This is a genomic window from Mesorhizobium sp. W016, from assembly GCF_054719485.1.
Genome location: NZ_JBTTIF010000002.1, coordinates 173173 through 227953, shown reverse-complemented (window position 1 = coordinate 227953; position 54781 = coordinate 173173). Strand labels below are relative to the sequence as shown.

Below are 54781 nucleotides of genomic sequence, written 5' to 3'. Positions count from 1 at the left end.
GAATTCGGCCAATCTGCAGCCGATGGACCCGGTGACGCTGGGTCTCGCTTCGCAGATCGACCTCGACATGGAAGTCAACCGCGCCTCGCGCGGCCGCGAGCAGGCGCAACCTGTCGGCGACACGCTGCTGCCGGCTGCCGTGACCGAGCGCCTGGTGCCGGCGCCGGAGAAGCCGAAGGACGAGGATGCCGAACTCGACGCCAACGCCGTGTTCGCCAAGCTCTCGGCGCTCAAGTCCAAGAAGGAAGATGCGGACGACGAGTGAGGTTTGCGACAGTTCAACAAAAAAGCCCGCTTCGAGCGGGCTTTTTCATTGATTGTCGAAGTCTCAGCTGCGCGCCGCCCGGTCCGGCGTCATGCCATAGTCCTCCGAGCGTTCGACGGCGCGGTAGAAGTCGGCAAGCTGCTTGCCGCGCTCCGGCTTGAAGATGCGGCCGGCGATGACCACCGAGGCGATGCGGTCGATGCGGAAGGCGCGGAAATCGTCGCGCATCTCGCACCAGGCAACCAGCGTCCATACCTTGCCCCAGAACCACAGACCGAGCGGACGGATGTCACGCCCGGTGCCGCGGCCGGCCTCGTCGCGGTAGTCGATGGTCAGCACCTGTCGCTTCTCGACAGCGCGCTCGATCACGTCGATCGCCTCACGCGCGGCGTCGCTCACCACCCACATCGGCGTGTGGATCTCGGTGCGGGCGATGCGGTCCTTCTCGGCGTCGGGCAGGACGGCGCCGATCTTGACCAGCGCCTCGTCGGCCGCACGCGCCATGGCCGCGCCGCCAAAGGCCCGCACCATGCGGGCGCCGGCGACCAGCGCGACGATTTCGTCACGCGTGAACATCAGCGGCGGAAGGTCGAAACCCTCCCTCATCATGTAGCCGACGCCGGCCTCGCCGTCGATCGGCACTCCGGTCGACTGCAAATCGGCGATATCGCGGTAGATGGTCCGCTCGGAAACCTCGAGCCATGTGCCGAGCTTCTGGGCGGTGACCAGCCGGCCGCCACGCAGGTGCTGCACGATCTGAAAGAGCCTGTCGGCACGTCGCATCGTATGGTCCCTCGGCTGCTTGTCTATGAATGTCACGGTCCCGAAACCGGTTCCGGGTGACATCCATCTCCTGTTTTATGCTTGTCGTTCTCCCAAAAACCGCTGCGCACTTTTGGGCGACACGCATTATGGTTTAAGTCCTTCGCGCTTGCGCTGCACGGCGACGAATTCCGCGCCGAAGGACAATTTCTTCGTTGTCGGCGTGTTCACGTCGAGCACACGCCAGTACGGCGTGATATCGTTCAGCGTCATGCCGCGTTCGAGATCCTCATTGGCGGCTTCGGCGACGGTGCGCAGATGATAGCCGATGGTGACCGGACATGTCACTTGCGCCCCATGCTCGATGGCGAGCGCAGTGCGCAAGGCGCGTACATCCATCTCGACGCCGTTGGGGATCGTGCGGATGAAATCATCGACCTGACGGGGCGTCGGCACCAGCATCGGCTGGCCCTCGACGACGTCGCCCATTGTGCGTGGCGTCGGCTTCACGCCGTTGACGCCCGGCGTGTTCAGCCTGTCGTTCCAGCTTTTCACCATTCATGTCTCCTGACACGTTTATGGCATGGTGCTCCTGACAGCATTCTGTCAGGAGCCTTCAGCATTGTCCGTAGCAGGCGCCAAAGTTTTTGCGCCAGCCCGAGGGGTCGCTGCCCGGGGGTCCATGTCAATGATCCGGGCGTTGCGGGGTCCGCATCCAAGCATTGTCAGGTAAAACGCCTCAGATCTCGCGAATGCGGCTGTGACCCTCATACATATCCGGCCAGCCAATGTCCTTGCGGATGTCCGCCGGCAAGGAGTTCAGGAAGCGCTGGGTACGGACTTCATTGCGCATCGTGCGGATCTTGCCGACATAGTGCTGTACGCTGTTCAAAATACCAAAGCTGTTCATGACCATCTCCTCTTCTCTGATGGAGACACTATCGCATACCCCTCCTGACAGCAGTCTGTCAGGAGCATGTCAGCTCGTTGAAGAAAGCTGCGAGGTGCTTGGCGGTCGGTTCGGAAACGAGCCTTTTGTCAGGAATGGCCAAGTCGACCGAGACCATGCAAGAACCGCTTTGACAGCCTGTCGCGATGCTGCTCAAAGGCGGGCATGTCGAAACTCCTCGCGCTCGTCATCATCGGCATGATGGCCATTCAGCTGATCAAGCCGCTCGGCTGGCCGGGCCTGAAGCGGCGCGGCGATTTCTGGAAGCTGGCCCTGATCGCCATGGCGGCCATCGCGCTGGCGGGTGCGCTGGGGCACTGGGCATAGCCTTGAGGGTCAGGTCGGGTCCACCGTTCCCATGGCAATCATCCGGATGGCGTTGAGGCTGGGCACGAAGAAGTAATCGCCACCGCGCGTCGTCATGAATTCCGGCAGGTTCGCCGCAATAAAAGGCGTGGCGTTGGCCGGGCCGGCCGGAATGACATGCTTGCTCGATTCGGCGCGGTTGCCGGTCAGCGTGCAGGTGTCGTTGCCGGTTTCGGAATCCAGGCCGTAGCTCGTCCATTGCTGCTGGATGATATTCTGGCTCAGATCCATTGGAAGCAGGCTGCAATCAACAGTATTTGGAAATACCCGCGTCAGTTCTCTGAAGCCCACCAGTCCGAGCTTGTGCCCCCTCAGGTCAATCGGCGAGCACCCATCCGACCAGATGTTCGGCCCAGGCGCGGTAACCGGCTTCCGAGGCATGAAAGCCATCGGAGGCAAAGCCGGCCTCAGGGTTGGTGATCGGCAGCCGTGGCGCCGGCACGGCGCCGCGCTCGAAACAGAGGCGCTCGCCCATGCGGTTCATTGCGGTAGCGCGGATTTCGAGTATCTTGCCGAGCAGCGGCGGCATGGCCGGCGCACGGGTGAATTCCAGCACCGGCGACCAGACGACGCGGGCCTCCGGCCATTTGGCGCGCAGCGCGTAAAGCAGGCCGCCGAACTCTTTCTTGAAGCGCGGCACCGAGTGGAAATTCTTGGTGTCGTTGGTGCCGATGGCCAGCACTATATGCGTCCACCGATCGGCCGACAGATTGGGCAGCACATGGTCGCGGATCTGGCCCGACGTTGCCGAGTTGAAGCCGGCGGCGCGCCAGCGCACGGCAAGGCCGGTTCGCTGCGCGATCATGACGGCAAGCTGCGCGGCAAGCCCGTTCTCGGAATTGCCGATGCCGACGGAAGCGGCCGAGGAATCGCCCAGCACCAGCAGCGAGATGGCCGGCGCCTTGCCCGATATTTCGTGCATGACCGGCCCTTGTGCCGGCAGCATGCGGGTGGTGCGGCGGCGCACGCCGAGGCCCTGCCAGACATAGACGGGGTAGGCGAGCCAGGTAAGAAGGGCCGGGAAGCGCATGGCAATACCGTTAGAGGTTAACGGCAGCCTTAGCGCATGTTTGGGCGCAGGTGAACGCGCTTCTAGTCGCAGCAGTTTTCCTTAGCCGCCTGCTTTTCCTGATATTCGTCATGCAGCCGCACCCAGTCCATCAGGCTTTGATAAGGGCCATTTTCGCCGCGGCCCTTCGGCGTCATATCGAGATAGTCATAGGTGCCGATCTGCGCCTCGCCGCCGCGGGCGCGCGACATAAAGGTGAGAAAGATGTCGCCGTTCTCGTCCCTGTAGAAAACACTGGTGCCGGGAAGGTCCTTTGACGTGCGCGGACGCGTCTCGAAATTGTAGGTGGTGTCGCCGGCCGCGATCTGCTTGTCGGTGAAGGAGACCTGCATGTCGAAGTTGAAATCCGAGGCGTAGGACGACACCCAGTCGAATTTCCAGCCCATACGCTGCTTGTAAGGCAGCAGTTCCGCCAGCGGCGCGCGCGCAACCACCACCAGCGACACGTCGTGGCGCCTGAGATGCTGATCGGCGCCGTCTATATGGTCGGCAAGGAAGGAGCAGCCTTCGCAGCGGTGGTTCGATCCTGGCGTCATCATGAAGTGGTAGACGATCAGTTGGCTGTTGGCGCCGAACAGTCCGGCCAGGTTCTTCGGACCCTGCTCGGTCTCGAAGACATAGTCCTTGCGGATTTTCATCCAGGGCAGTTCACGCCGCTCGGCGGCGATGCGCTCACGCAACCGTGTCAATTCCTTCTCGCGCGCCAGATGCGCCTTGTGCGCCTCAAACCAGTCTTCACGCGAAACCACCTTCTTGCGAGTCATGAAGTTCTCCCTGTCTGTTCACCCAAGGACGTTCGGGGTGGGCAGAAACCGACATCGCCGTCAGCTTTTGCCGAAAAGGAGATAAGGATGGGCGAACTCCGTCCCAAGCCCGCCTTGTCATAAACAAAACCCGGGCGCATCGGCCCGGGTTGTATGACAACGGGAGGACTGCGCTCAGGCGGCCTGTTCGAGGCTCGCCGTCCATCGTCCCAGCGCCGCCAGATGGTTCATGTGGGCACGATGGGTGAAGGCGGCCTGGCCGGAGGCGACGTTCGATGCCTTGCCGCTCCAGGCCTTTTGTGGGGCGGCCTGCAAGGCGCGGCCATAGGAGAAGGTCAGCTTCCACGGATGCGGCCCGATGGCGTTGATGGCGTTGAGGTTGGCGGTCGCCTCCTCGTCCGACTGCCCGCCCGAAAGGAAGGCGATGCCCGGCACCGCTGCCGGTACGGTTTCGCGGAACAGTTTTATGGTCTTTTCCGCGACCTCTTCGGGGCTGCTCACCTTGCCCGACTTCCTGCCGGCCAGCACCATGTTCGGCTTCAGGATGGTGCCTTCCAGCACAACGCGCGCCGCATGCAGCTCGTCATAGAGCTTGATCAGCGTTGCCTTCGAGATGTCGTAGCAGGTGTCGATGTCGTGCGCGCCGTCCATCAGCACTTCCGGCTCGACGATCGGCACGATGCCGGCCTCCTGGCACAGTGCGGCATAGCGGGCCAGCGCATGGGCGTTGGAGCCAATCGAATTGACCGAGGGCACGCCCTTGCCGGTGTCGATGTCGATCACCGCGCGCCATTTGGCGAAGCGGGCGCCGAGCTTGTAATAATCCGCGAGCCGTTCGCGCAGGCCGTCGAGGCCTTCGGTAACGGTATCGCCGGGAAAGCCGGCCAGCGGCTTGGCGCCGGCATCGACCTTGATGCCGGGAATGGCGCCCGCCGCCTTGATGATGTCGACCAGAGGCGTGCCGTCGGCAGCCTTCTGACGGATGGTCTCGTCGTAGAGAATGACGCCGGAGATGTACTTCGTCATTGCGTCCTTGGCGCGGAACATCATCTCGCGGTAGTCGCGGCGGCTGTCGGCCGTCGATTCGACGCCGATAACGTCGAAGCGCTTCTTGATGGTGCCGGAGCTCTCATCGGCGGCCAGCAGGCCCTTGCCGCCGGCCACCATCGCGGCGGCAATGTCTTCGAGACGTTCGCTCATTTTTGCTTCTCCTTGACGGTGTTGTTCCGCGCTTAACGGAACTCTACCGCCAAAGGAATGGCATCGGAAAGCTCGAATCGGTTGAAAGTTCCTGGCGTCCGTTTTTGTGCCCCCCAATCCGATCAGGCCTGCTTCTTCAGGACGTCGACGCCGGGCAGCGGCTTGCCTTCCATCCATTCCAGGAAAGCGCCACCGGCGGTCGAGACATAGGTGAAGTCGTCGGCGACGCCGGCATGGTTGAGGGCGGCCACCGTGTCGCCGCCACCGGCGACCGAGACCAGCTTGCCGGCCCTGGTGCGGGCCGCCGCGTGCCTGGCCGCCGCCACCGTGGCGTGGTCGAAAGGCTCGATCTCGAAGGCGCCGAGCGGGCCGTTCCAGACCAGCGTCGCGGCGCGGTCGATCCATTCACCGATCGTCTTCACGGTCTTTTCGCCGACATCGAGGATCATGCCGTCAGCCGGGACATCCGAAATGGCAACGGTCTCGCTGGCCGCACCCGCCTTGAATTCCTTGGCGACGACACCGTCGACAGGCAGGATGATGGCGCAGCCGGCTTCGGCGGCCTCGATCATGATCTGCTTGGCGGTCGCGGCAAGGTCATGCTCGCACAGCGACTTGCCGACAGCGGTGCCACGCGCGGCGAGAAAAGTGTTGGCCATGCCGCCGCCGATCACCAGCGCGTCGACCTTCTTCACCAGGTTCATCAACAGGTCGATCTTGGTCGACACCTTGGCGCCGCCGACAATGGCGACGACAGGGCGGACCGGATTGCCGAGCCCCTTCTCCAGCGCCTCGAGCTCGGCCTGCATGGTGCGGCCGGCATAGGACGGCAACAGCCGCGCCAGGCCTTCGGTCGAGGAGTGCGCCCGGTGGGCGGCGGAAAAGGCATCATTGACGAAGATATCGCCATTGGCGGCGAGCCGCTCTGTGAAATCAGGGTCGTTCTTCTCCTCGGTCTTGTGGAAGCGGGTGTTTTCCAGCAGCAGCACATCGCCCTTGTTCATGGCGGCGACCGCACTGCCCGCCGTGTCGCCGACGCAATCGCCGGCAAAGCCGACCGGGCGGCCAAGCACCTCCGCGGTAGCCTTGGCGATCGGCTCCAGCGAAAATTCGGGCGAGGGACCATCCTTCGGGCGGCCGAAATGCGCGAGCAGTATGACCTTGGCGCCCTTGCCGGACAGCTCGGCGATAGTCGGTGCGATGCGTTCGATGCGGGTGGCGTCGGTGACCTTGCCGTCGGCGACGGGCACGTTGAGGTCGACGCGCACCAGCACGCGCTTGCCGCTGATATTGCCGATATCGTCGAGTGTCTTGAAGGCGGCCATGCTGGTTCCTTTCCGTGAAAATCGCCGGGACCATACCTCGCATCGATGACGATGCAAGGCTTGAGCCGGAGTGCGAGCTAAATTTTGAGATCAAGGCGAAGGCTGTCGTGATGATGCGGGACGTCAGCGTGAACCGATCGCTTGTCAGCCTTCGGTCGTTACCTTTTCCGCTGTCGGCTCAAGGGCCTTCTCATTGGCTATCGCCTCTGCAGTCTGCGTCGCGGTCGGCTTGCGCCAGTTGCGGATGAAGGCGGAGACACGATCGCGGATCTCGCCGGCGCTCAGGAACACCGGAACCCGCGCCACCGGCGCGGTCGGCTCGAAGGACAGGCCGAGACCGGTGATCTTGCCCTTGTCGTCGACGTCGCGGACGATCAATTCGATCGGGCCGATCAGCACCCGGTCGGCATATTCGGCATGGCCGCCGAGCCGCGCCGTCACCAGCGCGCCGACGGTGAGCTTCTGCTCGGCTTCGCTCAATCCCGGAGTGTATGCGGCCTCGAGCTCTGCGGCCGAGCGGGCGGGATCGACGGCAAAGGCGCCGAAGAAGTCGGCATCCTCGGGGTCGACTACGGCGCGGCTGGCAAACAGCTTGTCAAGCAGGCGCGGATAGCGGTCGGGCACGAAGATATAAACCTGGTCGCCGGCCGCGAGCCGGCCCATGTCCTGGAAACGCATCGAGCGGCCGTCGCGCAGCACCAACGAGGGCCGTGCCCAGCGCGGGATACGCTCGCCGCGCGCCACCGGGCTGCCGGGCGCGACGCGGTAGGCGAGCAGTTCGTGATGGGCGGAGCCCGGCAGTTCGAGTTCGACCTTGTCGAGCGGCCCGAGCCTCGCCGGCACGATCAGGCCGAGCCGGCGCGCCAGCGGACCGACCGACCAGCCCTGCACCACCAGCGATACCAGCACGATGATGAAGGCGACGTTGAAGATGGTGCGGCCGTTCTCCAGTCCGCCGAGCAGCGGGGTGATGGCAAGCAGGATGGACACGGCGCCGCGCAGGCCGACCCAGGAGACGAAGGCGATCTCGGGACGCGGCAGGCGGAACGGGATAAGGCAGAGCCAGACGGCGACAGGGCGCGCGACAAACATCAGGAATAGGCCGAGCAGCACCGCCGGCACCATGATCGCCGGAAACTGCGAGGGTGTCGCGAACAGGCCGAGGATCAGGAACATGATGATCTGTGCCAGCCACGACATGCCGTCCTGGAAGCGCTTCAGGATGGTGACGGCGCGGATGTCGGAGTTGCCGGCAATGAGCCCGGCGAGATAGACCGCCAGGAAGCCCGAGCCGCCAATGGCGCCGGCCGCGGCGAACACCATCAGTGACAGGGTCAGCACGAAGATCGGCAGCAAGCCATGGTCAAGGTTGAGCCGGTCGACGAGGCGCACGATGCCGAGCCCGCCAAGCACGCCGACGACGGCGCCGAGCCCCATATTGAGCAGGAAGCCGAGGATCAGGTCGGTGACCAGCACATGGGTCTCGGGATTGGCGTGGGCGGCGATGATCTCGACCAGCGTGATGGTCAGGAAGATGGCGATCGGGTCGTTGGTGCCGGATTCGACTTCCAGTGTCGCGCGCACGCGTTCGCGCAGATTGATCTCGCCGGCGCGTAGCAGGAAGAAGACGGCCGCCGCATCGGTCGAGGCGACCGCGGCGCCGAGCAGGAAGGATTCCAGCCAGCTGAGGTCGAGCAGGTAATAGGCGGCGGCGCCGAACAGGCCAGTGGTCAGGATTACGCCGAAGGTCGCCAGCGACACCGCCGGTCCGGCCGCCTGGCGCAGCGCGTTGAGCGGCGTGCCGAAACCGGAATCGAACAGGATGACCGCCAGCGCCAGCGAGCCGGCAAAATATGCCACGCGCGCATTGTCGAATTCGATACCGAGACCATCGACGCCGCTGGCGAGGCCGATGCAGAGGAAGAGCAGCAGCAAAGGGGCGCCGAAGCGGAAGGCGATCAGGCTCGAGAACGCTGCGGCGACGACTAGCGCTGTGCCGACCAGCGTGACGAGATAGATCGCATGCTCCATCCGTGATTTGCCCCTCGAATTCCTCTTTCTACCGATTCACGGGAGAGTGGGGCGAAGGCATGGCCGGTGCAAGGCGCAAGGATGGCTTTTTGCCTTATGCCGCTGATTTTCCGGCGTTTGGCGGCTCGGCGCGCCTTGCCCGGCGCGCTGACGAAAAACGCCCGGGCACAGCCGGGCGTTCGAAGCTGCGAGACGATGCCTTCAGATCAGGCGATGGTCTTGCCAAAGGCGACCGAGGTGTCGGCCATGCGGTTGGAGAAGCCCCACTCATTGTCGTACCAGGACAGCACCGAAACGAAGTTGCCGTCCATGACCTTGGTCTGGTCGAGCGCCAGGATCGACGAGCGCGGATCGTGGTTGAAGTCGATCGACACATTCGGATGATGGGTGACGCCGAGAATGCCCTTCAGCTTGCCGTTGGAGGCGGCGATCACCGCTTCGTTTATCTCCTGCACGGTGGTGGCGCGCTTGGCGATGAACTTGAAGTCGACGACCGAGACGTTGGGGGTCGGCACGCGGATCGAGATGCCGTCGAGCTTGCCCTTGAGGTCGGGCAGCACCAGGCCGATCGCCTTGGCCGCACCGGTCGAGGTCGGGATCTGCGACAGGGCAGCCGCGCGGCCGCGGTAGAGATCCTTGTGCATGGTGTCCAGCGTCGGCTGGTCGCCGGTGTAGGAGTGGATCGTCGTCATCATGCCCTTTTCGATGCCGACGGTCTCGTGCAGCACTGCGGCGAGCGGCGCCAGGCAGTTGGTGGTGCAGGACGCATTCGAAATGACGATGTGGTCCTTGGTCAGCTTGTCGTGGTTGATGCCGTAGACGACGGTGAGGTCAGCACCTTCGGCAGGCGCGGAGACGACGACGCGCTTGGCGCCGGCGGTCAAATGCGCGGCAGCCTTGTCGCGGGCGGTGAAGATGCCGGTGCATTCGAGCGCGATGTCGATGCCGAGCTCCTTCCACGGCAGCTGCGCCGGGTCCTTGATCGCGGTGACCTTGAAGGTCTCCTTGCCGACGGTGATCTGGTCGCCCGAGACCGACACTTCGTGCGGGAAGCGGCCGTGCACGCTGTCATAGCGCAGCAGATGCGCGTTGGTCTCGACCGGGCCGAGGTCGTTGACGGCGACGACGTCGATGTCCTTGCGGCCGGATTCATGGATGGCGCGCAGGATGTTGCGGCCGATGCGGCCAAATCCGTTGATGGCAACTCTGACGGTCATTTTACTCTCCCTGGGAGCTGGAGGCGGCAGATGGGTCCGCAGCTTCATAGCGGCGGATGGCACAAGAATCCAGCCGCAGAAGGCCGAACTTAAATCGATTAGGTTGGTCCAGCCCCGCGAATCCGCCTTGGAGGTGCGCGGGACTGACCCTGATCTTACTTGCCGTGCAGGCGGGCTTCCGCCGCCTTGGCCGCGGCTTCGGCGGTGATGCCGAAATGCGGGTAGAGCTGCTCGATGGTGCCGGAAGCGCCGAAGCCGGTCATGCCGATGAAGATGCCGTCGGAGCCGATCAGGTGATCCCAGCCCTGACGGATGCCGGCCTCGATCGCCATCTTGATCGGCGCGTTGCCGATCGTCTCCTTGCGATAGGCGTCGCTCTGCTGGTCGAACAGTTCGAAGCAAGGCACCGAGACGACGCGGGTCGGGTGCCCATGCTTTTCAAGCAAATCACGGGCGCCGAGCGCGATCTCGACCTCGGAGCCGGTGGCGAAGATCGTCACCGCCGCTTCGCCGCTCGCCGCGGCCAGTTCATAGGCGCCCTGGCTGCTGAGGTTCCTGGCCGAGTGCTCGGTGCGCACCGTCGGCAGGTTCTGGCGGGTCAGCGCCAGGGTGGACGGGGTCTTTTCCGATTCAATGGCAATCTGCCAGCATTCGGCGGTTTCCACCGCGTCGGCCGGACGGAAGACATTGTGGTTGGGGATGGCGCGGAGCGCCGCCAGGTGCTCGACCGGCTGGTGGGTCGGGCCGTCTTCGCCCAAACCGATCGAATCATGGGTCATGACGAAGATCGAGCGGATGCCCATCAGCGACGCCAGCCGCATCGACGGACGGGCATAGTCAGAGAAGCACATGAAGGTGCCACCGTAGGCGATGAGGCCGCCATGCAGCGTCAGGCCGTTGAGGGCGGCCGCCATGCCATGCTCGCGGATGCCGTAGTGGACATAGCGCTGGCCGTAATCGTCCGGCGTGATGTTCTTGGTCTGGCTGGTCTTGGTGTTGTTGGAGCCGGTGAGGTCGGCAGAGCCGCCGATGGTTTCCGGCACCGCGCCATTGATGACTTCCAGCGCCATTTCCGACGATTTGCGGGTGGCGACCTTCGGCTTGTCGGCCGACAGCTTCTTCTTGTAGTCGGCAATGACGGCATCGAAATTCGACGGCAGCTTGCCGGCGAGGCGGCGCTCGAACTCGGCCTTCAACTCAGGCTTGGCCTTGGCCAGGCGGCCTTCCCAGTCGGTGCGCGGCTTGACGCCGGCCTTGCCGGCGGTGCGCCAGGCGTCGAGAATGTCGGCCGGAATTTCGAAGGGCGGCGAGTCCCAGTTGAAGAATTTCCGCGCGCCTGCGATCTCGTCGGCGCCGAGCGGCGAACCGTGCGCCTTGTTGGTGCCGGCCTTGGTCGGGGCGCCGAAGCCGATGGTCGTCTTGCAGGCGATCATCGTCGGCTTGTCGGAATGGCGGGCGGCTTCGATGGCGTAGGCGATCGCCTCGGGGTCGGTGCCGTCAATGTGGCTGGCATTCCAGCCCGAGGCCTGGAAGCGGGCGACCTGGTCGGTGTTGTCTGCAAGCGAAACCGGACCGTCGATCGAGATGTTGTTGTTGTCCCAGAAGACGATCAGCTTGTTGAGCTTGAGGTGGCCGGCCAGCGCGATGGCTTCCTGGGAAACACCTTCCATCAGGCAGCCGTCGCCGGCCAGCACATAGGTGTAGTGGTCGACGAGGTCGTTGCCGAAGGCGGCGTTCATGATGCGCTCGCCGAGCGCGAAGCCGACCGAATTGGCGAGACCCTGGCCGAGCGGGCCGGTCGTCGTCTCGATGCCGGTGGCATGGCCGTATTCGGGATGGCCGGCAGTCTTGGAACCCAGCTGGCGGAAATGCTTGATCTGGTCGAGGGTCATGTCCTCGTAACCGGTCAGATGCAGCAGCGAGTAGAGCAGCATAGAACCGTGGCCGGCCGACAGGATGAAGCGGTCTCGGTCCGGCCAATGGGGGTTCTTCGGATCATATTTCAGAAAGCGGGTGAACAGCACTGTGGCGATGTCGGCGCAGCCCATGGGCAGGCCGGGATGGCCGGACTGGGACTTCTCGACGGCGTCCATGGAGAGAAAACGGATCGCATTGGCCATCCGGTCATGTTGTTCACGCGACGTCATGGTACCTCCGGGGTGGGGATTTGTGGGCTTGGCAGAGCCCAGGAAAGAGTGCGCGACACATAGCAGCCACGGGCTTTTAGTCAACAAATCGGCTGCACATTTGCCGGTCTTGTGATGGCTTTGAGACCTTATGGGGCGACCTACATTAGCGTTAGCGGGGGACAGTCGCGAGAGCTTTGTTGACGTTGCCTTCACCCGGTGCCTAATGTTTCCTTGTTAACGCGTTCTGAACGCGAAGCGATTCGGTGATGGGCAGGGCACAGGACGAAGGCCATGACCGGCGAAACCACACTCAAGGAAGTCATCCACAGGCTGGGCAAGGCCATCGAGGGGCTGGAAAACGCAGTCGCGGCCAAGCTTGAGCATGAACGCGACTATTCCGAAGCCGAGGCTGAGGTGCAGCGCATGAACGCCGACCGTTCACGGCTGGCGCAGGAACTCGACAATTCCGAAGCCCGCGCCGAACGGCTGGAAGATGCCAACAAGGAAGTGTCGCGCCGCTTGGTGACCGCCATGGAAACCATCCGCGCGGTGCTGGACAGGTAGGAGCTGCAGGCCATGGCACAGGTCACGGTTTCCATCGACGGCAAGCAGTATCGCATGGCTTGCGACGAGGGTCAGGAAGAGCACCTGATCGACCTCGCCGAGCGGTTCGACCGTTATGTCTCGCATCTGAAGGATTCATTCGGCGAGATCGGCGACCAGCGGCTGACGGTGATGGCCGGCATCATGGTGATGGACGAGCTTTCGGAGCTGCAGAAGCGGGTCAAGGGCATGGAGACCGAAGTGCAGACGCTGCGCAAGACGCGCGACGAAGCGCTGACCAAGGCCGACAAGAACGACACCGTGCTGACCAGCGCGCTCGGCGCGCTCGCCCAGCGCATGGAAGACCTGGCCACGTCGCTGGCGGTCAACAAGGCCTGAGCCTTCCCCGCACAAACGAAAGATTGTCGGCCCAACGTCGGTCCGTAGAACGAAAGTGCTCGTTCCGTCGCCAATAATAGTTTCCTATTGTCCTGCAGCCGCGATTTTTGCGCTAAGATGCGGCAATGCCGGAGCGTTGACGCCGTCCACGGCCGCTCCTGACGAAATCTGTTGCTGGGGAAATAATGCCATGAGCCTTCGTATCAACGACATCGCGCCTGACTTCACCGCCGAGACCACGCAAGGGCCGATCAAGTTTCATGACTGGATCGGCGACGGCTGGGCGATCCTGTTCAGCCATCCGAAGAATTTCACCCCGGTCTGCACCACCGAGCTGGGCACGATGGCGGGGCTCGAAGGCGAGTTCAAGAAGCGCAACGTCAAGGTCATCGGCATTTCCGTCGATCCCGTTGCGAGCCACGACAAGTGGCAGGCCGACATCAAGACGGCGACCGGCCAGACGGTGAACTACCCGCTGATCGGCGACAAGGACCTCAAGGTGGCCAAGCTTTATGACATGCTGCCGGCGGGCGCCGGCGAGACGTCGGAAGGCCGCACGCCGGCCGACAACGCCACGGTGCGCTCGGTCTATGTCATCGGGCCGGACAAGAAGATCAAGCTGGTGCTGACTTACCCAATGACGACGGGCCGCAACTTCGACGAGATCCTGCGCGCGGTCGATTCCATGCAGCTGACGGCCAAGCACCAGGTGGCGACGCCGGCCAACTGGAAGCAGGGCGAGGATGTGATCATCACCGCCGCGGTTTCGAACGAAGATGCGGTCAAGCGTTTTGGCGCTTTCGAGACGATCCTGCCCTATCTCAGGAAGACCAAGCAGCCGTCAGCCTAGGTTTTCTCCGTCGGAGCTATTTGGGGCTTCAGTCCTATTTGTGGCAAGGCGTGCTTGACCGGCGCGCTTTGCCAGATGACCATGCTCTTGTTCAACCCGACGGAGAAAACGGTTCCTGTCGGGCAAGGGGCAGGGGGGCCGGACATTGGACATCGCTTCGGCCAAACCTGAGGTCGCCGGCTTCTACGACAAGCCGACCGGCGCCATCCAGTATGTCGTCACCGACCCGGTGACGAGACGCTGCGCCGTCATCGACCCGATCCTCGATTTCGACGAAAAATCCGGCGCGACGGCGACGAAGAATGCCGACGCCTTGCTGGATTTCGTCCGGGCAAACGGGCTGGAGCTCGAGTGGATCCTGGACACCCATCCGCATGCCGATCATTTCTCGGCGGCGCACTATCTCAAGGAAAGGACCGGCGCGCCGACGGCGATCGGCGACAGGATCGTCGAAGTCCAGGCGCTGTGGAAGGCGATCTACAACTGGCCGGATTTCCCCGCCGACGGCTCGCAGTGGGACCGGCTGTTTGGGGAAGGCGAAACGTTCATGATCGGCAACCTTCCGGTCAAGGTGCTGTTCTCGCCCGGCCACACGCTGGCCTCGATCACCTATGTCATTGGCGACGCAGCCTTCGTCCACGACACGCTGTTCATGCCCGACAGCGGCTCGGCAAGGACGGACTTTCCCGGCGGCAGTGCCGCGCGGCTGTGGCATTCGATTGAGGGCGTTCTGGCGCTGCCGGACGAAACGCGGGTGTTTGTCGGCCACGACTATCAGGCCGGCGGGCGCGAGCCGTGCTGGGAGAGCACGGTCGCCGAGCAGAGGGCAAAGAATATCCACCTCGTTGCGGCGCGCAGCGAAGCCGAGTTCGTCGCCTTGCGCGAAGCGCGCGACAAGACACTGCCGATGCCGCGGCTGATCCTGCATGCGCTGCAGGTCAACATGAATGGTGGACGGCTGCCGGAACCGGAGGCCAATGAGAGGCGGTATCTGAAGTTTCCGCTTGATGGGCTTTGAGAGGGTGCTGTCGATGAACAGCTAATCTCCCCCCTTGAGGGGGAGATGCCCGGCAGGGCAGAGGGGGGTGCTGTCCCGCCGACCCGTCTAATGGTTTTAGCTGTGTGATCGAGCTGGTTCGGTTGGGGTAGCTAGCACGAAAAGGCGGCGTTCCGTCACGCCCCCCTCTGTCCTGCCGGACATCTCCCCGCAAGGGGGGAGATTGGATGTCAAGAATGCTTTCGCCAATCGCCAGCGTAAGCGTAAGACATAAAAAAAGGCGGCGCCGGTTTCCCGACGCCGCCTTCTGTTCCTTAGCCGAACCCAGCTTTACGCCGCCGGCTGCGCCTCGATCGTGCGCAGCGCCTGCATCTGGCGCTTGGCGGCGGCCTTGACCGCGTCCTGCACCTTCTCGAAGGCGCGCACCTCGATCTGGCGCACGCGCTCCCGGCTGATGTCGAACTCGGACGACAGCTCTTCCAGCGTCAGCGGCTCCTCGGCGAGGCGGCGGGCCTCGAAGATGCGCCGCTCACGATCGTTGAGCACGGCCAGAGCGCCCGACAGCATGCCGCGGCGGTTTTCCAGCTCGTCCTGTTCGATCAGCATGTCTTCCTGGCTTTCGTGGTCATCGACCAGCCAGTCCTGCCATTCGCCGGATTCACCTTCGCTGGCGCGGATCGGCGCGTTCAGCGACGCGTCGCCCGACAGGCGGCGGTTCATCGACACGACTTCGGCTTCCGACACGTTCAGCCTGGTGGCGATCTCGGTGATCTGGTCGGGCTTGAGGTCGCCATCGTCCAGCGCCTGGATCTTGCCCTTCACCTTGCGCAGGTTGAAGAACAGGCGCTTCTGATTGGCGGTCGTGCCCATCTTGACCAGGCTCCACGAGCGCAGGATGTACTCCTGGATCGAGGCCTTGATCCACCACATGGCGTAGGTCGCGAGGCGGAAGCCACGCTCGGGTTCGAATTTCTTGACGGCCTGCATCAGGCCGACATTGCCTTCCGAGATCACTTCGCCGATCGGCAGGCCGTAGCCGCGATAGCCCATGGCGATCTTGGCGACGAGCCGAAGATGGCTGGTGACGAGCTTGTGCGCAGCGGAAGTGTCTTCATGCTCGGCGTAGCGCTTGGCGAGCATGTACTCTTCCTGCGGCTGAAGCATGGGAAAGCGGCGGATTTCTTCCAGGTAGCGGCTGAGGCCGCCTTCGCCGGAAACAATACTGGGTAGTGACTGGGCCATGATTGCGCCCCCTCTCTATTGGAGTGATGCCCCCGAAACGCGGCGGGCATGTGACGCGAGCACCAAAAGGCTCGCCCGCGACAACTGATTTATATAGGAACAAAACCAGAAAAGACAGGCATTTGTTCAACACGAAACAGTGTGTCACGCTGAAGTGAACAATGCCGCTCAGGTTTTAGCTGGCTGGTTCAGAGCTTGCGGAAGCCGCCGACGAGTTCCTCCATGTCCCCCCGTATCGGCGCCTCGAACCTCATCGATAAATGGGTAGCCGGGTGCCGAAATGCAAGGAGCCAGGCATGCAAAGCTTGCCTGGAAAACGCCTTGACCTGACCCTTCAGCAGTTCAGGCAGCCGGTTGGCCTTGGTGCGGAAGGCCTGGCCGTAATCGGGGTCACCGATGACGGGATGGCCGATATGAGCCATGTGAACGCGGATCTGGTGGGTGCGGCCGGTTTCCAGCCGGCATTCGACCAGGCTGGCGGTGGCGAACGCCTTCTGGCCCTCGCCGAAACGCTCCTTGACGGTGAAATGGGTCACGGCGTGGCGGGCATCGTCACGGCCTTCCGGCACGACGGCGCGGCGCACGCGGTCGGCGGCACGGCCAAGCGGCGCGTCGACCGTTCCGGTCGGCCGCGACGGGATTCCCCAGACCAGCGCCAAATAAGCACGTTCGAGGTCGCCGGTGCGGCCGTGGTCGGCAAAGGCCTCCGACAGCGCCTTGTGGGCGCGGTCGGTCTTGGCCACCACCATGACGCCGCTGGTTTCCTTGTCCAGCCGATGGACGATGCCCGGCCGCCTGACGCCGCCAATCCCTGAAAGGCTGTCGCCGCAGTGGTGGATCAGGGCATTGACCAGCGTGCCGGTCCAGTTGCCGGCGCCGGGATGGACGACGAGGCCGGCCGGCTTGTTGATGACGATCAGCTCGTCGTCCTCATAAAGCACGTCGAGCACGATGGGCTCGCCTTGCGGTTCGGCCGGTTCCGGCTCGGGCATGACGACCGATACGCGCTCGCCGGCACTCATCTTGCGCTTGGTCTCGTCGACCGGCTTGCCGTCGATCGAAACGGCACCTTGCCGGATCAGCATCTGCACCCGGCTGCGCGACATGTCAGGCCCGAGGGCGCTCGCCAGCCACTGGTCGAGGCGCTGGCCGGCCGCTTCCGCGCCGGCTTCGAGCACGGTCGGCGCCGCCTCTATGAATTGTCCAGCCTCTATCAATTCAGGGGTCTCTTCGGTATGAGCGCTCATCGAAAAAAGTTCCGGAAAGTTCTGCCATGGCCCGGCCCGTTGCCGATGAAGAAGAAAAGCCGCTCGATCCCGAGATCGAAAAGGTGCGCGGCAGGCTCATCCGTTTCATGGCCATCAATCTCGGCCTGCTTTTGCTGGCCCTTATGGTGGTGATCGCGGCCATTGTCTACAAATCGCGCAAAGCGCCGCCCGCGAACCCGCCGCTCGCCAACGACATTCCAGTTCCGCCCGGCGAGCCGCTCGCGGCCGACATAGTGCTCCCGGTCGGAGCCAAGGTGATCAGCCAGGCTCTGTCGGGCAATCGCATTTCGATCGACGCCGAGATCAGCGACGGCAGCCGCACCATCTTCGTCTACGACATCGCCGAGCGCCGTATCATCGGCCGCTTCGCCATCCGCAACAAATGAGCGGGCCGAAACAATGACCGGGTTTGCCGACCATCGCCGCATAGCAACCGTTACGCTCGTCGTCGCCGATTATGACGAGGCGATCGCCTGGTATGTCGGCAAGCTTGGCTTTGCGCTCTGCGACGACATCGATCTCGGTGACGGCAAGCGCTGGGTGACGGTGACGCCCTCGGCCGGGCAAGGCCCGCGGCTGCTTCTGGCGGAAGCGTTGGACGATGTGCAGAAAAGCCGCGTCGGCGACCAGACCGGCGGCCGCGTGGTTTTGTTTCTCGAAACCGATGATTTTGCCAGGGACCATGCGACGATGCTGGAAAACGGCGTCGAGTTCCACGAAACGCCACGCCATGAGCCTTACGGCACCGTGGCGGTTTTCGCCGATCTCTACGGCAATCTGTGGGACCTGATCGAGCCGAAACGCTAAGTCCGCAAACCGAGATTGCACAGAAGCGGCCCGGCCGTTCGAAGCCCAGTTGCTTTTTCCAAACCGTCAGCCTATATCGCCGGTTCTTGAACGCGCCCATCGTCTAGCGGTCAGGACACCGCCCTCTCACGGCGGGAACAGGGGTTCGATTCCCCTTGGGCGTACCAAGCAACGGCTTTCCTTTCCGCATCATCGAAAATTTCGGGCAGCAGCCGCGCGGATCGCGTGTGACCGCGAGGGTCGGCGGCATCAGCGAAATTCGGCAGGTCCGCGTCACAGATATACCCAATTTAAGTCAGACCGCGACGCTTGAAAGCGTAGCGATCTCTGCTACTTGCGGTGCGGGGATAGCATCTGCGGCAACGCGGATTTGGTTGGGCATAGCAGGCATGAATTCGGCAAAAATGATATGCCCGTGCTGTCACGGCAGCGGGCAGGTTTTCGATTGCTTGAAATGGCGCGAGTCGAAAGGGCATTGCTGCCCGCAAGGCACGCATCGGGCCGGCTGTCCCGGGCAGACCATGGCATGCGCCGAATGCGCGGGCCTGGGTACCTTGGCGGAGGTCGAGCTCAGAGCTGTTGCATAGCCTCAGGTCATGCAACTCAAGCCCCTTTCACCATCCAGCGCCGGCAGTCTCCGCGAGCTTCTGGCGCGGCGCTGCCAATTGCACTAGCATCATGTACGAAGCCTTGCCAAAGGGCTCGTTGCGGCGCGCAAGACGCCGGGGAACATAGGCGAGGGTCGGCGAGGAGGAGACCGATGCAGAAACTGCAGTCGCAGGGCGTCCATCACATCACCCTCGTCGGCGCCGGCCGCCAGACCTCGATCGATTTCTGGGAGGGCGTGCTCGGCATGCCGTTCATTTTCGAGCAACCCAATCTCGACAAGCCAAGCGAAAGCCATCTCTATTTCGATCCCGGCGACGGCAGGTTGATCACCGTCTTCACCGACGAGAGCCGCACGCCGGTCAAGCGGCGCACGCCCACCGAACCGGGCTGCGTCCATCATATTGCGTTCTCGGTGTCGCGCGTCACTTTCCTGCAGGCGGTCGCCCGGCTCGACGAACGCGCCATCAAGCACAGCGGCGTCAAGGATCGCGGCTTCATGGATTCGATCTATTTCGAGGATCCGCTCGGCCTGTTGATCGAGCTGGCGTCCTATCGCTTTGAGCCGCCGGCCGGCTTCACCCACGCCGATGTGCTGATGCAGGCGCACAAGCTGCGCGTTGCGCGCGGCGACTACAACATCGCCGAAGTGCACCTTGCCGACGCGATCCAGACGCTGGTCGAGTGGTCGCGCGCGACCTTGTCGGACGACCGGACGCCGAAGAATCCATACTGACGGCCAGCAAAGGGGGAGGACCATAATGGCAAAGACAGTTAAGAGCGCTGGCAAACCAGCGGCCAAGCCAGCAGCAAAAGCGGCAGCGAAGCCGGCGGCAAAAATGGCCGTAAAGGCCGCGCCGAAGGCAGCCGCAAAGCCGGCCGCGAAAGCCGCGACAAAGCCGGCTACTAAGATGTCGGGGCCGAAGGCCAAGGCGGCGAAAAAACCGGCGCTGAAGCTCTCGATGCTGAAGCCGAGCGTCAACAACATGACCGTCCGGGTGTTTGCCCGTGCGGCTGGGTTCGACGCCGCCGAGACCGACGCTTGGGGCCACACGCGCTCGCCCGAATATATGGCGCGCAATCCGGCGCATCTGACGCCGATGATCGAGGACAAGGGGCTGCCGCGCGGCGTGCTCTGGGAGAGCTGTGCCATCATGCAGTATCTCGCCAACAAGCACGGACTGGAGAAATTCTATCCCAAGGCGCCGGCCAAGCGGGCGATGGTCGACAGCGCCATGTTCTACCTGATCGGCACGCTCTACCCGTATGTGGCGCGCGCCACCTATCCGGCGCTGGGTTTTCCGCATTACGCCGGCGAGGTCGGCCATAGCGACGCTCATCCGGAGAAGAAGTCCGAGGCGCAGAAGGCCGCCATGGCCGCCATTGCCGAGCCGCTGGAGGTGTTTCACTCCTTCTTCAGGGACGGCAAGCCGTTCATCGGCGGCAAGCACCCGTCGATCGCCGACATACGCCTGGCATCGACGCTGGAGTTCCTGGCCGTCATCGACTATGCGCTGCCAAAATGGGCCAAGGAGTATGTCACGACGATGGAGAAGAAACTCGGCCAGGCCTATGCCGAGCCGGCCGGCGACGTGCGCGGCTACATCGCCTATGTGAAGTCGCAGGCCAGCGCGCAACGCTAAGGATTCGTTAACCAGAACGCTGTCTATTGAAGGCACCGCGCGACCACGGATGTACTGGCGCAAGGGTGAAGGGAAAGGTCGGCGCAATGCCGGCCTTTTGCTTTTCGCCGATGCGCCATCAGGCCCGTCTCATGCCGTAAAGTCTGACATCAGGCATATTGCCACAGTCTGCTTCGACCCTACCATCATGGTCGGCGGACGACACACAAGGAGCTTTGCGATGAAGGGCGTAGCGAGAGTGTTTGCGATTGCCGGTGTTGTGTTGGTCGGAGGCTATCCGTGCAATGCCGCGCCGCTCGACACGATGGCGGAGGTCGGCGATGCCATCCAGGCGTGCTGGACGCCGCCGGCGGGTGCTGGAAATGCCAGCGTCACCTTGAGCTTCAGCTTCAAGCGCGACGGCACGCTGATCGGTCCGCCGCGGCCGACGGCGATCAAGGTCGATGGCGATGCGGATACCAGGAAGTCGTTCGTCGACGCCGCAACCACTGCCCTGCAAAAGTGCCTGCCGTTGAGCTTCTCGCCGACGCTGGCGCAAGGCGTCGCGGGCAATGTCTTCACCGTGCAATTCGCTTCGCCCAAGCAGTAGGCGAGCGGGCGAGCGTTTCACCGTTTCGCCGAAACGGCGACCCGCTCCCTTGTTGTCTTGAGGCGATTCCCAGGGGAAAGCGCTACGCGCTTTTCCCGGAAAAACGACTCACACTTTTCCTGAAGTTGCTCTGATCAGTTGTGCGGGCGTCTGATATCGACATGCCGCTGCAGTTCCGGCGTCTCGAAGACGTAGTCGGCCCAGGCGGATTCCGGAATCTGTCCGGCCAGATAGCATTCCAGCAACAGGCTCTGTTCGGGATCGAGCGCTCTCGGCGCCCGCTCATGGTCCAGCCCCAGCGAGTGGAACAGGTTCCTGGTCAGGCCAGAGACAGTGAAGTGAATAGACATCTTCGTCTCCTTTGCCCGACACAACGCGAGACACCGGAGAAAGGTTTCATCCGCAAGGGCCGACAACGCGGGATCGATGATTGCGGCGGCCTGGGCTCGCCCAAGCCTGGCTACGTCTCAATCTTGAAACAAAAGTGTAATAGCGAATTTACAGGACCGGCATAATACACTCGGCATAAAATACCTGGCGGTTGTTGGCGTCTCTTCAATTAGACTTGCCTCACGCATTGAGGCTCAATCGGCTGGAGCGGCGATCGGCTCCACAGGGGTACAAGGACCAGGTGTCGCCGATGATGCGTTTGTGGCTTGTCGTGACCTTTGCACTGGTGTCGGCAAGCGTCCTCGGCATTTCGGCTTCCCTTGCCGATCCATGCGCCGCGCTCAGGAGCCAGCTGGCACCGTCCGGCCGCAGCGGCGGGATCAGCTCCGAGCTTGCGCAGCTACGTCGCCAGCTTGCGGCGATCCAGGGGCTGGAGAGGCAACGCCGGTGCACGGCGCAAAGTGCGGTGGGGGGCTTCTTCAATGCTTGCGCCGACCTCGCCAAAAGCCGCACACAGGTGCAACGCCAGATCGCCGACGCCGCGATTTCGCGCCGGGATGCGTCCGGACTGCAGGCCAGGCTCGTCGCGCTCGGCTGCAGGCCCGCCGCCGGGCAACAAAGACAGCGTCCGGCTGGTGCCATGATCGGCAGCAATTCGATGCTGTTTTGCGTTCGTCTCTCCGACGGCTATTTCTTCCCGGCGCCGAAATCGCAGTTCGTGCAAGGCGGCGATGTCAAGGAGATGGTCGATCAGTGCCGCTACTCTGCGACGATGCCGGCGTCGACCTGTACATGCTCAGTGACCCAAGCCTTGAAACCGAAGAGATGGTCGCGCTCGATACGCGCACATCCTACAAGGACCTGCCGACGGCCTTCAAATATCGCGATGATGCGAACTTCAGGGCCTGCGACCTCAAGCGCTATCACCAGCGCGTTGCCGAGCTGAGAGCGCGCACGGTGACGCCAGCCAATATGGCCAACGCGATCATTCCTTTGCCGTCAGCGAAGCCGGATCTTGGCACCGTGGCGCAACTTCCCCAGCCTGGCGCAGACGCTGCAGAGGCCAGGGGCGCCGCCCAGCGACAGTCGGCCGAGCCATTGGCCGGCTCGCGGCCGGTCAGGGTGGTCGGGCCGGCTTTCTTCCCGGCGGAGTAACCTGCGCCTAGTACCAGCTATTCGCAAACCATCCTGTACCGTTTGCCGGGTTCGCTGACATTCTTGCAGGTGAGCGGATTGGCCGGTTCGGAAGCCATGCTGGGAGGGCTGGACCTGACGTGCCGCCTTGGCGCAGCTATTTGTGTGGTGTGCCTGCGTGCCGCGGGCCGGTAGGGCTCCTGCGGCGGCGGCGTCGGAAACACACCGGCTGCCGCCTGCATCCGGCTGGCCTCAGTCTGCGACGGATCGCGATCCCAGACCCGCCTGATATCGAGCGGCTTCGGGATCACCACCGTGCCGTCATAGCTGCGTGCGCAGCCGCTGCCCGCAAGCAGCGCCAGGCACAGGAAACAAGGCACGATCCAACCGGTCATCAGCAACACCCCCGCCGACTTATAGCCCGGCCGGGGTTCCGCCGACAACCGGCGGAATACCGCAGGGCAATGTGGCTCTGGCCGCAGTCTGGATGGTTATGGTTAGCGGATCATTAATGCTTCTCGGGCACATTCCGCCGGCGAACCGCTGAGGGGGTTCGGCCTTGGCTTTCGGGGTGGGAACGGGATGGCTGACGGGACTGTTGGAACACGCGGCGGACGCGGTTCCCGAAAAGGGGTGGTGAACGGCCAGGATACGTCCGTCGGGGTTTCGCCCGAAGCGCTGCGCGAACTGGTCGGGGCCGGCGCCGACTGGGTCTGGGAGACCGACGCCGAGCTGCGCTTTTCCTGGCTTTCGGAGAACTACCAGGCCGCCACCGGCATCGATCCGGCCAGCATTCTTGGCCGTTTCCGCTTCGATTTCCTCAAGCAGATGGTGCACGGCAATCGACACGCCGCCGCGCATCTGGAGGATCTGCAGGCGCATCGGCCGTTTCGCGACTTTGTTTATGAGTTGAAGGGCGGCCGTCCCGGCTGCCGCTGGGTTTCGATCACCGGTTCCCCGCGGTTCGACGGCGAAGGCGAATTCATCGGCTATCGCGGCATCGGCCGCAACGTCACGGCACTGGCCGGTGCGCTGGACGAACTGCGGGAGGAGGAGAGCGATCCGCCGGCCGGCGAGGCCACGCAGCACCTCGCCGATCTCGAGCGGACGATGGATGCCATGCATATGGGCGTCGTGCTGCTTGACGAAAAGCTCGGCACACTCATCGTCAACAAGGCCTATCGCGAGCTCTCCAGGATTCCCGATGGCGCCGTCACTGTCGGCGCGCCGTTCAGCCTGTTGATGGAACTCAACCGCCGCAACGGCATCTACGGCGATCTCGATGAACAGCAGTGGCAGCATTACCTAGCCACCCGCATCGAGGAGATCAGCGCCGGCTCGGTTGCGCCACGCGAATTTCTCCATGCCAATGGCAGGACGATGATGTTCTCGGTGACGGCGTTGTCCGGCGGCAAGCGGCTGTTGACCTACTACGACGTCTCCGAGCTCAAGCGTCGCGACGCCGAGATCGAGAGTGCCAACGCCAAAATTACGGAGACCTTCGCCAATCTTCGCACGATGGTCGACCAGATGCCGATCGGCGTGCTCGTCCTCGATGCGGAGATGCGCGCGGAGGTGATCAACCGCGCCTTCTATGATTTCTGGGAAATCGATCCCCGACGCGCCGGCATCGGCTGCGGCTTCCGCGAACTGATGCAGGCCAGCCGCGATATGGACCCTTACGGTGCTGACGATGCCGAATGGCAGGGCCACATCGCCGAGCGCGAAGCAGAAATCTCGGCCGGCCTGGTGGGCTCCAGGCAACTGCCACGCAATGACGGCCGTACGCTGATTGCCTCGCTGGCGCCGCTCGCCGGCGGCAAAAGGCTGATCTCCTATGTCGACGTCACCAACATGAAGGATCGCGAGGCTGAACTCGCCCAAGCGCTGGAGAAATCGCGGCTGGCCGAGGCGGTGATCAACGGCGTCAAGGACCCGATCTTCGTCAAGGACGACAATCTGCGTTTCGTCTTCGTCAATGAGGCGTTTTCGGCACTGTTCGGACAGAGCCCGCAAGCGATGCTGGGCAGGCCCGGCGGCGACTTCCTCAAGCAAAAGGACGCCGCGCAATTCGAAGACAGCGAACGCGCCGTGCTGGCGACCGGCACGCCCTACGAGGTCGAGGAGACTTTCGACGCCGAGGGCGCCAGCCGCTCGCGCATCGTGCGCAAGAACCGCGTCGGCATGCCCAGCGGCCGCAACTATGTCGCCGGTTTCCTGTTCGACATCTCCGACATGAAGCGCCGCGAGACCGAAGCCGAGGACGCCCGCAAGAACCTCACCACGGTGCTGGAGTCGCTGCCGGCGGCCGTCATCATCTATGACCGCGACGACAAGTTCGTCTTTGCAAACCGCAAGCTGCAGGACACGCTGCCGGAGCTGAAACCGGCATGGCAGCCCGGCCGCAGCTTCCGCGAGGCCCTGGAACTCGGACATTCGGTCGGCTATTTCCGATCGAGCGGCGATCGAGAAATCGATAGGCTCTATGAAGGCGACCCCGATGTCTGGCTCAATGCCATCCTCGCCCGCTATCGCCTGCCCAACTCGTCCTATGAGCGCCTCAATGCGGACGGCCGCTGGTATCAGGTCTACGATATGCGCACCGAGGACGGCACCTTCATCGGCGTGCGCGTCGACATCTCGGAGATCAAGAGCCGCGAAAAGGCGCTGCAGGAAAGCATGCGCCAGATCGACCTGTTCCGCCACGTCATGGACGAACTGCCGGTCGCCGCCTTCATCAAGGCGCAGGATCTGAGCATGGAATTCGTCAACAAGGCCTGGTGCGCGCTGACCGGCATCCCCAAGGAGGAAGTCATCGGCCGGACCGATCTCCAGCTTTTCGGCATCGACGACGCCGAAACCTACACCCATGACGACACCGAGGTCGTCGTCACCGGCCGCGGCCGCGAGATCGAGGAGCCCGTTACCCATCGCGACGGCACGGTGCGGCAATTGATGACGCGCAAGAGCCGGCTGGTGGCGCTCGATGGGTCGGTGCACCTTGTCGGCTCCAGCACCGACATCACCGACGTCAAGGCGCGCGAGCAGGCGCTGGAAGAGAGCATGCGCGAGAACGAGGTGTTCCGCAATCTCATCGACAACGTGCCGGTGTCGATCTACGCCAAGCGCTCCGACCTCAGGCAGTTCTACGTCAACAAGGGCTGGTGCGACCTCACCGGCCTCCGCAGGGAAGACGCGATCGGCAAGACGGACATCGAGATTTTCGGCGAAGACGGCGAAGCCTTCGTCAACAGCGATCTCGCCGTGCTGCGCACAGGCGATACACAGGAGATCGAGGAAACGGTGACGCTTGCCGACGGCAGCGTGCGCCACCAGTTCGCCCGCAAGGGCGCGATGATCGCGTCCGACGGTTCGCTCTATCTGATTGGGTCGACCACCGACATCACCGAACTGAAGCTGCGCGAGGCCGAACTGCGCGAGGCGCGCCAGCGCGCCGTGCTGGCCGACCGCGCCAAGTCGGAATTCCTGGCCAATATGAGCCACGAGATCCGCACGCCGATGAACGGCGTACTCGGCATGGCCGAGTTGCTGGCCAAATCCGACCTCGATCCCAAGCAGAAGACGTTCACCGATATCATCGTCAAGTCGGGTAACGCGCTCTTGACCATCATCAACGACATACTGGACTTCTCCAAGATCGATGCCGGACAGCTGGTGCTCGACCCTGCGCCCTTCAACCTGCCCGAAGCAATCGAGGATGTGGCGACGCTGATATCGACGCGCGCCAAGGAGAAGGACCTCGAGCTCATCGTGCGCGTCGAGCCGGGCCTGGAAAGCCTGTTCGTCGGCGATGTCGGTCGCATGAGGCAGATCGTCACCAATCTGGTCGGCAACGCGGTGAAGTTTACCGACGAAGGCCACGTGCTGGTCGACGTGACCGGACAAAGGGGGCCGACGGGGACAAAGCTTACCGTTTCGGTCACCGACACCGGCATCGGCATTCCGCAGCAGAAACTGAAGCTCGTCTTCGAAAAATTCAGTCAGGCCGACACCTCGTCGACCAGACGCCACGAAGGCACAGGGCTCGGGCTCGCCATCACCTCGCGGCTGGTCGAGTTGATGGGCGGCGAGATCGGTGTCGAGAGCGCCGAAGGCAAGGGCTCGACCTTCTGGTTCACCGTGACATTGCCCAGGGCCGAGGAACAGACCGGACGGCGGATCATGCCGGTCGACGTGACCGGCTCACGGGTGCTGATCGTCGACGACAATGCCGTCAACCGATCGATCCTGAGCGAGCAGATGGCGTCATGGACCTTCGATTCCTGCGCCGCCGAAAGCGGACCCGAAGGGCTCAAGGTGCTGGTCGCCGCGGCAGCCTACGGCGTGCCGGTCGATTGCGTCGTGCTCGATTATCAGATGCCGGGGATGAGCGGCGCCGAGATGGCGCGCGTCGTGCGCAACACCGCAGGGCTGGCCGACACGCCGATCATCATGCTGACCTCGGTCGACCAGTCGCTCGCCAACACCAGCTATCGCGATCTCGGCATCGACGCCCAGCTGATCAAGCCGGCGCGTTCCTCGGTGCTTCTGGAAACGCTGGTCGCCACCATCCAGCGGCACCATCACAATATCACGGACGGCCGTGTGCTGCCGGCGGCAAGCAGCGGTTCCGGCGGCGGCAGGAACGAACCGTCGCCGGCAAAGCCGCCGCTCGCTGCATCGGAACGCGCCTTGCTGCAACCGCCGCCGGTTCGTGCCCGCGCCCGGGCCGCCGGGGATGAACGCCGGCTCGACATTCTCGTTGCCGAGGACAATGAGGTGAACCAGATGGTGTTCACCCAGATAATCGGCGAAACCGGCTACAGTTTCGAAATCGTCGGCAACGGCCGCAAGGCGCTCGACGCCTTCGGCCGGCTTAATCCGCGCATGATCCTGATGGACGTCTCGATGCCGGAGATGAACGGGCTCGAGGCCACCGCCGCAATTCGCCGGCTGGAAGAACATACGGGTATGCATATCCCGATCGTCGGCGTCACCGCGCATGCCTTGAAGGGCGACCGTGAGCGCTGCCTGGAAGCCGGCATGGACGACTATCTGCCCAAGCCGATCAGCCCCAGGGCGCTGCTCGAAAAGGTCGAGCGCTGGGTCGGCATATCAGGCGAAGCCCAACGAGACGCTGGATAGCAACCTGCGGCGCCGCCGGGATTCGGCCGCGCCGCAACAGCCAAGGATATGGTGCGATCGCACCATATCAAAGCTGGCGCCCAGTCAGGACAATGGTCGCAACGAAACCGCTCATTCAGTTACGGGCGGGAGCAAGCGACCGCCGACAAGAAACAGCGTCGAATCTACCCCAACGGACCTGTTTTTGGCGATGGCTCGGCCAAGATTCGCTCTGGTCACGGGCAACGCGCTCCCGTCCGGTTTTTCTTTCTCGGCATCGCGGCCTGCGGTGTGCCGGGACTTGATGCCAGCACGAATTGCGCAAGCGTCTGATTCCAGCGGCAACTTCCATTCCCACAAACCGGCTTAAAGGGTGCGGCCCACAAGACGTCTGTGCGACGTTACCGGGCTGACACGAAACTGTCATGCGACTGTAATAATCGAAGGCTATTGGCCTCAGCGGGCGCCGGTTTGAAGAGGGCGCCAAGAGACCATCTTCCGAACAGGAGCAGGCCACATGAAGAAATTCCTCGTTACGGCATTGGCCGTGGCGGTAGCGTTCGCCGCATCGTCCGGTGTCGCCGCTGCGCGTGACCAGATCCAGGTCGCCGGTTCGTCGACCGTGCTGCCTTACGCCAAGATCGTCGCCGAGCAGTTCGGCGAAACCTTCACCAACTTCAAGACCCCGGTGGTCGAGTCCGGCGGCAGCGGCGCCGGCATCAAGGAGTTCTGCAAGGGCGTCGGCGAAGACACGATCGATATCGCCAACTCCTCGCGCCCGATCAAGAAGGACGAGCTGAAGTCCTGCGCCGACGCCGGCGTCAAGGACGTCCAGGAAGTCCGCATCGGCTATGACGGCATCGTCTTTGCCACCGACATCAAGGGTCCGGACTGGGCGCTGGTTCCCGCCGACATCTACAAGGCGCTCGCCGCCAAGCTGGTGGTCGACGGCAAGCTGGTCGACAACCCGAACACCAAGTGGAACCAGGTCAATCCGAAGCTGCCCGACTGGGATATCGCCGCCTATATCCCGGGTGAGAAGCACGGCACCCGTGAAGTGTTCGAGACCAAGCTGCTCGACGCCGGCTGCGACAAGGCCGCTTTGAAGGCTGCCGGCATCGCCGACGACAAGGAAATCGGCAAGACCTGCATCGCCATCCGCAAGGACGGCAAGGCTGTCGACATCGATGGCGACTACACCGAGACGCTGGCCCGCATCGACTCCAACAAGACCGGCGTTGGCGTGTTCGGCCTCGCCTTCTACGAGAACAATGCCGACAAGCTGAAGGTCGCTACCGTGGAAGGCATCGTGCCTTCGACGCAGACCATCGCCGATGGCACGTACCCCGTGTCGCGGCCGTTGTTCTTCTACGTCAAGAAGGCGCATCTGGGCGTCGTTCCCGGCCTCAAGGAATATGTCGAGTTCTTCCTTGATGACCAGATGATCGGCCCGGAAAGCCCGCTCGCCCAGTACGGCCTGGTTTCCGCTCCCGACGCCGAACGTCAGGGCCAGCGCGACGCCTTCGCCGCCGGAAAGACGATGTAATCAACCGACCGGATCAGGGCGCGGACCAAATCCGCGCCCTGATTTCGCCGCTTGCCGCAACGGTGGCGGCGATCTGAATTTTCCCTGGGGTGGGTGATGTCGTCCTTGCTCGTACTCGCCATAGTCATCGCCATAGGCGTGGTCGCTTTTGTGATCGGCCGCCAGCGCGCAGCGGCGCAGGATACCGGCAAGGTCAAGCCGCATTCGCGCGCGCATTATCATGGCTGGTGGGCCTTTCTGCTCGCGGTCCTGCCTGCCGTCCTGCTGCTCGCCGTCTGGGATATCGGCTCTTCCTTCTATCTCGACCGGCACATCCATGCCGCTTTGCCCGAGCGCACCGCCGACACAAAGGTGGCCAGCGAAGCGCTCGACGCCAGCCTGGTGAAGAGCCTGGCCAAGGGCCTGCGCCGGCTCGATGGCGATACCGCACTTCCCGCTACTTTCGCCGAATTGCAGCCGCTGCTCGCCGCCAAGGGCGTGGCACTGGCCAGCGACACACAGGACTATATGATCCCGATCGCGGTCGAGGCGAACCAGGTCCAGGACCGGCTCGGCCTGTTCGGCGCCGTGCTGACCTTCGCGCTGTCGGTCGCCGGCGCCTTCTATGCGCTGAGGCAGATCGCGCCGCGCGCCAGGGCGCGCAACAATGTCGAGAAGCTGATGCTGTGGGGGCTGCTTGCGGCCTCGACCATCGCCATCCTGACCACGGTCGGCATCGTGCTGTCGATGCTGTTCCAGACGATCACCTTCTTCGAGAGCGTATCGCCGATGAGCTTCTTCTTCGGCACGGTGTGGGATCCGCGTTTCGCCGCCGCCGGTTCCGGCGGCAGCCAGGGTCAGTTCGGCCTGATCCCGCTACTCGCCGGCACGCTCTACATCGCCGCCGTCGCGCTTCTGGTCGCAGTGCCGGTCGGGCTGATGTCGGCGGTCTACATGTCCGAATATGCCTCGCGCGGTGTGCGCTCGGTGGTCAAGCCGGCGTTGGAACTGCTGGCCGGCATTCCGACCATCGTCTACGGCATCTTCGCCGTTGTCACCCTCGGACCGTTCTTGCGCGACCTGTCGGCGGCACTCACCGGCGGCTCGCCCTTCATCCAGGGCCAGAGCATCTTCACCGCCGGTCTGGTGATGGGCGTCATGCTGATCCCGGTCGTGTCCTCTTTGTCCGACGACATCATCACCGCGGTGCCGCGCGCAATGCGTGACGGCTCGCTCGGCCTCGGCGCCACCCGCTCCGAGACGATCAAGCGGGTGATCCTGCCGGCGGCACTGCCCGGCATCGTCGGCGCCATCCTGTTGACGGCGTCGCGCGCCATCGGCGAGACGATGATCGTCGTGCTGGCGGCGGGCGTCGCCGCCAATCTGACGGCCAATCCGTTCGAGGCGATGACGACCATCACCGTCAAGATCGTCAACCAGCTGACCGGCGACCTCGAGTTCAACTCGCCGCAGACGCTGGTCGCCTTCGCGCTCGGCCTGACGCTGTTCGCGCTGACGCTGGTGATGAACATCGTCGCCCTCTACATCGTGCGCAAGTACCGGGAGCAGTACGAATGACCGACATCCCCCTGGACACGATGGCGGGCGCCGTCGCGCGACCGCGCCGCGACATCGGGCTGAAGGCGCGCTATGCCGCCGAACGCCGGTTCCGCATCTATGGCGTGATTGCGATCTCGGTGGGCCTGGCGTTCCTGGCCATCATGCTGATCACCATCGTCTCGAAAGGCTACACCGCCTTCTGGCAGACGACGGTGACGCTGCCGGTCACCTTCGACGAGAAGGTGATCGATCCCTCCGGCAAGCGCGCGACCGACCCTACCGTGCTGATCAAGGCGAACTATCCCAAGCTCGCCGAAAACGCGCTGGTGGCCAAGCTCGGCATCGATCCGGCCAACAAGCCGATGATGCTGAAGCTCAAGGGCTTCCTGTCGGAAGGCGCCCGCGTCCAGCTGCGCGACATCGTCTCCGCCGATCCGTCGGTGATCGGCAGGACGCGTGACGTCGACATCCTGGCTGCCGCGAACCTCGACTCGGCCTTCAAGGGCCAGATCGACCTCGGCGTCGATGAAGCGCGCCGCAAGGTGTCCAACCAGCAGATCGACTGGATGAACAAGCTTAAAGCCGACGGCGTGATGGCCGAGCATTTCAACACCGGCCTGTTCACCTATGGCGCCTCCAGCCGGCCCGAAACGTCGGGCATGGGCGTGGCGATCATCGGCTCGTTCTACATGATGGTGATCGTGCTGTTGCTGGCGCTGCCGATCGGCGTCGCCGCCTCCATCTATCTGGAGGAGTTCGCCAAGAAGAACCGCTTTACGGACCTGATCGAAGTCAACATCAACAATCTCGCGGCGGTGCCGTCGATCGTCTTCGGTCTGCTTGGCCTTGCCGTGTTCATCAACTTCCTCGGCATGCCGCGCTCGGCTTCCTTCGTCGGCGGCCTGGTGCTGACCTTGATGACATTGCCGACCATAATCATCGCCACGCGCGCCGCCCTCGCCGCGGTGCCGCCGTCGATCCGCTCGGCGGCCCTAGGTCTCGGCGCCTCCAAGATGCAGATGGTGTTCCATCACATCCTGCCGCTTGCCGCCCCAGGCATCCTTACCGGCACCATCATCGGCCTGGCGCGTGCGCTCGGCGAGACAGCACCGCTGCTCTTGATCGGCATGGTCGCTTTCGTCGCCGATTATCCGACGACGCCTTTCGATCCGGCGACCGCGCTGCCGGTTCAGATCTATATGTGGGCAAACGAGGCTGAGCGCGCTTTTGTCGAGCGCATGTCCGGCGCCATCATCATCCTGCTCGTCTTCCTCATGGCCATGAACATCACCGCGATCGTGCTCCGGCGCCGCTTCGAGCGGCGCTGGTAGAAAAAAGGCAATTTGGTATGAACATCATGACCGAACAGTCCCTTGAGAATGCAGTGGGCGACAAAATGAACGCCAAGTCGAACGAAGTCATCAAGATGCGCGGCGACAAGGTCGGCGTCTTCTACGGCGAGAAGCAGGCGTTGTTCGACGTCAATCTCGACGTGCGTCAGAACCAGGTGACGGCGCTGATCGGCCCGTCCGGCTGCGGCAAGTCGACCTTCCTGCGCTGCCTCAACCGCATGAACGACACCATCGATTCGGCGCGGGTGACCGGCAAGATCACGCTCGATGAAGACGACATCTACGACAAGAACATCGATGTCGTCGAACTGCGCGCCCGCGTCGGCATGGTGTTCCAGAAACCCAACCCGTTCCCGAAGTCGATCTACGAGAACGTCGCCTACGGCCCGCGCATCCATGGGCTGGCCAAGCGCAAGTCCGACATGGACCAGATCGTCGAGCAGAGCCTGAAGAAGGCGGCGATCTGGAACGAGGTCAAGGACCGCCTGCAGGAGCCCGGCACCGGCCTGTCCGGCGGCCAGCAGCAGCGCCTGTGCATCGCGCGCGCCATCGCCGTGTCGCCGGAGGTGATCCTGATGGACGAGCCCTGCTCGGCGCTCGATCCGATCGCCACCGCCCGTGTCGAGGAGCTGATCGACGAACTGCGCCAGAACTACACGATCGTCATCGTCACCCACTCGATGCAGCAGGCGGCGCGCGTGTCGCAGCGCACGGCGATGTTCCATCTCGGCTATCTCGTCGAGGAGGGCGCCACCGACAAGATGTTCACCAACCCCGACGACAAGCGCACCCAGGACTACATTACCGGCCGCTTCGGCTGAGCCGTCCGGCGGGTGAATTTTCAGGCACGAGGACCAAGATCATGGGTGAACATACCGTCGCCTCCTTCGATGAAGAGCTCGGGCAGATCAGCAAGCTGATCCGCGACATGGGCGATCTGGCAGGCTCGATGGTCAGCGGCTCGACCAGGGCGCTGCTCAATTCGGACAATGCGCTGGCACAGCGTGTCGTGTCCGACGACGCCATCATGGATGCGCGCCAGCGCGAACTGGACGACCGCGCCATCACGCTGATCGCCAAGCGCCAGCCGATGGCCAACGATCTGCGCGCCGTGGTCGGCTCGATCCGCATGGCGGGCGACCTCGAGCGCATCGGCGACCTCGCCAAGAACATCGCCAAACGCGTCGGCACCGTGGGCTTGAGCGTCACGCCGCGCGACCTCTCGCACTCCATCGACGCCATGGCGCAACTGGTGCTGATCCAGGTGCAAGGCGTCGTCGAGGAATATGCCGCCACCGATGCGGCAGCGCTTGCAAAACTCAGGAATGACGACGAGCGCATCGACGTCAAATACACGTCCGTGTTTCGTGAGCTCTTGACCTACATGATGGAAGACCCTCGCAACATCACCGCCTGCACGCATCTCTTGTTCTGCGCCAAGAATCTTGAGCGCATCGGCGATCATGTCACCAACATCGCCGAAAATGCGTATTATGTGCTGACCGGCCAGCAATTGCCCGCCAATCGTCCGAAGCAGGACGAGACGGCCATGGCCACGCCGGCCTGATGAGGGTGAACTGCCTATGATCGCGCCACGCATCATGGTCGTGGAGGACGAGGAGCCACTAGGCGTGCTCCTCCGCTACAACCTCGAATCCGAAGGCTATCAGGTCGAGGTGGTGACACGCGGCGACGAGGCCGAGATCCGCCTGCAGGAAAACGTGCCCGATCTCCTGGTGCTCGACTGGATGGTGCCGGCTGTTTCCGGCATCGAGCTCTGCCGGCGGCTTAGAGTGCGGCCCGAAACCGAGCGGCTGCCGATCATCATGCTGACCGCGCGCGGTGAGGAAAGCGATCGCGTGCGCGGCCTGTCCACCGGTGCCGACGACTATCTGGTCAAGCCATTCTCGACGCCGGAGTTCATGGCGCGCGTGAAAGCGCTGCTGCGCCGCGCCAAGCCGGAAGTGCTGTCGAGCGTGCTCAAGGTCGGCGACATCGTGCTCGATCGAGAATCGCACCGGGTCTACCGCAAGAAGAGCGAGATCAGGCTCGGACCGACCGAGTTCCGGCTGCTCGAATTCATGATGCGCCATCCCGGCCGCGTGTTCTCGCGCAGCCAACTGCTCGACAATGTCTGGGGCGAGACGATCTATATAGACGAGCGAACCGTCGACGTGCATGTCGGGCGCTTACGCAAAGCGGTCAACAACGGCCGCATGCCGGATGTCATCCGTACCATTCGCGGCGCCGGCTACGCTATCAGGGAAGACTAGGATGCTGCGCGTCGCGCCGTTGCCGGCCATTCAGGCGACATGCTTGCCGGATTTCGCCTGAATGCCCGGCGCGAAAATCTCCTGGTCGACGAAGCCGAGCGCGCGCATGGCACAGCCTTCGCGGATCAGCGGCAGCTCGTTGGGCTCGGTGTCGAAGGAGATCGATTTCGAGTGCTGGCCGCCGGCGGTCTGGGCGATCGCTTCGCGCAATGCCGGTTCGATCAAGTCGAAGGCGGCGGCGCTGACGCCTACCATGGCGACGGGTGCCGGATCGATCAGCGCAAACAGGCTGCCGAGGCCGAAGCCGAGCGCCTCGCCGGCCTTGCGATAGGCTTCGCGCTCCGGGCCGTCGGTTTCGCGGGCGCGCGCGGCGAGTGCGCGCATATCAGCGTCGCCGATATCGACCGGCTCGGCATCCTCGCCCATCATTTTGGCGCTCCGCCAGATGGCGTAGTTTCCGGCATAGGCTTCCACGCAGCCGCGCCGCCCGCAGCGGCAGAGCGCGCCGCCCGGACGGTGGATCATGTGGCCGAACTCGCCGCCCGAGGAATGGGTGCCGGTGAACAGTTCGCCTTTCAGCACCAGGCCCATGCCGATGCCGTGCGATAAGAGGATGGCGATAAAATTGTCGCGGTAGCGCTCGGGCTGGCGCCATTGCAGCGCCACCGCCATCATGTTGCAATCGTTCTCCATGGTGGCAGGAATGCCGAATTCCGCTTCCAACATGTCGGCGAAGGCAATGTCGGTCAGTGGCGTGATCGGCGACCACAGCATGGCGCGCGCCTGCGAATCGGTGATGCCCTGGATGCCCATGGCAATGCGGGCGATGCTCTGGACATCGAGGTCGGGATCCTCAAGCCGCCGCCGGACGATTGCTACGCATTCGCCAATCAGCTCGTCGCGCGGCTTGGTCAGCGTGTCCAGCCGGCGCTGTTCCTCGGCGACGACGTGGCCGGCATAGTCGATGACGGTGACGGACAGGAAATTGAGCGACAGCACGACGGTCATCACCGCCGCCGCTTCCGGGTTGAGACCAAGGCCCACCTGCGGCCGGCCGCGTTTCAGTGCGCCGGTCTCGCCAGGTTTGCCTTCAATCAGGATGCCTTCTTGAATCAGATCAGACGAGATTGCCGATATGGTCGAGTGGCTGAGGCCGGTGGTCGCCGCAATCTCGGTCCGCGACGGCTGGCCGGCCCGGCGCACGGCTGAAATCACCATCGCACGGTTGCGACGGCGCAGATCGTCGTGGCGGATTCCAACCGACATTTGTTTCCTCCCGGCCTCCTCGCGCCTCATGATAGTGACGGCGTTCGACGGCACCAGCCAAATATTGGCAGACGCCGGCAGCCCTGTCATTGTTTATTGCGGACCTCGAAAAAATTCGGCACGGCCATCAGAATCCATCAGAATCGATGTTGACAGCGCGTTATCATTGAACCAGTATTTTTTCGAGGCTCGAAAAAATAGCGCCTCTGTGTGCCGGCCCTCGGGCCAGTTTTGTCGCGCCGCACGCGGCGCAGGGAGGATTATGATGAACAGATTTGCAGCCGCCATGCTGGCGGGTGTCGCCATGTCGCTGGCGCTGATGTCGGTCGCGCAGGCGAAGGACAAGGTCATCGGCGTGTCGTGGTCGAACTTCCAGGAAGAGCGCTGGAAGACCGACGAGGCGGCGATGAAAACGGCGATAGAGGCTGCCGGCGACAAGTACATTTCCGCCGACGCGCAGTCCAATCCCGGCAAGCAGCTGACCGACGTCGAAAGCCTGATCTCGCAGGGCGCCAACTCGCTGATCATCCTGGCGCAGGACGCCTCGGCCATCGGCCCGGCGGTGCAGAAGGCGCTGGACGAAGGCATTCCGGTCGTCGGCTATGACCGCCTGATCGAGAACAAGGACGTCTTCTACCTGACCTTCGACAACAAGGAAGTCGGCCGCATGCAGGCCCGCGAAGTGTTCAAGGCGAAGCCCGAAGGCAACTATGTCTTCATCAAGGGCTCTGGCTCGGATCCGAATGCCGATTTCCTGTTCTCGGGCTCGATGGAAGTGCTCAAGGAAGCCATCGACTCGGGCAAGATCAAGAATGTCGGCGAGGCCTATACCGATGGCTGGCTGCCGGCCAACGCGCAAAAGAACATGGAACAGTTCCTGACCGCCAATGACAACAAGGTCGATGCCGTGGTTGCGGCCAATGACGGCACCGCCGGCGGCGTTGTCGCCGCGCTGACGGCGCAGGGCCTTGCCGGAACGGTTCCGGTCTCGGGCCAGGACGGCGACCATGCCGCTCTGAACCGCATCGCGCTCGGCACGCAGACGGTGTCGGTGTGGAAGGACGCGCGCGAACTCGGCAAGAACGCCGCCGAGATCGCCTCGCAGCTTGCCGATGGCAAGAAGACGGGCGACATTGCCGGCGCCAAGGACTTCACCACGCCTGGCGGCAACACCGTCAAGTCGCTGTTCCTGACCCCCGTCGCGATCACCAAGGACAACCTCAACGTCGTCATCGACGCCGGCTGGATCAAGAAGGACGAAGTCTGCACGGGCGTCGCCGCCGGCAGCGTCGCGGCTTGCAACTGATCTCGACGACTTGAAGAAATGAGGCGCCGCGGCTGTCAAGCCGCGGCGTTTTCTCTACGAGAATTGTGTGTTTCCGCCATCGGCGGCAAACTTCTAGGCTGTGGTCCGGCATCCGCGCCAGACGGCAAGCCGCTGGAGGACATCATGACCGACACGACCTCAAATCCGCAGGCCGATACGGCACGAGCGTCTGAACTCGGCGCGGTCGCCCGGTTCCTGAAAGCGACCGAGCTCGACACGCGCATGCTCGGCATGGTCGGCGCGCTGCTGGTCATCTGGGTCGGCATACATATCCTGTCGGGTGGGCTTTTCCTGACGCCGCGCAATCTTTGGAACCTGTCGGTGCAGACGTCCTCGGTCGCGATCATGGCGACCGGCATGGTACTGGTCATCGTCATGCGCAACATCGACCTTTCGGTGGGCTCCGTCGAAGGCGTGATCGGCATGATCATGGGCGTGGCACAGGCCGAATTCCTGATTCGCGTCATCGGCTTCCAGCTTGGAAACCCCTGGCTCTGGATCGTCGCGCTTGCCGCCGGCGTGGTGCTTGGTCTGCTGATCGGCGCGTTCCAGGGCTTCATCATCGCCTATATGCAGGTTCCGGCCTTCATCGTGACGCTTGGTGGCCTGCTGGTCTGGCGCGGCATGGCATGGCTCATCACCAGCGGGCGCACGGTCGCGCCACTCGACGCCACCTTCCAGCTGATGGGCGGCGGACCACGCGGCTCGATTGGCGCCGCTGCCAGCTGGATCGTCGGCATCGTCGCCTGCGCGGCGGTCGCCTTCGCGCTGCTCAACGGTCGCTCGCAGCGCAAGCGCTTCAGCTTTCCACTGCGCCCCGTCTGGGCCGAGACCTTGCTTGGCGTGGTCGCTTGCGCGGCCATCCTCGGCGCCGTGTGGATCGCCAATTCCTATCCATGGCCGGTCGGCATCGTGCGCCAGTACGCACAGCAGAACGGCATCACCGTTCCCGAAGGCGGGCTGTTCATCGCGCATGGCATCGCCATACCGGTGCTGATGGCGGTGATTGTCGGCATCATCATGACGTTCATCACCAAGCGCACGCGTTTCGGCCGCTATGTCTTCGCCATCGGGGGCAATCCGGAGGCAGCGGAACTCGCCGGCATCAACACGCGCTGGGTGACCATGAAGGTGTTCATGATCATGGGTGTGCTGGCTGCAATCAGCGCGGCGATCTCGTCGGCCCGTCTCAATGCGTCAACCAATGCGCTGGGCACACTGGACGAGCTTTTGGTGATCGCGGCCGCTGTCATCGGCGGCACGTCGCTCGCGGGCGGCGCCGGAACGGTGATGGGCGCCATGCTCGGCGCGCTTCTGATGCAGTCGCTGCAATCCGGCATGGTGCTGCTCGGCATCGACTCGCCGCTGCAGAGCATTGTCGTTGGCGCTGTCCTGGTCATCGCCGTCTGGCTCGACACCGTCTACCGCAAGCGCGTCTAGGGAGGAACGATTATGGAAAAAACTGCTCCCACCGGTACGCCACTGATCGACATGCGCAACATCTCGATCGCGTTCGGTGGCATTCGCGCCGTCGACGATGCGTCCATCGATCTTTTCCCGGGCGAAGTGGTGGCGCTGCTTGGCCACAACGGCGCCGGTAAGTCGACGCTGATCAAGATCCTGTCGGGCGCCTACAAGCGCGATGCCGGCCAGATCTTGGTCAACGGCCAGGAGGCCTCGATCTCCAATCCGCGCGACGCCAAGAAATACGGCATCGAAACGATCTACCAGACGCTTGCGCTGGCCGACAATGTCGACGCTGCCGCCAACCTCTTCCTCGGCCGCGAACTGATGACCGCGTGGGGGACACTCGACGATGTCGCCATGGAGGCCGAGGCGCGCAAGGTGATGGGCCGGCTCAATCCGCGCTTCCAGCGCTTCAAGGAGCCCGTGATCAAGCTATCGGGCGGCCAGCGCCAGTCGGTGGCGATCGCACGCGCCATCCTGTTCAACGCCCGCATCCTGATCATGGACGAACCGACGGCCGCGCTTGGGCCGCAGGAGACGGCGCAGGTCGGCGAACTGGTAAAGCAGCTCAAGGCCGACGGCATCGGCATTTTCCTGATCAGCCACGACATTCACGACGTGTTCGAGCTTGCCGACCGGGTCTGCGTAATGAAGAACGGCCAGGTCGTCGGCACCGCGCTCACCACCGATGTGACGCAGGACGAAGTGCTCGGCATGATCATCCTGGGAAAGTGTCCGCCCGGCGCCATTCCCGGTCCGGGTGCGCTGAAGATCGCGGCCTGAGACCACGATATCATCGGCTCTCATCTTCACCGATGTTCGACCGATAAGCCGGCTAAATATACGTGATATGCCAGCCGTCATTATGGCTTGGCCGCGCCATTGTCTTGCCGCGGCGAGTTGCCCATAAAGGTTCCCGAACCGTCCATGGGCCTGCGTTGAAGAAGTTTTTCCCGATCCTTGCCTTCATTGCCGTTGCACTGATCAGCCTTACGATGGCGGGCTTCGCCTATTTCGCCACCCAGGAAGCGGCGCGCATCAAGTTCGAGGCGACGGCCGACGACGCGCTCAACCGCATCGAAAGCCGTATCGATCTGCATCTGTCACTGCTGCGCTCGACGCAGGCGCTGTTCGACGCCCGCAATGGCGAGATTTCAGGTAGCGAATTCAAGGCCTTCTTCAGCGCCCTCGATGTCGATAACAATTTCGCTGGCCTGCGCGGCATCGGCTATCTCAGGCTGGCCAAGACCGGTGACGAAGCGGCGGTCGAGCGCGACATGTTGCGCGACCGCGGCGCCGCCCACACGGTCTATCCGGACACGACACAGCCGTGGCGCACCCCCGTCGTGCTGTTCGAGCCGCTCGACCCTGCCAACGAATCCACCATCGGCTACGACATGTTCACCGAGCCGGTGCGGCGCGAGGCGATCGAAAAAGCGCTGGCCGATGACGCACAGCACGCAAGCGGTCTGGTCCAACTCGGCCAGGACACGGGCGCGGCGCAGACCTTTACCGGTTTCCTGGTCTTCGTCAGGCTCAATGTCGAAACCGCGCCGGATGGTATCAACGCGTCCAGATCATCGACATCAGGCCTTCTCTACGCGGCCTTCCGCGCCCGCGACCTGTTCCAGACCGCGCTCAGCCGCACGCCTTTGCTGCCGGTCAACACCGCGGTCTATGACGGCACGGCCGACGCCGACAATCTTCTGTTCCAGTCGGAAACGCCGCCGGTTGCGAGCTTTGGCGACAGGCTGTTGGTGACGCGCAAGATCATCGTCGCCGGTCGGCCGTGGACGGTGCTGTTTCGGCCGACAAGTGCATTTTCGCAACCGTCCTCGCGCGCCATTCCGGTCATGCTCGGGCTGTTCGGCCTGCTTCTGGCCGGCGCCATAGCGTTGGTGGCCCGCTACCAGGAGCGCGCCTACGACGCCAAGTCGCTGCTGCATGAAACGACGGAAAAAAGCCTGCTCGAAAAGGATTTGATGCTGCAGGAGATGAAGCATCGAATCAAGAATTCGATCACGCGGGTGCTGGCGATTGCGCGCCAGACGGCGGCGCAAGCAACCGACGTGCAGGAGTTCTCAACTTCCTTCTCGGCCCGCCTCCAGGCAATGGCGGCTTCCCAGGATATGCTGACGCGTTCGCGCTGGCAGAAGGCCGATCTTGGCGACCTGCTGCGCATCGAGCTCGGCCAGGTGTTCGGCAAGGAGCTTCCGGAAGGGATATTGTCAGGGCCTCAGGTGCTTCTCGACGAGAGGACGACGCAGGCGCTTGGCCTAACCTTTCACGAGCTGGCGACGAATGCGCTGAAATATGGCGAGGCCGGCAATTCCGTGGGTGCGCTGAAGGTCAACTGGTCGTTCGAGGGGCGCGGGTCTGAGCGGATGCTGGTTCTGAACTGGCGCGAGGCCGGGCAGAAGGAACTCGAAGCGCCGGCGAAGACCGGCTTCGGCACCAAGCTGATCGACCTCAATGTCACGCAGGAATTGCGCGGCACGATTGCCCGAGATTTTCGCGTCGATGGGCTTACGGTGGAAATCAGGATCCCGCCGCCTCATGCAGGCAAACAAACGGAGACCGGCTGACCGGTCTCCGTCGCGATTGTCTGACGCTTTTGAAGCGAATCAGCAGCGAGCGGTGTAGAGCCGGCCGCGATTGTCGCGATACTGGCAATAGCCGTTGCGCAGGTTGCGCACCAGCAGGCCGGAACCGGCGCCAACGGCTGCGCCGATCAGCGCACCCTTGCCGCCGCCGATCAGTCCGCCGGCCAAAGCACCGACACCGGCGCCGACACCGACATCCTGCTCGGTCGTGCTGCAGCCGCTGACGGCGACCACCGCAACCATGGCAATAATCAATTTCCGCATAGAATCTCTCCTCACTTTTGTCCTCACTTTAGTAAGCTCCAGCCGCTATTTAGCACGAAACAGCAGCCTTTGCCCGCTCGATCTTATTGTTGGCTAAGAGAGTCTTTTTCGCGGCGCGTGGCGTTCGACGCGACCACGACACTGGAAATCTGCAAAGACGCGTCGAGGGTGCCGTCCGGGCGCACGTTCCAGACGATCTGGTCGTAATCATCTTCCAGCGCGGGGTCGACCGTAAGACATTTGGCAACGACGTGCTCGGCCTGACCCTGCACGTCGCCGGCAGCGAATGGACGTTCTGCCGTGCATGCTTCGGCGGTTTCGAAAACACTGACCGGCACCGGCAGTTCACGGCATTCGGTCATGTTGTTCGAACAGCCAATTACCAAAAGCAAAGCGGCGATGTGTTCCACGGCGACACGTCCTCTCGCCATAAGAACGGTCCACAGCCGTCAAAGTTCCTGTGCCGAAAGGGCGTTAATAATTGGTCGGCTACGAGCTGGACAGTTTCTGAGCCAGGCTGCTTGGGAGCAGCGTGAACCTGAGCATCTGGCTCAGACCCATTGCGACGCCACGATCAGCACAACAGCGGCGACGAGCGCGACAGCGGCGACGCGAAGCAAGGGATGCCAGGCGTGCTGCAAAGGCGAGGCTGAAGCGTCAGGATCCTGAAAGCCGCTCATCGACACCCGGGCGGCCTGCTCCAGCCTGTTCATATCGGCAACCGTCATGATCATTCCTCCCATACTCGCGTTGCAGGCTGCGGCCGAAACATCGGTTGAATCGGTCAAGATCCAGCAATCTCTGGGAACCACAGCATCGGATTTTATGGTGAACAGCCGGTTAAGGAATCCCGCCGCTCATTCGGTTTCGAAATTGCCGTGCGGAACGACAAGGCGATATTCGAGGCGGTCACTGGTGATCTCCAGCGTCGCCGTGCCGTTCAGCGATGCCGGCACGACACGTTCGAGGGCAACGCTGCCGAAGCGTTTCTCGGTGCGCCTGTTATCATTGGCGACAATGGCCTCGACCCAGGTCAGCGACAAAGCCGGCTTGTCTGCGGCCTCTGCGACGTTCGACAGATCGGCGGTTACCTCGACAAAGCCGTCCGGCCGCGCCAGGGCGCCGTAGCTGAATGAATTGACGGCGAGTTCGTGCATTGCCAGTCCAATATGAATGGCCGCGTTGGGATTGAGGTAGGGGTTGACGCCATTGAAGCGCAGGCTCTGCGCGGGATCGGCGCCGTAGCGAACGACCTGGCCGCGGATAAGCTCGCGAAGTGCTGCACCCCGCCAGTTCGACGACGTTACCAGATCCTGGGAGGAAGCCAGTGACTGCAGGCGGCCGCGAAAGCGCTTCAGGAAATCGTCGGGTGTCTCGGAATAGCGGCCGGTCTGGGTGGCAATACTCTGGATGATGGCCAACAGGTTCTTGGAGCGGTGGCTGACTTCGCGCAACAGCGTCTTCAGCGTCTGTTCGCGGCGTTTCTGCTCGGTGGTTTCCACCATCGTGGTGACGACGCCCTGCACGTCGCCGCGATGGCCCCGATCGGCATCGACCCATACCTGGAACCAGCGCATGCCATCACCGGTGGGAACACTCAGTTCAAGGCGTTCCGGATTGCCGGAAGCGATCACATTGCTTTTGGCGGCGGCGATTTGCTCAGCTTGCGCCGGTGGCAACGCGCCGTTGCTGTCGGCTGTGTCGGAAACCCACGGCGCACGCATGTTGCGGGCCCATACAGTCTTCAATTCACGATCCTGATAGAGGACGGAAATGCCGGCATTGTGCAGAGCGTGAAGCAAGGCCCGGCCAAGCTGCATTCCGCTTTCAGCCGGGTGCAGTGCGATCACCTCGTCGCCCTGTCCGCTCTCGCCTCCGCCAATGGAACGCATCAATCACCTGTCCACCTGATCAGGACCGAACGATTCACTTGGACTCAGTTCCTGAGTAGGTCCCCAGAAAAGGTCCGCCGGACGATGTCCCGTTGGAGGACATCGCCCGGCGGTGGCTGGAAACCGTTTGAGGGGTGCGGCTTCCAGTGTTCTTCGCCCGCTCCTACGATGCCCGTCTGAACAGGCCGGCCAGAAGCGAGATGACGAGGAAGGCGAGAAAGATGAAGAACAATATTTGCGCGATACCGGCCGAGGTACCGGCGATGCCGCCGAAACCAAGCGCGCCGGCGATGATCGCCACGACGAGAAATACGAGCGCCCAGTAGAGCATGATCTGTCTCCTTCCGATACTGGATCAAGAACGTGAGTGATTGCTGTTTGTTCCACCATTTGCCGAAAAAGAAGGTCTTTGGAAGAGGCCCGGACGCGAATTGATTCGCGCGCGTGAGCGCCATACGGCGCGACGGGCAGCCGCCGATCGCCGGGTTAGGCGATCGCCAGTGCCGCCAACGCTGCGAGGCGGCGAAAAGTTGGAGATTGAAGGCCCTACTTCACGCGGCGGCCTTGGCCTGCCGGTCGAAGAACAGCGCTTGGCTGATCAGCGCCTTGACCATGTCGGGATTGAACGGCTTGGTGACGAGGAAGGCCGGTTCAGGCCGTTCGCCGGTCAGCAGACGTTCGGGGAAGGCGGTGATGAAGATTACCGGCACCGAAGTCGACGACAGGATTTCGTTGACCGCATCGATACCCGAGCTGCCATCGGCAAGCTGAATGTCGGCCAGCACCATCTTCGGCCTTGTCTTGCCGAACATCGCCACCGCCTCGGTATGGGTGCGCGCGGTTCCGACCACGTGGTGGCCGAGGCTCTCGACCATTTCCTCGATGTCCATGGCGATCAGCGGCTCGTCCTCGATGATCAGCACATCGGTCGCCACCTGGCGAGAGATCTCGTTGCTCGCCTGGGCAAGCAGTTCGGAGAATTCCTTGGCGTCGACATCGAGAATTTCAGCTGCCTCGTCTTCACCGAAGCCTTCGACCGCGACCAGCAGGAAAGCCTGGCGTGGCCGTGGCGCAATGGCGTTCAGATTGGCGGCGGCGCGCTGCTCCCATGCCGATTGTGCCTGCTCCTGCGGAACGCGGATGGCAATGGAGGTGAACAGTTTGGCGAATACCTTGTAGAGCGCGATGCGGTCGCTTGACGCTTGCGGGAAGATGTCGACGTCGGCGATGATGGCTTCGAGCATCGCGGCTACCAGCGCATCGCCACTCTCCTGCGATCCGGATACGGCGCGTGAAAAGCGGCGCAGGAACGGCAGGTGCGGAGCGATGGTTGCGGAAAGGCTCATGGTAGACGTCTCCCTCAGATGACGTGATTGCATAGAGTGCAGGTCAAGCTGATTGCAAGCCCCAACACCCAAACGCGGGTTTTGCGAAAAAGTTCCGAGACTTGTGGAACGAAACCGTACGGGCGACGTTTGTGGTGCGATGGGCAACCAGACGAGGGGGCCGCTTTGCGTTGTGTAATGGGGCGGCTCGGGGCGCTGGATTTAAGGGCGAAATGAAGGACATGAATAAAGAAACGCTGGCTGGCGCCGCTGACAGGCGCCGGGCCAATTCCGGCGACCCGCTCGGGGCGAATTCGGAAATCGGCCGCAAACTCAAACAATATTATGACGAGCTGGTCTCGGACAATGTGCCGGATCGCTTTGCCCAGTTGCTCAGCCAATTGGAAAAGGCCGAACCTGCACAGAAGAAGGACTGAGGCATGGCAGCTGTCTCACAAGGGTTCAAGACCGACCTGCTCGGCTCGATCCCGAGCCTGCGGGCCTTTGCCGTGTCGCTGACGCAGAATGCCGACAAGGCCGACGATCTGGTGCAGGAGACGCTGGTCAAGGCTTGGGACAAGCATGAGAGCTTTCAGCCCGGCACCAATCTCAAGGCATGGCTGTTCACCATCCTGCGCAACGAGTTCTATTCCCAGATGCGCAAGCGCGGCCGCGAGGTGCAGGACAGCGACGGCATCATGACGGCCAGGCTTGCCGTTCATCCGGCTCAGCACGGCCAGCTTGACCTCAAGGATTTTCGCGGCGCGCTCGAGCAACTCCCCGAGGACCAGCGCGAAGCCATCATCCTCATCGGCGCTTCAGGCTTTTCCTATGAAGAGGCCGCCGAAATCTGCGGCTGTGCGGTCGGAACGATCAAAAGCCGGGTCAGCCGGGCCCGCACGCGGTTGCAGGAGATCCTGAAAATCTCCGGTGAAGACGAATACGGGCCGGACGCAATCTCGTCCCAGGTGACGGGTTCAAACGCTGCCTGACGGCGGAGGCCCGTTTGCGGGCCTGGGCTCTTTACACATACGCATCGAAGATATCTCAGACTGGCGCGCGGCCGCAGGCCGCCGCCAGAGCCTCGACGAGATCGGTCCCCGAATAAGGCTTGGTGACCAGGCGGATGCCGGGAAAAGACCCTTTGATCTCATCGGGGTCCGAATAGCCGGAGGCAAAGACAAACGGCAGGCCCGATTGGCGCAGCCGCGCGGCGAAATCGAGTGTGGACGTTCCGCCCAGCATGAGGTCCACGATAGCGGCGTCGAACTCGCCAACGACCTTCTGCTCATCGATCTCGGCCAGAGCGCGGGCAATCACTACGTCGTTCGCGCCATGGTCGCGGCAAAGCTGCTCGACATCCATGGCGATCAGGAATTCATCCTCCAAGACAAGAATTCGCAATCCCTCAAGCAATGGCGGCACTTGGCAATCTCTCCTCAATTCTTGCAGCATCGGGTACAGTGACTCCAGTCAACCGCATCGCGGACCTTGGGGGATCGGTCAGGCCTTAATCCGAAAAGTTCGCCCACCGGCTCTACTCCACAAGCGAGCTTCGAATTCGCCTCAGTGGAGTGTAGCGAGTCATGATCGCTATTTGCTATCCTGTCATTTAAAAAAGACATGCCATCGGCAGCGGAACCGCGGCCTTGCAAAGGCGTAGCACTCAGTCTCTGGCAAGAGACTTTCGAAAGAGGGATCGAAATGTCTGGCCAGAATGGTCGTTCGTTTTCCAGCCGTCAGTACCCATGCGAGATCTGCCCGCTTCGGCCATTGCCGGTGTTCCGGGAATTCGAGAAGCAGGAGCTTGCCTATGTCAGCATGTTCAAGAAGGGCGAACTGGCCGTCGACAAGGGCGCCACAGTGCTGGTCGAAGGCAGCCAAAGTGCTCATCTCTACACCGTGCTTTCGGGCTGGGCCTTCCGCTACAAACTATTGTCGGACGGCAGGCGCCAGATCCTGAACTACTCCATGCCCGGCGATCTTATCGGGCTGCAGGGCAGCCTGATGGGCGAAATGCAGCACTCGGTCGAGGCGCTGTCGCCCATGCTGTTGTGCGTCTTCGAGCGTGAAAACCTGCACGAGCTCTACCGCAACCATCCGGGCCTTGCTTACGACATTACCTGGCTGGCGTCGCGCGAGGAGCGCATGCTGGACGAGAACCTGCTCAGCGTCGGTCGGCGCACGGCGGTCGAGCGCACCGCCTATCTCATTGCCTTCATCGCCAGCCGCGCGGCGGCAGTCGGGCTCAACGGCAAGGCGCCGGTGCAAATCCCGATTACCCAGCAGCATGTCGCCGATACGCTCGGCCTGTCGCTGGTCCACACCAACAAGACGATCCGCAAGCTCATCGATCGCAAGCTGATCGCCTGGCGCGACGGCGGTTGCGAAGTGATCGACGGGGAGGGGCTGAAGGATCTCGCGCGCTGGGAGGGCCTAAGCGAAGGCCGTCGGCCACTGATCTGACAGGCAGGCCTCCATCTGGGGCTGGACTCGCACTTGCAAACACCCTTTCATGGATACGGTCTCCGATTTCGGAACCATGACGTGTGTCGGGCGTTTGAAGCCAAGCAAACGCAAGGAGTTTAGAATGGCAACTGCCGCAGGAAAAACCGCCAACGAAAGTCAGACGAACGCCGACCTGGAAGCCGACATTCGGCAGTTGAAGGCGGATATCGAAAAGTTGACCAAGCAATTGGCCAAGACCGGCGAACATGGTTACGGCACGGCGCGGCGCGCTGCTGCCGAAGGCGTCGACCAGTTGCGCGCGCAGGGCGAAGCCGTCTTCGACAGCCTGCGTGGCAACGCCAAGGATCTTGAGGCCCAGATCACGGCCAATGTGCGCGAGAAGCCGGTCACTTCACTGGCGATCGCGGCCGGCGTCGGCTTCCTGTTTGCGCTTCTTGCCCGGCGCTAGTTTCGACAGAGATGGGCATGCTGGCACCGCTTATCTCGGCCTTGGCCTCGGGTGAAGCCATTGCCGCCATGCGCCGCGCGCGCACGGCGGCAATCGTCTACGGGCTCGCCGCCGTGGCTGCCCTGTGCGGCCTCGGGTTTCTCCTGGGGGCGGCCTACATCTGGGCGGCTGACCGTTATGGCTCGATGGCCGCCTGTCTTGGCTTCGCCGCTGGTTTCCTGGTACTGGCCGGGCTTATCGTGCTCATTCATCAACTTGCGGCTGGAACGCATGCACGCCGACGTGCGCGAAGGCGCAATGCCGACCTGAAGGCGCTCGGTATCACCGCGGCGCTTGCCGTGCTGCCGGCCTTGCTCAAGGGGAAAGGCGGGAAGGGCGTCATTCTCGGCCCGATGATCGCGCTCGCGGCCTATGCCATCTACCGCGAGAACGTCAAGCCGGATCCGGGCGATCCAGACAGCGAAGCCGACTAAAGCGCGTCGCGCTGATACGCTGTTCCCGGGAAAACCGCTTCGCACTTCTGGAATCGCTTTTAATGCATGTCGCCCAGAAGTGTGCCGCGGTTCTGGGACAACGACATGCATCAAAACAAAGACTTAAAGCGCGTCGTATGAATCCGTTTCAGCGTGACGCGCTTTAGGCCGGCAGATCTTCAAGCGGCATCGATATTTCGGCGAACACGCCTTCGCTGCGGAATTCGTGGGTCACTTCGCTCGACAAAACCTTGGCGAGGCTGCGGCGGATCAGGATAGAGCCGAAGCCCTGGCGTTCCGGCGGGTCGACTTTCGGCCCGCCGCTTTCGCTCCAGGTCAGCACAAGGCGGCGCGCGCCTTTCTTGCCCGCCGCCTTCCAGTCGACATCGACCTTCCCCGAGCCAACCGACAGCGATCCGTATTGCAGCGCGTTGCTGGCCAGTTCGTGCATGATCAAACCGAGCCCCACCGCCTGGTCGGGCGAAAGCAGCAGATCCGGACCGGAGATCACGATGCGCGGCCGTTCTGCCGAATCGAACGGCTTGACCTCGATCTGCATCAGTTCGCGAATACCGATGCCGCGCCATTCGCGATCCGACAGCAGGTTATGGGCAGCGCCCAGCGCCTGCAGCCTGGCGCCGAAGGCTTCCAGGAATTCGCTTGGGCGGCGAGCGTGGCGAACGGTCTGCGTCGCCAGCGCCTGCACCGTCGCCAGCGTGTTCTTGACCCGATGGTTGAGCTCGCGCAGCAGCAGCCTTTGCCGGTCCTCGCCGAGCTTGCGTTCCGAGATGTCGTAGTTGACGCCAAAGATCAGCGTCGGCTTGCCTTCGCCGTCGCGCTCGATGACGCGGCCGCGGGTGACTATCCAGCGCGGCGGATCGAAGCCTTTGACCCGGTATTCGCCGAAATAGTCGTCGCTGCCGGTCAGGGCATCGCGAAAGCGCGTCTCGGTCTGGTAGACGTCGCGCGGGTCGATGGCGGCCAAAATGTCGCGCGCCCGCAGCCGGTTCGAACGCGGCAGGTTGAACAGCTCCGACAAACGCACGTCGCATTCGATCATGTCGGTGCGGATATCCCAGGCCCAACTGGCGAGCGAGGCGGCATCGAGCGCTATGCCTCGGCGCTTTTCCTCCTGCGCCAAAGCAGCCGTGGCAATGGCGCCGCTGCGGGTGGCGTCCTTGAGGGTAAACAGGCTGGCGGCGAGGCTGGCCAGCGATTTCAAATGATCGAGCGCGGCAGCGGACGGAAGTTCATGCGGCTCCCGGTCGAGTACGCACACCGTACCGACGCGCGCGCCGGCGACCACCATCGGCGCGCCGACATAAAAGCGGACATGGTGTTCGCCGGTGACCAGCGGGTTGCGGGAGAAGCGAGGGTCGATGCTGGCATCCGGCACCACCATGGGCTCGTCGCCGGCGGCAATGGTATGGGCGCAGAACGATATGTCGGTCGCGGTTTCGGTCTCGTTGAAGCCGACACAGGATTTGAACCACTGTCGTTCGGTGTCGAGCAGCGTGACGAGCGCGATCGGCGCCCGCATCACGGCGGCGGCAAGGCCGGTGATGCGATCGAAGTCGGGATCGGAGTCGGTGTCGATCGCGTCAAGCCCGTGCAGTACGGCAAGCCGCTCCGGCGCCGCCACGGCGCGGCGGACCTCAACCGGCAAACCAGCCTGCTTCGCCACCTTGCTATCCACCAAGCCCCCTCGCTTGCAGGCCCCACCCGCGGTGGCGCGCATCTTGCGCGGCCGTCGCGCGCCGGAACTTTTGTAGCAAGCAATCGTTACCCCACCATGTTTCGCCGGCGATGGTTTCATCGACCATGCCGGTTGCACGACAGGAACGCCGCCAATGACCAAGATCGCCCCTGAAAACAAAGCCCGTCAGGGGCGCTGGGGTTGGCACGGCCTGCGCATATTGGTCGCCGCGTTGCTCCTGGCTTTTATTGCTTGGGGAGCGGCCGAGATTTATGGCCAAAAGATAGATCCAGATACCCCTGAAAGCCAAGGGCAGCCCACCGGCCAGACCGCGCCGGCCAACCAGAGCTCGCCAGCCGGCGAGGGGCAGTCGGGCGGCTAGGGTTTTCCGCGTCATTCGTAATCGCATCAGGCGGCCTTCGCCTGGGCGGCTTGCGCCGGAACCAGGACGTTCAGTGCGCCAGGGTGGATCTGGATTGTCGTTTCGCGCTCCAGCTTGACCAGTTCGCCGTCGATGACGGCGCCGAATTTCTTGCTCCCGGTATGGATCTTCACGATTGCCTTGTCGGCCTGATGAGTTTCGACATGATCGCTGTCGCGCCACCTGCCTCGAGCCATGTCGAAGAGCGCCCTGACCAGCTCGCCACGCTGCCGCGCCACGGTGACATAGATGCCGAGCACGCCGCCGGCAGGATTGTCGGCATAAGGCAGATGGCCTTCGCCAAACAGATTGTTGGAAATGCCGATGCCGCTGATGCGGGTCACGATCTCGGCTTCGCCGACCGTCAATGTCACCTTCATGGCGGGAGGATTGTTGATCGTCGTCCAAGCGGCCTTGGCCGAAGCGCGAATCTTTCCCAAGCGCGAGGCGAATTCCATATTGTCGCGCAGCTTCACCATCCTGGCGTGCAGGCCGATCGAGAACTGATGCACGAACGGCCGGCCATTCGCGCTCGCGATATCGACCGCCATGATCTCGCCGTCGGCAAAGGACTTCAGCGCGCCATCGATGGTCTGCGGAATTCCAAGGCCGCGGGCGAACAGGTTCATTGTTCCCGCAGGCAGGACGGCCAGCGCCTTCTTGCCATTCATCAGCCGCCCCGCGGCGGCCGAAATGGTGCCGTCGCCGCCACCGGCCAGCACGACGTCGATGTCGCGCCGCGCGGCGACCTTGTCGAGCGCCGCGACAATCTCCTTGCCGGCGACGATGTCGATCTCGATGGAGTGACCAGCCGCCTCGAGCGTCTGGCGCATCCGGTCGGTTAGCGCTGAAAGATCGGTGGTCCGCAAGGTGCCGCCGTCCCGGTTCAGCACCGCTGCAAATCGCATGCCCCACTCCGTATTCTTTTTAGCGGCCGGAATGCCAGCCGCAGGCTGAAACGGGCAAGCTTGGCAAAGGTTCCATCGGCCGGGCGGGAATGTCGGGCGATTCCGCGGACTTGCCCAGGGTATTTCGATGCTGCCGTTTTTTCGGAACAAGCGCCTTGTCACAACGTTGTGATCCCATTGGAGGCGCCGCCTTCGGTCTCCCGGCAAGTGGTTTGCCGATTGCGGCGCGCACGAGATCACGCAAGAGGAGACTTAATCATGATCCGCACACTGTTCGCGACGACCGCACTCGCAACGCTGATCGCTACCGGTGCGTTTGCGCAGTCAACGACGACCCCGGCGACGACCCCAGCGCCGGCTGAAGCCCCTGCCACCATCGCGCCGGCGCCGCAACAGGCCGACGGCGCGCTGATGACCAATATCATCGGCGAGTCGGTGTACAATGGCACTGGCGACGATGCCCAGAAGATCGGTGACGTCAGCGACGTCGTCCTCGATGAAAACGGCCAGGCGAAATCCGCCATTATCGGCGTTGGCGGCTTCCTCGGCATAGGCAGCAAGAACGTCGCCTTTGACTACGGCAAGTTGCAATGGGTCGAGAGGAATGGTGACCGCTGGCTCGTCGCCGAGACAACGAAAGAAGCGTTGACGGCGCTGCCCGACTTCGACCGCAAGCCTTACGATCCGGCCTCGGCGCCTGCTTCCACGGCGCAGAACGACCCGCAGAAGCCGGTTGATCTCAACGCCGCGCCGTCAGAACCGGCGGTGAAACGCGCTGACGGCAATCTCGCAACCAACATCATCGGCGAGAATGTCTACAATGGCACTGGCGACGATGCCCAGAATATCGGCGACGTCAACGACATCGTGCTGACCAAGGATGGCAAGGCGCAGTCGCTGGTGATCGGCGTCGGCGGCTTCCTCGGCATGGGTGAAAAGAATGTCACCTATGATTTCGCCAAGGCGCGGTGGGCCGAAAAGAACGGCGATCGCTGGCTGGTGGCGCAGACGACCAAGGAGGAACTGCAGGCGCAGCCTGATTTCGACCGGAAGCCCTATGATCCGGCGCCCGTGACGACAACCTCCGACGCGACGCAGCCGACTGCTCCGGCTGCCCCGACGGCCGTTGCACCGGCTGACAATGCTCAGCCAGCGGACAAGACCGCGGAAGCTCCGGCCGGGACAAAGGCTACCGATCCGACGCAAACGGCAGCGATCGACAAGTCCACATTGACCGAAATGCCGGTCGGTAACATCAGAGGCGACGACCTGAAGGGCACCACCGTCTATGGCGCCAACGACGCCAAGGTCGGCGAGATCGGCGACGTCGTGCTCACGCCCGACAGCAAGCCGGATGCCGTCATCATCGATGTCGGCGGCTTTCTAGGCATCGGCGCCAAGGAGGTCGCGGTCGGCATGGACAAGCTCAAATTCATGACCGACAAGGACGGCAACAAATATCTCTACACCAACTTCACCAAGGAGCAGCTGCAGGCGCAGGCCGCCTATGACAAGGGCAGCTATGCTGAGAAGCGCGACCAGCAGCGGATGATGGTACAGTAAGGGAATAGGCAGTAGGGATTAGGCAGTAGGCGAAAAACCAAGCGACTAGGCATCAGGCCGCCGGAAACATTCTGCTGCCTGCTGCCTCCTACTGCCTGCCCACATACCCCACCACCCCCTGGCCCGTCAGCTCTGCAAGCGCCAGCGACTGGTCGAGATGCTCGGCGCGCCAGGCAAGCAGCCGCTCGGCAAATTCAAGCCGCACGCTGAGATAGGCCGGGTCGGCGGCAACGTTGGCCAGTTCGCCCGGATCCTTCTCCATGTCGAAGAGCAGCGGCGGCAGGCCGCCGCCGAAATGCACGTATTTGAATTTTTCCGTACGGATGACGGCGAGGTTGCACTGGCGCGAGCCGATGCCGAAATGCCGTTCGGCCTCACCGCTGGCAATCGAGCGGAAGTCGAACTCCCAATGCGCCGCGTCGCGCCAATCCTTAGGCGGTTCATCTTGCAGGAACGGTTTGAGCGAGCGGCCGTCGAGACGCAGCTGGGCGTCGGCGTCAAGCAGATCGAGCAAAGTCGGAAAGATGTCGACTGCCTCGGTGAAGTGGTTGACGATCGAGCCGGCTGCATTGCCGCGTCGTGGGTCGCGCACGATCAATGGGATGTGATAGCTGCCGTCGAAGAAGCCGCCTTTGCCCAGCATGAAATGGTCTCCCATCATCTCGGCGTGGTCCGAAGTCAGCACGATGATGGTGTCATCCCATCCATTCGCCGCCTTGATCGCTTGCCAGATGCGGCCAAGCTGCGCGTCGACCTCCGAGATCATGCCGTAATAGATCGCGCGGATGGCCCGGATGTTGTCCTCGCCCCAGTCGCGCACGTGGCCGTCGGTGCCCGGGCGGAAGCTTTTCCGCTTCTGGCGGCCAAGATCATATGCCAGATAGGGATGGCTCTCAGCTTCCACCTGCCAACTTTCCTGGCGGCGGAAGGCGGGACCATCGGCTGGATCATACATAGTGTTGTAGGGCTGCGGCACGACAAAGGGCGGATGCGGGTTGATGAAGGAGACATGCGCGAACCATGGCGCATCCTGTTCGTCCAGCCAGCGAATGAATTTGCCGGCAAGAAAAGCGGTCGGCGTCTCGTCCCTGGAATAAACAGGCGGCGCATTGGTCACGGCGCCGCTCGCTTCCCCGCCCACGGGACGGTGAATGCCGGGAGAGCCTGCGCTGGTGTCGACGCCACGTGCCTTCAGCCATGACAGCCATGGTTTCTGATGCTCAGGCAGGAGCTGGCGCACGCTGAAGCCGGGCAGCACGCCCTCATAGCTTTTCAGCCGGGGATCGCCCGGCGCCATCGTGCGCGGATCGGGCGAGACGTCGGTGTAGCCGAACAAAGTCGGATCATAGCCGAGGGCGCGGGCCGAAAGCGCCATGTTGCCGTGGCGGGCGTCGAGCGGCGTGCCGTTGCGGCAGACGCGATTGTTCATCTGGTAAAGGCCGGTATAGAGGCACGCGCGGGCCGGCGAGCAGGGCGCCGCGCCGCCGTAATGCCGCTTGAAAAGGACGCCTTCGGCGGCGAGCGCATCGGCATTCGGCGTCTTCACCACGGCATGGCCGGCAGCCGACAGGCAATCGCCCCGCCATTGGTCGCAGGAGATGAATAGGACGTTCGGTCGTCTGCTTTTCGCGGCCAATGCTCTATCCTGTCACGTCGGGAAGACGTTCAATGAACCGGAATTTGGCTGCGGCGCAAGCCTGTCGGTCTTGCTTAAATGGTGAACGAAAATTTCCTGCTGTTCACTATTGGGATACAGTCCATTCTGAGATTGCCGCCTTTGCCATTGCCGGGCGGCCCCTCATATAGGCGTGGACAGCGGCAAGGGCCGCAAACCGAAGGGAAGGAGCAAGACAATGCTCGACCAGATCAAGGGCCTGCATCACGTGACGTCGATGGCCGGCGATGCGCGCCAGAACAATGATTTCTTCACGCACAAGCTCGGCCTGCGCCGGGTCAAGAAAACCGTCAACTTCGACGCGCCAGATGTCTATCACCTCTATTATGGCGACGAGCACGGTACGCCCGGCTCGGTGATGACCTATTTTCCGTTCCCCGACATTGCCAGGGGCCGCCACGGCGTCGGCGAGGTCGGTACCACGGCCTATTCGGTGCCGGCCGGCACGCTCGGCTATTGGGAAAAGCGCTTCGCCGATGAAGGCGTTGCGGGTGTCTCCCGCGAAGAGACGTTCGGCGAGAAGCGGCTGGCCTTCGCCGGTCCCGACGGCGACGGTTTCGCGCTGGTCGAAGACAAAGCGGACAGCCGCGCGCCATGGTTGAAAG

At 63.0% G+C, this 54781-nt stretch carries 57 protein-coding genes, 1 tRNA gene and 1 pseudogene (2 of these 59 running past the window's edge); 32 read left to right on the top strand and 27 right to left on the bottom strand.

Translation table 11 applies throughout. The features are described from left to right. Positions 1-265: the final stretch of a DUF1013 domain-containing protein gene (locus ACYG9V_RS01445; protein ID WP_023670142.1), read on the top strand. The gene continues 428 nt to the left of window position 1, outside the view; 265 of the gene's 693 nt are visible here — the last part of the coding sequence; the start codon falls outside the window, past its left edge; its stop codon occupies positions 263-265. A gap of 63 nt (positions 266-328) precedes the next feature. Here ACYG9V_RS01445 and ACYG9V_RS01440 read toward each other — a convergent pair whose 3' ends face one another. The 3 genes from ACYG9V_RS01440 to ACYG9V_RS01430 all read right to left on the bottom strand — a co-directional run bounded on the left by ACYG9V_RS01440 (position 329) and on the right by ACYG9V_RS01430 (position 1937). Further along, entirely contained in the window at positions 329-1048 is a 720-nt protein-coding gene (locus ACYG9V_RS01440; protein ID WP_023683994.1) for a helix-turn-helix transcriptional regulator, read from the bottom strand. Positions 1049-1174: 126 nt separating this feature from the next. Beyond that, entirely contained in the window at positions 1175-1585 is a 411-nt protein-coding gene (locus ACYG9V_RS01435) for a hypothetical protein (protein ID WP_031196067.1), read from the bottom strand. A 181-nt stretch (positions 1586-1766) separates the two neighbouring features. After that, the gene (locus ACYG9V_RS01430) at positions 1767-1937 is read right to left on the bottom strand and encodes a hypothetical protein (RefSeq protein ID WP_023670139.1); all 171 of its coding nucleotides are present in this window, start codon (positions 1935-1937) and stop codon (positions 1767-1769) included. A gap of 204 nt (positions 1938-2141) precedes the next feature. Between ACYG9V_RS01430 and ACYG9V_RS01425 the strand changes: the two genes are divergently transcribed. After that, positions 2142-2303 (top strand): hypothetical protein, encoded by a 162-nt coding sequence (locus ACYG9V_RS01425; protein ID WP_023683991.1) that lies wholly within the window; start codon positions 2142-2144, stop codon positions 2301-2303. A 9-nt stretch (positions 2304-2312) separates the two neighbouring features. Here ACYG9V_RS01425 and ACYG9V_RS01420 read toward each other — a convergent pair whose 3' ends face one another. The 8 genes from ACYG9V_RS01420 to tkt all read right to left on the bottom strand — a co-directional run bounded on the left by ACYG9V_RS01420 (position 2313) and on the right by tkt (position 12095). Beyond that, the gene (locus ACYG9V_RS01420; protein WP_155924185.1) at positions 2313-2633 is read right to left on the bottom strand and encodes a hypothetical protein; all 321 of its coding nucleotides are present in this window, start codon (positions 2631-2633) and stop codon (positions 2313-2315) included. A 25-nt stretch (positions 2634-2658) separates the two neighbouring features. Next, the gene (locus tag ACYG9V_RS01415; protein ID WP_023683989.1) at positions 2659-3372 is read right to left on the bottom strand and encodes an SGNH/GDSL hydrolase family protein; all 714 of its coding nucleotides are present in this window, start codon (positions 3370-3372) and stop codon (positions 2659-2661) included. Between the two features lie 62 nt (positions 3373-3434). Further along, a complete protein-coding gene (locus ACYG9V_RS01410; RefSeq protein WP_352765128.1) occupies positions 3435-4175 on the bottom strand; it encodes a DUF899 domain-containing protein in 741 nt (246 codons plus the stop codon). A 174-nt stretch (positions 4176-4349) separates the two neighbouring features. Continuing rightward, positions 4350-5375, bottom strand: coding sequence for a class I fructose-bisphosphate aldolase (locus ACYG9V_RS01405; RefSeq protein WP_352765126.1), 1026 nt, complete (start codon positions 5373-5375; stop codon positions 4350-4352). A gap of 122 nt (positions 5376-5497) precedes the next feature. Then, positions 5498-6700: a phosphoglycerate kinase gene (locus ACYG9V_RS01400; RefSeq protein ID WP_352765124.1), complete on the bottom strand. Its 1203-nt coding sequence runs from the start codon at positions 6698-6700 to the stop codon at positions 5498-5500. A 144-nt stretch (positions 6701-6844) separates the two neighbouring features. Next, the gene (locus ACYG9V_RS01395; RefSeq protein ID WP_352765122.1) at positions 6845-8731 is read right to left on the bottom strand and encodes a potassium/proton antiporter; all 1887 of its coding nucleotides are present in this window, start codon (positions 8729-8731) and stop codon (positions 6845-6847) included. 206 nt (positions 8732-8937) lie between these two features. Further along, positions 8938-9948, bottom strand: a complete 1011-nt coding sequence (gene gap / locus ACYG9V_RS01390) for a type I glyceraldehyde-3-phosphate dehydrogenase (RefSeq protein WP_023683984.1) — start codon at positions 9946-9948, stop codon at positions 8938-8940. A 155-nt stretch (positions 9949-10103) separates the two neighbouring features. Then, positions 10104-12095 carry a transketolase gene (gene tkt, locus ACYG9V_RS01385; RefSeq protein ID WP_023670129.1) on the bottom strand — a complete coding sequence of 664 codons (1992 nt, stop codon included), beginning with the start codon at positions 12093-12095 and terminating at the stop codon, positions 10104-10106. A gap of 273 nt (positions 12096-12368) precedes the next feature. Here tkt and ACYG9V_RS01380 point away from each other — a divergent pair, with 273 nt between their 5' ends. From ACYG9V_RS01380 to ACYG9V_RS01365, 4 genes are all read left to right on the top strand, one after another. Continuing rightward, positions 12369-12641: a DUF4164 domain-containing protein gene (locus ACYG9V_RS01380; RefSeq protein ID WP_023670128.1), complete on the top strand. Its 273-nt coding sequence runs from the start codon at positions 12369-12371 to the stop codon at positions 12639-12641. A gap of 12 nt (positions 12642-12653) precedes the next feature. Next, complete coding sequence (locus tag ACYG9V_RS01375) at positions 12654-13019, top strand: cell division protein ZapA (RefSeq protein WP_023670127.1); 366 nt, start codon at positions 12654-12656, stop codon at positions 13017-13019. Positions 13020-13209: 190 nt separating this feature from the next. Further along, entirely contained in the window at positions 13210-13869 is a 660-nt protein-coding gene (locus tag ACYG9V_RS01370) for a peroxiredoxin (protein ID WP_023670126.1), read from the top strand. A 145-nt stretch (positions 13870-14014) separates the two neighbouring features. After that, the gene (locus ACYG9V_RS01365) at positions 14015-14887 is read left to right on the top strand and encodes an MBL fold metallo-hydrolase (protein ID WP_352765120.1); all 873 of its coding nucleotides are present in this window, start codon (positions 14015-14017) and stop codon (positions 14885-14887) included. Between the two features lie 309 nt (positions 14888-15196). Here the strand turns inward: ACYG9V_RS01365 and rpoH are convergent, their stop codons facing one another. Together rpoH and ACYG9V_RS01355 are read right to left on the bottom strand one after the other, a co-directional pair. Further along, a complete protein-coding gene (gene rpoH / locus ACYG9V_RS01360; protein ID WP_023670124.1) occupies positions 15197-16108 on the bottom strand; it encodes an RNA polymerase sigma factor RpoH in 912 nt (303 codons plus the stop codon). A gap of 188 nt (positions 16109-16296) precedes the next feature. After that, complete coding sequence (locus ACYG9V_RS01355; protein WP_352765118.1) at positions 16297-17355, bottom strand: RluA family pseudouridine synthase; 1059 nt, start codon at positions 17353-17355, stop codon at positions 16297-16299. Positions 17356-17381: 26 nt separating this feature from the next. Here ACYG9V_RS01355 and ACYG9V_RS01350 point away from each other — a divergent pair, with 26 nt between their 5' ends. From ACYG9V_RS01350 to ACYG9V_RS01325, 6 genes are all read left to right on the top strand, one after another. Then, a complete protein-coding gene (locus ACYG9V_RS01350) occupies positions 17382-17762 on the top strand; it encodes a hypothetical protein (protein WP_023701325.1) in 381 nt (126 codons plus the stop codon). 13 nt (positions 17763-17775) lie between these two features. Further along, positions 17776-18183 (top strand): VOC family protein, encoded by a 408-nt coding sequence (locus ACYG9V_RS01345; protein WP_352765116.1) that lies wholly within the window; start codon positions 17776-17778, stop codon positions 18181-18183. Between the two features lie 92 nt (positions 18184-18275). Next, positions 18276-18350, top strand: a tRNA-Glu gene (locus ACYG9V_RS01340). Positions 18351-18943: 593 nt separating this feature from the next. Further along, complete coding sequence (locus tag ACYG9V_RS01335; protein WP_023818427.1) at positions 18944-19525, top strand: VOC family protein; 582 nt, start codon at positions 18944-18946, stop codon at positions 19523-19525. Positions 19526-19550: 25 nt separating this feature from the next. Continuing rightward, the gene (locus ACYG9V_RS01330; protein WP_352765114.1) at positions 19551-20432 is read left to right on the top strand and encodes a glutathione S-transferase family protein; all 882 of its coding nucleotides are present in this window, start codon (positions 19551-19553) and stop codon (positions 20430-20432) included. Between the two features lie 220 nt (positions 20433-20652). Continuing rightward, positions 20653-21021: a hypothetical protein gene (locus ACYG9V_RS01325; RefSeq protein ID WP_023701341.1), complete on the top strand. Its 369-nt coding sequence runs from the start codon at positions 20653-20655 to the stop codon at positions 21019-21021. Positions 21022-21155: 134 nt separating this feature from the next. Here ACYG9V_RS01325 and ACYG9V_RS01320 read toward each other — a convergent pair whose 3' ends face one another. Continuing rightward, positions 21156-21371: a hypothetical protein gene (locus ACYG9V_RS01320; RefSeq protein ID WP_023690098.1), complete on the bottom strand. Its 216-nt coding sequence runs from the start codon at positions 21369-21371 to the stop codon at positions 21156-21158. A 440-nt stretch (positions 21372-21811) separates the two neighbouring features. Further along, positions 21812-22135: a hypothetical protein gene (locus tag ACYG9V_RS01315; protein ID WP_245271430.1), complete on the bottom strand. Its 324-nt coding sequence runs from the start codon at positions 22133-22135 to the stop codon at positions 21812-21814. Here ACYG9V_RS01315 and ACYG9V_RS01310 point away from each other — a divergent pair. After that, a pseudogene (locus tag ACYG9V_RS01310) lies at positions 22052-22566 on the top strand (DUF2865 domain-containing protein). The gene ACYG9V_RS01315 and the pseudogene ACYG9V_RS01310 sit on opposite strands and share 84 nt — an antisense overlap. 17 nt (positions 22567-22583) lie before the next feature. Here ACYG9V_RS01310 and ACYG9V_RS01305 read toward each other — a convergent pair. After that, positions 22584-22940 carry a hypothetical protein gene (locus ACYG9V_RS01305; protein ID WP_023693676.1) on the bottom strand — a complete coding sequence of 119 codons (357 nt, stop codon included), beginning with the start codon at positions 22938-22940 and terminating at the stop codon, positions 22584-22586. 187 nt (positions 22941-23127) lie between these two features. Between ACYG9V_RS01305 and ACYG9V_RS01300 the strand changes: the two genes are divergently transcribed. The 7 genes from ACYG9V_RS01300 (at position 23128) to phoB (ending at position 34379) form a co-directional block, all read left to right on the top strand. Then, on the top strand, positions 23128-27690 hold the full coding sequence (locus ACYG9V_RS01300) for a PAS domain-containing hybrid sensor histidine kinase/response regulator (RefSeq protein ID WP_460221895.1): 4563 nt from the start codon (positions 23128-23130) through the stop codon (positions 27688-27690). Positions 27691-28186: 496 nt separating this feature from the next. Then, a complete protein-coding gene (locus ACYG9V_RS01295; protein WP_023683973.1) occupies positions 28187-29215 on the top strand; it encodes a substrate-binding domain-containing protein in 1029 nt (342 codons plus the stop codon). Positions 29216-29311: 96 nt separating this feature from the next. Then, a complete protein-coding gene (pstC, locus tag ACYG9V_RS01290; protein WP_023706293.1) occupies positions 29312-30772 on the top strand; it encodes a phosphate ABC transporter permease subunit PstC in 1461 nt (486 codons plus the stop codon). Further along, positions 30769-32085, top strand: a complete 1317-nt coding sequence (gene pstA, locus ACYG9V_RS01285) for a phosphate ABC transporter permease PstA (protein WP_023683971.1) — start codon at positions 30769-30771, stop codon at positions 32083-32085. Before pstC ends, pstA begins: the two co-directional genes overlap by 4 nt. A 17-nt stretch (positions 32086-32102) precedes the next feature. Beyond that, a complete protein-coding gene (pstB, locus tag ACYG9V_RS01280; RefSeq protein WP_023670110.1) occupies positions 32103-32927 on the top strand; it encodes a phosphate ABC transporter ATP-binding protein PstB in 825 nt (274 codons plus the stop codon). Positions 32928-32968: 41 nt separating this feature from the next. Next, entirely contained in the window at positions 32969-33673 is a 705-nt protein-coding gene (phoU, locus tag ACYG9V_RS01275; protein WP_023670109.1) for a phosphate signaling complex protein PhoU, read from the top strand. A gap of 16 nt (positions 33674-33689) precedes the next feature. After that, the gene (gene phoB / locus ACYG9V_RS01270) at positions 33690-34379 is read left to right on the top strand and encodes a phosphate regulon transcriptional regulator PhoB (RefSeq protein WP_023822590.1); all 690 of its coding nucleotides are present in this window, start codon (positions 33690-33692) and stop codon (positions 34377-34379) included. Positions 34380-34409: 30 nt separating this feature from the next. Here phoB and ACYG9V_RS01265 read toward each other — a convergent pair whose 3' ends face one another. Next, positions 34410-35645, bottom strand: a complete 1236-nt coding sequence (locus ACYG9V_RS01265) for an ROK family protein (RefSeq protein ID WP_352623581.1) — start codon at positions 35643-35645, stop codon at positions 34410-34412. Positions 35646-35910: 265 nt separating this feature from the next. Here ACYG9V_RS01265 and xylF point away from each other — a divergent pair, with 265 nt between their 5' ends. The 4 genes from xylF (at position 35911) to ACYG9V_RS01245 (ending at position 41024) form a co-directional block, all read left to right on the top strand. Beyond that, complete coding sequence (gene xylF, locus ACYG9V_RS01260; protein ID WP_023683968.1) at positions 35911-36951, top strand: D-xylose ABC transporter substrate-binding protein; 1041 nt, start codon at positions 35911-35913, stop codon at positions 36949-36951. Positions 36952-37095: 144 nt separating this feature from the next. Beyond that, entirely contained in the window at positions 37096-38412 is a 1317-nt protein-coding gene (locus tag ACYG9V_RS01255) for a sugar ABC transporter permease (protein WP_352765110.1), read from the top strand. 12 nt (positions 38413-38424) lie between these two features. Continuing rightward, positions 38425-39222, top strand: a complete 798-nt coding sequence (locus ACYG9V_RS01250) for an ATP-binding cassette domain-containing protein (protein ID WP_023683966.1) — start codon at positions 38425-38427, stop codon at positions 39220-39222. 155 nt (positions 39223-39377) lie between these two features. Then, positions 39378-41024, top strand: a complete 1647-nt coding sequence (locus tag ACYG9V_RS01245; protein WP_023754148.1) for a CHASE domain-containing protein — start codon at positions 39378-39380, stop codon at positions 41022-41024. A gap of 39 nt (positions 41025-41063) precedes the next feature. Here ACYG9V_RS01245 and ACYG9V_RS01240 read toward each other — a convergent pair whose 3' ends face one another. From ACYG9V_RS01240 to ACYG9V_RS01215, 6 genes are all read right to left on the bottom strand, one after another. Next, positions 41064-41306, bottom strand: a complete 243-nt coding sequence (locus ACYG9V_RS01240) for a YMGG-like glycine zipper-containing protein (protein WP_023670102.1) — start codon at positions 41304-41306, stop codon at positions 41064-41066. Positions 41307-41389: 83 nt separating this feature from the next. Next, positions 41390-41716 carry a hypothetical protein gene (locus ACYG9V_RS01235; RefSeq protein WP_023670101.1) on the bottom strand — a complete coding sequence of 109 codons (327 nt, stop codon included), beginning with the start codon at positions 41714-41716 and terminating at the stop codon, positions 41390-41392. Between the two features lie 141 nt (positions 41717-41857). Beyond that, positions 41858-42034 (bottom strand): hypothetical protein, encoded by a 177-nt coding sequence (locus ACYG9V_RS01230; protein WP_023754149.1) that lies wholly within the window; start codon positions 42032-42034, stop codon positions 41858-41860. Positions 42035-42163: 129 nt separating this feature from the next. Next, complete coding sequence (locus ACYG9V_RS01225) at positions 42164-43198, bottom strand: sensor histidine kinase (protein ID WP_023670099.1); 1035 nt, start codon at positions 43196-43198, stop codon at positions 42164-42166. Positions 43199-43361: 163 nt separating this feature from the next. Continuing rightward, a complete protein-coding gene (locus ACYG9V_RS01220) occupies positions 43362-43529 on the bottom strand; it encodes a DUF1328 domain-containing protein (protein WP_023670098.1) in 168 nt (55 codons plus the stop codon). A 220-nt stretch (positions 43530-43749) separates the two neighbouring features. After that, positions 43750-44544, bottom strand: a complete 795-nt coding sequence (locus tag ACYG9V_RS01215) for a response regulator (RefSeq protein ID WP_023670097.1) — start codon at positions 44542-44544, stop codon at positions 43750-43752. Between the two features lie 212 nt (positions 44545-44756). On the opposite strand from ACYG9V_RS01215, the gene ACYG9V_RS01210 reads away from it, so the two are divergent. Together ACYG9V_RS01210 and ACYG9V_RS01205 are read left to right on the top strand one after the other, a co-directional pair. Further along, complete coding sequence (locus ACYG9V_RS01210) at positions 44757-44960, top strand: NepR family anti-sigma factor (RefSeq protein ID WP_023670096.1); 204 nt, start codon at positions 44757-44759, stop codon at positions 44958-44960. Positions 44961-44963: 3 nt separating this feature from the next. Next, positions 44964-45515 (top strand): sigma-70 family RNA polymerase sigma factor, encoded by a 552-nt coding sequence (locus tag ACYG9V_RS01205; RefSeq protein ID WP_023670095.1) that lies wholly within the window; start codon positions 44964-44966, stop codon positions 45513-45515. A 55-nt stretch (positions 45516-45570) separates the two neighbouring features. On the opposite strand, the gene ACYG9V_RS01200 is transcribed toward ACYG9V_RS01205, so the two are convergent. After that, positions 45571-45888, bottom strand: a complete 318-nt coding sequence (locus ACYG9V_RS01200) for a response regulator (protein ID WP_050485906.1) — start codon at positions 45886-45888, stop codon at positions 45571-45573. Between the two features lie 339 nt (positions 45889-46227). Here ACYG9V_RS01200 and ACYG9V_RS01195 point away from each other — a divergent pair, with 339 nt between their 5' ends. The 3 genes from ACYG9V_RS01195 (at position 46228) to ACYG9V_RS01185 (ending at position 47913) form a co-directional block, all read left to right on the top strand. Then, entirely contained in the window at positions 46228-46989 is a 762-nt protein-coding gene (locus tag ACYG9V_RS01195; protein ID WP_023670093.1) for a Crp/Fnr family transcriptional regulator, read from the top strand. Positions 46990-47113: 124 nt separating this feature from the next. Further along, positions 47114-47440, top strand: a complete 327-nt coding sequence (locus ACYG9V_RS01190) for an ElaB/YgaM/YqjD family protein (protein ID WP_023670092.1) — start codon at positions 47114-47116, stop codon at positions 47438-47440. Positions 47441-47451: 11 nt separating this feature from the next. Continuing rightward, entirely contained in the window at positions 47452-47913 is a 462-nt protein-coding gene (locus ACYG9V_RS01185) for a hypothetical protein (protein ID WP_023670091.1), read from the top strand. Between the two features lie 163 nt (positions 47914-48076). Here the strand turns inward: ACYG9V_RS01185 and ACYG9V_RS01180 are convergent, their stop codons facing one another. After that, positions 48077-49651, bottom strand: a complete 1575-nt coding sequence (locus ACYG9V_RS01180) for a sensor histidine kinase (protein ID WP_460222065.1) — start codon at positions 49649-49651, stop codon at positions 48077-48079. Between the two features lie 112 nt (positions 49652-49763). Between ACYG9V_RS01180 and ACYG9V_RS01175 the strand changes: the two genes are divergently transcribed. Further along, positions 49764-49991: a hypothetical protein gene (locus ACYG9V_RS01175; protein WP_023670089.1), complete on the top strand. Its 228-nt coding sequence runs from the start codon at positions 49764-49766 to the stop codon at positions 49989-49991. A gap of 26 nt (positions 49992-50017) precedes the next feature. Here ACYG9V_RS01175 and ACYG9V_RS01170 read toward each other — a convergent pair whose 3' ends face one another. Further along, the gene (locus ACYG9V_RS01170) at positions 50018-50938 is read right to left on the bottom strand and encodes a diacylglycerol/lipid kinase family protein (protein ID WP_023670088.1); all 921 of its coding nucleotides are present in this window, start codon (positions 50936-50938) and stop codon (positions 50018-50020) included. Between the two features lie 258 nt (positions 50939-51196). Here ACYG9V_RS01170 and ACYG9V_RS01165 point away from each other — a divergent pair, with 258 nt between their 5' ends. Further along, positions 51197-52501 carry a PRC-barrel domain-containing protein gene (locus ACYG9V_RS01165; RefSeq protein ID WP_023670087.1) on the top strand — a complete coding sequence of 435 codons (1305 nt, stop codon included), beginning with the start codon at positions 51197-51199 and terminating at the stop codon, positions 52499-52501. Positions 52502-52589: 88 nt separating this feature from the next. Here ACYG9V_RS01165 and ACYG9V_RS01160 read toward each other — a convergent pair whose 3' ends face one another. Continuing rightward, a complete protein-coding gene (locus ACYG9V_RS01160) occupies positions 52590-54137 on the bottom strand; it encodes an alkaline phosphatase family protein (protein ID WP_352765107.1) in 1548 nt (515 codons plus the stop codon). 217 nt (positions 54138-54354) lie between these two features. Between ACYG9V_RS01160 and ACYG9V_RS01155 the strand changes: the two genes are divergently transcribed. Further along, positions 54355-54781: the 5' portion of a VOC family protein gene (locus ACYG9V_RS01155; RefSeq protein WP_023696420.1), read on the top strand. The gene runs 506 nt beyond the window's last position; only the first 427 of its 933 coding nucleotides appear in the window; the start codon lies at positions 54355-54357; the stop codon falls past the right edge of the window.

Excerpts from the sequence above, each read along its gene's own strand:
- ACYG9V_RS01440 (WP_023683994.1), bottom strand. The coding sequence starts at position 1,048 with ATGCGACGTGCCGACAGGCTCTTTCAGATCGTGCAGCACCTGCGTGGC.
- ACYG9V_RS01435 (WP_031196067.1), bottom strand. The coding sequence starts at position 1,585 with ATGGTGAAAAGCTGGAACGACAGGCTGAACACGCCGGGCGTCAACGGC.
- ACYG9V_RS01430 (WP_023670139.1), bottom strand. The coding sequence starts at position 1,937 with ATGAACAGCTTTGGTATTTTGAACAGCGTACAGCACTATGTCGGCAAG.
- ACYG9V_RS01425 (WP_023683991.1), top strand. The coding sequence starts at position 2,142 with ATGTCGAAACTCCTCGCGCTCGTCATCATCGGCATGATGGCCATTCAG.
- ACYG9V_RS01415 (WP_023683989.1), bottom strand. The coding sequence starts at position 3,372 with ATGCGCTTCCCGGCCCTTCTTACCTGGCTCGCCTACCCCGTCTATGTC.
- ACYG9V_RS01410 (WP_352765128.1), bottom strand. The coding sequence starts at position 4,175 with ATGACTCGCAAGAAGGTGGTTTCGCGTGAAGACTGGTTTGAGGCGCAC.
- ACYG9V_RS01405 (WP_352765126.1), bottom strand. The coding sequence starts at position 5,375 with ATGAGCGAACGTCTCGAAGACATTGCCGCCGCGATGGTGGCCGGCGGC.
- ACYG9V_RS01400 (WP_352765124.1), bottom strand. The coding sequence starts at position 6,700 with ATGGCCGCCTTCAAGACACTCGACGATATCGGCAATATCAGCGGCAAG.
- ACYG9V_RS01395 (WP_352765122.1), bottom strand. The coding sequence starts at position 8,731 with ATGGAGCATGCGATCTATCTCGTCACGCTGGTCGGCACAGCGCTAGTC.
- gap (WP_023683984.1), bottom strand. The coding sequence starts at position 9,948 with ATGACCGTCAGAGTTGCCATCAACGGATTTGGCCGCATCGGCCGCAAC.
- tkt (WP_023670129.1), bottom strand. The coding sequence starts at position 12,095 with ATGACGTCGCGTGAACAACATGACCGGATGGCCAATGCGATCCGTTTT.
- ACYG9V_RS01380 (WP_023670128.1), top strand. The coding sequence starts at position 12,369 with ATGACCGGCGAAACCACACTCAAGGAAGTCATCCACAGGCTGGGCAAG.
- ACYG9V_RS01375 (WP_023670127.1), top strand. The coding sequence starts at position 12,654 with ATGGCACAGGTCACGGTTTCCATCGACGGCAAGCAGTATCGCATGGCT.
- ACYG9V_RS01370 (WP_023670126.1), top strand. The coding sequence starts at position 13,210 with ATGAGCCTTCGTATCAACGACATCGCGCCTGACTTCACCGCCGAGACC.
- rpoH (WP_023670124.1), bottom strand. The coding sequence starts at position 16,108 with ATGGCCCAGTCACTACCCAGTATTGTTTCCGGCGAAGGCGGCCTCAGC.
- ACYG9V_RS01355 (WP_352765118.1), bottom strand. The coding sequence starts at position 17,355 with ATGAGCGCTCATACCGAAGAGACCCCTGAATTGATAGAGGCTGGACAA.
- ACYG9V_RS01350 (WP_023701325.1), top strand. The coding sequence starts at position 17,382 with ATGGCCCGGCCCGTTGCCGATGAAGAAGAAAAGCCGCTCGATCCCGAG.
- ACYG9V_RS01345 (WP_352765116.1), top strand. The coding sequence starts at position 17,776 with ATGACCGGGTTTGCCGACCATCGCCGCATAGCAACCGTTACGCTCGTC.
- ACYG9V_RS01335 (WP_023818427.1), top strand. The coding sequence starts at position 18,944 with ATGCAGAAACTGCAGTCGCAGGGCGTCCATCACATCACCCTCGTCGGC.
- ACYG9V_RS01330 (WP_352765114.1), top strand. The coding sequence starts at position 19,551 with ATGGCAAAGACAGTTAAGAGCGCTGGCAAACCAGCGGCCAAGCCAGCA.
- ACYG9V_RS01325 (WP_023701341.1), top strand. The coding sequence starts at position 20,653 with ATGAAGGGCGTAGCGAGAGTGTTTGCGATTGCCGGTGTTGTGTTGGTC.
- ACYG9V_RS01320 (WP_023690098.1), bottom strand. The coding sequence starts at position 21,371 with ATGTCTATTCACTTCACTGTCTCTGGCCTGACCAGGAACCTGTTCCAC.
- ACYG9V_RS01305 (WP_023693676.1), bottom strand. The coding sequence starts at position 22,940 with ATGACCGGTTGGATCGTGCCTTGTTTCCTGTGCCTGGCGCTGCTTGCG.
- ACYG9V_RS01300 (WP_460221895.1), top strand. The coding sequence starts at position 23,128 with ATGGCTGACGGGACTGTTGGAACACGCGGCGGACGCGGTTCCCGAAAA.
- ACYG9V_RS01295 (WP_023683973.1), top strand. The coding sequence starts at position 28,187 with ATGAAGAAATTCCTCGTTACGGCATTGGCCGTGGCGGTAGCGTTCGCC.
- pstC (WP_023706293.1), top strand. The coding sequence starts at position 29,312 with ATGTCGTCCTTGCTCGTACTCGCCATAGTCATCGCCATAGGCGTGGTC.
- pstA (WP_023683971.1), top strand. The coding sequence starts at position 30,769 with ATGACCGACATCCCCCTGGACACGATGGCGGGCGCCGTCGCGCGACCG.
- pstB (WP_023670110.1), top strand. The coding sequence starts at position 32,103 with ATGAACATCATGACCGAACAGTCCCTTGAGAATGCAGTGGGCGACAAA.
- phoU (WP_023670109.1), top strand. The coding sequence starts at position 32,969 with ATGGGTGAACATACCGTCGCCTCCTTCGATGAAGAGCTCGGGCAGATC.
- phoB (WP_023822590.1), top strand. The coding sequence starts at position 33,690 with ATGATCGCGCCACGCATCATGGTCGTGGAGGACGAGGAGCCACTAGGC.
- ACYG9V_RS01265 (WP_352623581.1), bottom strand. The coding sequence starts at position 35,645 with ATGTCGGTTGGAATCCGCCACGACGATCTGCGCCGTCGCAACCGTGCG.
- xylF (WP_023683968.1), top strand. The coding sequence starts at position 35,911 with ATGAACAGATTTGCAGCCGCCATGCTGGCGGGTGTCGCCATGTCGCTG.
- ACYG9V_RS01255 (WP_352765110.1), top strand. The coding sequence starts at position 37,096 with ATGACCGACACGACCTCAAATCCGCAGGCCGATACGGCACGAGCGTCT.
- ACYG9V_RS01250 (WP_023683966.1), top strand. The coding sequence starts at position 38,425 with ATGGAAAAAACTGCTCCCACCGGTACGCCACTGATCGACATGCGCAAC.
- ACYG9V_RS01240 (WP_023670102.1), bottom strand. The coding sequence starts at position 41,306 with ATGCGGAAATTGATTATTGCCATGGTTGCGGTGGTCGCCGTCAGCGGC.
- ACYG9V_RS01230 (WP_023754149.1), bottom strand. The coding sequence starts at position 42,034 with ATGACGGTTGCCGATATGAACAGGCTGGAGCAGGCCGCCCGGGTGTCG.
- ACYG9V_RS01225 (WP_023670099.1), bottom strand. The coding sequence starts at position 43,198 with ATGCGTTCCATTGGCGGAGGCGAGAGCGGACAGGGCGACGAGGTGATC.
- ACYG9V_RS01220 (WP_023670098.1), bottom strand. The coding sequence starts at position 43,529 with ATGCTCTACTGGGCGCTCGTATTTCTCGTCGTGGCGATCATCGCCGGC.
- ACYG9V_RS01215 (WP_023670097.1), bottom strand. The coding sequence starts at position 44,544 with ATGAGCCTTTCCGCAACCATCGCTCCGCACCTGCCGTTCCTGCGCCGC.
- ACYG9V_RS01210 (WP_023670096.1), top strand. The coding sequence starts at position 44,757 with ATGAAGGACATGAATAAAGAAACGCTGGCTGGCGCCGCTGACAGGCGC.
- ACYG9V_RS01205 (WP_023670095.1), top strand. The coding sequence starts at position 44,964 with ATGGCAGCTGTCTCACAAGGGTTCAAGACCGACCTGCTCGGCTCGATC.
- ACYG9V_RS01200 (WP_050485906.1), bottom strand. The coding sequence starts at position 45,888 with ATGGATGTCGAGCAGCTTTGCCGCGACCATGGCGCGAACGACGTAGTG.
- ACYG9V_RS01195 (WP_023670093.1), top strand. The coding sequence starts at position 46,228 with ATGTCTGGCCAGAATGGTCGTTCGTTTTCCAGCCGTCAGTACCCATGC.
- ACYG9V_RS01190 (WP_023670092.1), top strand. The coding sequence starts at position 47,114 with ATGGCAACTGCCGCAGGAAAAACCGCCAACGAAAGTCAGACGAACGCC.
- ACYG9V_RS01185 (WP_023670091.1), top strand. The coding sequence starts at position 47,452 with ATGGGCATGCTGGCACCGCTTATCTCGGCCTTGGCCTCGGGTGAAGCC.
- ACYG9V_RS01180 (WP_460222065.1), bottom strand. The coding sequence starts at position 49,651 with ATGCGCGCCACCGCGGGTGGGGCCTGCAAGCGAGGGGGCTTGGTGGAT.
- ACYG9V_RS01175 (WP_023670089.1), top strand. The coding sequence starts at position 49,764 with ATGACCAAGATCGCCCCTGAAAACAAAGCCCGTCAGGGGCGCTGGGGT.
- ACYG9V_RS01170 (WP_023670088.1), bottom strand. The coding sequence starts at position 50,938 with ATGCGATTTGCAGCGGTGCTGAACCGGGACGGCGGCACCTTGCGGACC.
- ACYG9V_RS01165 (WP_023670087.1), top strand. The coding sequence starts at position 51,197 with ATGATCCGCACACTGTTCGCGACGACCGCACTCGCAACGCTGATCGCT.